Raw genomic sequence first — 50,953 nt, 5'->3', positions numbered from 1 at the left:
CACGGGGGCCGGCTGCACGTAGACACCGGGAACGCCGATCGACAGGAAGACGTCGGTCCTGGCGTGGGCCGCGGAGCCGGCAGCCAGGGCACCGATGGCGATCGCGGCGGCCAGGAGGGGCTTGGCGGAGAAGAAGCGGGTCATGAGGGGCTCCTCGGTTGGGATGGGAGCATCGTGCTGCCGGCTCCATGAACCGAAGCTGAACGGAAGCTTCATGTTGCGCGCACGCCGCGTTTGCCGGCCTTCGCCAGCAGGCCGGCAAAAGCCGCCGCCGCCGGCGACAGGCTGCGGGCGCGCCGCTGGACGATGCCGATCGTCCGGCCGATGGACGGCTTTTCCAGCCGCACCCCCACCACCGAGGCGGGCGCCGGCGGCAGCGTGAGCTGCGGCAGCACGGCCACCGCCAGCCCGATCTCCACCAGCCCGAGCAGGGTGGACACGTGCCGCACCTCGCACACCGGACGCGGCAGCGCCGGCAGTTTCGCCAGCGCCTGGTCGATCAGCAGGCGGTTGCGGCTGGCCTGCGACACGCGGGCATGCGGGTACTGCGCCAGCTCCGACCACGCCACCGACTTGCGCCGGGCCAGCGGATGCGTGGCCGGGCACGCCAGCACGTAGGGTTCCTTCAGCAGGGGCGTGAATTCCACGTCGGCGTCCTGCATGCCGATGTAGTTGAGCGCGAAGTCGCACTCGCCCTGCTTCACGCTGGCCAGCACCTCGTCGGCGCCCTCCTCGATGATGCGCACCATCACGCGGGGATGCTGCTCGCGGAACGTGCGGATCACCGGCGGCAGGAAATGGTGCACGGCGGAGAACACGCAACCGACGGTGACGTCGCCCTCCTCCAGCTGCACCGCATCCTGCAGGCCCTGCACGGCGCGGTCGACGTCGGAGACGGCTTCGCGCACCTGCGCCAGGAAGCGCCGGCCCAGCAGCGTGAGCTCCACGCTGCGCGTGGTGCGGTCGAACAGCCGCACCCCCAGCATCTCCTCCAGGTGCGAGATGCGCCGCGACAGGGCCGGCTGCGACAGGTGCAGCGCGTGCGCGGCCGCCGCGAAACTCTGCAATTCCCCGACGGTGACGAAGGCACGCAGGTCGCCCAGCGAGGGTTTCACGGGCGCGGCCCATTCTTGCAGGACATGCAATAAACCTTCCGAAACTTGCAATTTACAGCAGGGCTGCCGGCGGGGAAAGATGCCCGACTTCCATCTCGACGAACAGGTTTCATGACCACCCCCCTTCGCATCGGCATCCTGGACGGCGACGACATCGGCCACGAGATCGTCCCCGCCTCGGTGGAGATCGCGCGCGCCGCCGCCGAACTGCACGGCGTCGCCATCGCCTGGCAGCCGCTGCCCATCGGCGCGCGCGCGCTCGAGACCCACGGCCACACGCTGCCGCCCGGGACGATGGATGCGCTCGGGACGCTGGACGGCTGGATCCTCGGGCCGATCGGCCACCGTGCCTATCCCAAGGTGCCGAACGCGATCAATCCGCACCCGATCCTGCGCAAGGAGTTCAACCTGTTCGCCAACGTGCGGCCCACGCGCTCGTACCCGGACATCGGCTGCCTGCACGACAACGTGGACCTGGTGATCGTGCGCGAGAACAACGAGGGCTTCCAGCCGGATCGCAACATGGTCGCCGGCTGCGGCGAGTTCCGTCCCACCGACGAAGTGACGCTGTCCGTGCGCGTGATCACGCGCACCGGCAGCCGCCGCGTGGCGCGCGCCGCCTTCGAGCTGGCGCGCCAGCGGCGCAGGCACCTCACCTACGTGCACAAGGACACGGTGTTCAAGCTCGGTTGCGGCATGTTCGTGGAGGAGTGCCGCAAGCTGGCCGCCGACTACCCGGACGTGCGCGTGGACGACGTGATCGTCGACACGTTCGCGATGCGCCTCGTGCGCGATCCCCAGAGCTTCGACGTGGTGGTCACCACCAACATGTTCGGGGACATCCTGTCGGACGAGGCGGCGGGGCTGGTGGGCGGCCTGGGCATGGCGCCCGGCCTGTGCATCGGCGACGGCGACGTCGCGATGGCGCAGGCCACCCACGGCTCGGCACCGGACATCGCCGGCCGCGGCATCGCCAATCCCTACGCGATGATCGAATCGACGCGGATGCTGTTCGAGTGGCTCGGGCACAGCCGCGGCAACGCGGCCGCGGTGCGCATGGCGCAGGCCATGTCCGCGGCCACCACCGCTGCCGTGGGCGACGCGCAGGCGCGCACCGGCGACATCCGCGGCCGGGGCAATACCGCCAGCTTCACGCAGGCCGTCCTGCGCGGGCTGCGCAAGTAGCAAGGAGACGACCATGCAATCCTGGTGGATGCAACTGGACGCGCAGGGCGCCCGGCTCGAACAGCGCGACGTGGCAGTGCCGCAGCCGGGCCCGCGGCAGTTGCTGGTGCACGTGCGGGCGGCCTCGCTCAATCGCGGCGAGTTCGTCTCCGGCCACGGGCTGCATGGCGCGCCCGGCAGCTGGAAGGCGATCGGCGGCGAATGCGCCGGCGAGGTCGCCGCCGTCGGCAGCGAGCCAGACGCCTTCCGCGTCGGCGACCGCGTGATGGGCCGCTGCGCCGGCGCCTTCGCGGAGTACGCGCTGCTCGACGTGGCGGAGGCGATGGCGGTGCCGGCGACGCTCTCGTGGCAGGAAGCCGCGAGCATCCCCCTGACCTGGCTGGTGTCCTTCGACATGCTGGTGCTGCAGGGCGGCCTGAAGGCCGGCGACTGGCTGCTGGTCAACGGCGTGTCTTCCGGCGTGGGCGTCGCTTCGTTGCAGATGGGGCTCGCACTGGGCGCCCAGGTGATCGGCACCTCGACCTCCGAAGCCAAGCTGGAGCGCCTGAAGCCGCTGGGGCTGGTGCACGGCCTGTGCACGCGCGCGGCGGACTTCGCACCGCGCGTGCTGGAACTCACAGGCGGGCACGGCGCCGACCTGGTGGTGAACGCTGTCGGGGGATCGGTGTTCGCCGAGGACATCCGCTGCATGGCCTTCGAGGGCCGGCTGGCGACGGTGGGCTACGTCGACGGCGTGCTGCATGCGGACCTGGACCTTCAAGCGCTGCATGCGAAACGCCTGAAGCTGTTCGGCGTTTCGAACAAGCTGCGCAGCAAGGAGCAGAAGGCCGCGGCGGTCCCGCGCTTCGTCGCCGAGATCCTGCCCCGCTTCGCCTCCGGGGCGCTGCGGCCGCTGGTCGACGAGGTGGTGGACTTCACGCGCCTGCCGCAGGCGAAGGCCCGCATGGAATCCGGCGGCCACGTGGGCAAGATCGTGCTGGAGGTCGCCGTCCGCTGAACCGCGCATCCCCCATGCGCCGCGACCGCGCCGGCGCGGCGCGCGGCTGAAACAGCGGTCAGGCGTGCTGCGCGGCCACGCCGTCCAGCAGGGCCTGCACGACGCTCGCGCGCTCCGGCGGGCCCGCGTCGTCTTCGTCGTCGCACGCCATCGCGGCCGTGCTCAAGGCAATGGCAGCCAGGGCGACCAGCAGTCGGATGTGGTTCATGGTGCTTGCTCCTCGGTCGGGTTGCGGTCGCAGGCCTGCGCGGGCAGCACGATCGCGGTGCACGGGCCTCTCGATCGGACGTGCATGCAGATCGTGTGCCACCTCTCGGCAGCGGCACGGCGGAGGGTGCCCGGCGGAGCAACCGGCAGGCAAGGACCCCGGGAGCGGGGAATTCCCCAGCCCCGGGGGCTCACTCCGGGTCGGACTGGTGCGGTTCGTTGGGATCGGATTCGAGCTGCTTGCGGCCCTCGCGGGCCAGCCGTGCCGTCTCCTCCAGCACCTTGTCGTCGGAGGCGCGGGGGATCGGCTCGTCCTCGTGCAGGGTCTTGCCGTCCTGCAGGGGAGTGCGCTTCGTATCGTTGGGCATGGTGGCTCCTTTGGGTCCGGAAGCGGAATTCTTGGGCCACCCCGCGCAGCGCGAGAGAGGACTCCGCAGACGGGCGGCGTAGGCTGCGGACTACCCTGCAGGATCATCGGGGCCATCTTCCGCGGCCCCGCCGCCCACGTCAAAGGCGGGGTCATTCGGTCAGGCTCCGGTCAGGGGCCCGCAGGCATCGTGCATGCTGCGAACAACAAGGAGCCGTCCATGAACTACGCCGCACTGCCTGTCCTGCCGAAGATCGGAACGACCCGCGTGTGCCGCCCCGAGCAGGGGCAGCCCGGCGTGGCGCTGGACTCGCCGGCGATGCTCGTGATGACGGACCTCAAGCGCGTCGCGGCGGCGGTGATCTCGCCGCAGGACACGATGGACCGCGCCCATGCCTTCATGATGCAGCGGGGCGTGCGCATGCTGCTGGCGCTCGACGACCGGCAGAACCTCGCGGGCATCGTCACCACCAACGACATCCTCGGCGAGAAGCCGGTGGCGGTGGTGCAGGAACGGCGCATCCGCCACGACGAGATCCTCGTCGCCGACGTGATGACGCCGGCGGAGCGGCTCGATGCCTTCGACATGCACGCGGTGCAGTCCGCGCAGGTGGGCCAGGTGGTGGCGAGCCTGCAGCAGGCGCGGCGCCATCACGCGATCGTGGTGCAGACGAGCGCCGACGGCACGCGCGAGGTGCGCGGCATCTTCTCGCTGTCGCAGATCGCCCGCCAGCTCGGGATGGCGCTGCAGCTGCCGGCCGAGGCGAAGTCCTTCGCGGAGATCGAAGCCGCGCTCGCTTAGGCCTTTCGTTTGAGCAACGTCATCCGGCCTGAGGCGGCGGCGTCAAAGCCGTCCTGCGTCGGCACCTTGGTGCCATTCATCCGGCACCACAGCCCGTATTACATCTGGACAGGCGCGGACACACTTTGAATCGTTCGCTCCCCTGGAGACCTTCATGTACACGGCATCCCCTGATCCCGCCGCACCGTCCCCGCCACGGGGAAGGCTGACGCTGATGGACTGGATCAACGCGCACCGCGCCGTCCTCGAGGAGGAGGAAAGGCTCAATGCGCTCGCCACGCGCCACCGCAAGCAGCAGGACGGCCCCGAGGCGCTGGAGCGCCAGCGCATGCGCGTGCAGGTGGCCCAGGACGCCGCCGACGCGATCTACGACGTGGTGATGCAGGACCTGCGCGCCTCGTAGCCTGCGCATGCCACCGCGGCCTTAGACTCGCCGCATGCGCGCGCCCGGCACCCGCCTGTTGCCCCCACGACACCTTGCCCCGGCCCTCCTCCTCGCCTGCGCGGCAGGCCTGATGCACGCCGCGAGCTTCCCCCTGGAGCTGCCCGCCCACGTCGTGACGGTGGAAGTCTCCGACGAACTCGAGGCGGCCCCCATCCCCGGCACCTCCAACCTCACCGCCTTCCTCGCCTTCCCCTCGGGCCAGCCGCTGGCCGCATCCTCGTGGCTCTCGCAACCGGACAGCGTGCGACTCGTGCTGCGTCCGCTGGCGCCGGGCATGCCCACCCGCGTGGAGGCCTTGCTCGAGAGGGCGCTGCCCACGCACTCGGATCACGCGGGCGGCCGCCCGTGGTTCGTCCGCCGCACGGACGACGGGATCGCGGTGTACATGCAGGTCACGCAGGAAACCTGGACCTTCCAGGGCCATGACGGCGCGCGCGTGGGCGTCAACGTGCCCACCGGCCCGATCCAGCACACCCACCTGGCATCGCGCCGCTACGGCGACAGCCTCGAGGTGGTCTACCAGTACGGCCGCGAGCACACGGACCTGCGCGCGATGGATGCCTTCGTGCTCGCGCAGCTGCGCAAGCACGTGCGTTCGGTGGCGCGCAACGCGCGCTAGCTAGCGCTAGGAAGCCGCGCCGAGCCGCTTGCCGCTGGCCGCGTGCGCGACCACGCCGGCGAGCGCCGCCGAGGCCACGCGCGTCATGGGCGGGTCCGAGCGGCTGGCCAGCGCGATGGGCACGCGCGCGCCGAGCACCACGCCGCAGCCGGCCGCGCCCGCCAGGTATTCGAGCTGCTTGGCCAGCATGCTGCCGGACTCGACGTCGGGCACCACCAGGATGTCCGCCTGCCCCGCCACGGGGGAACGGATGCCCTTCATCTCCGCCGCGCTGGGCGAGATGGCGTTGTCGAACGCCAGCGGTCCATCGAGGATGCCGCCGACGATCTGGCCGCGCTCGGCCATCTTGCACAGGGCCGCGGCTTCCAGCGTGGAGGGCATGCGTGCCGTCACGTTCTCCACCGCCGACAGCAGCGCGACGCGCGGCGTGGACACGCCCAGCAGCTGCGCGAGCTCGATCGCGTTGCGCACGATGTCCGCCTTCTCGTCGAGGCTCGGCCGGATGTTGATCGAGGCGTCCGTCACGAACAGCGTCTTGCCGTAGGCCGGCACCTCGAAGCGGAACACGTGCGACATGCGGCGGCCGGTGCGCAGCGAAGGCTCGCAGATCACCGCCTCCATCAGTTCCGCCGTGTGCAGGCTGCCCTTGAACAGCATCTCCACGTCGCCGGCGGCGGCCATCCCCGCCGCGGCGGCCGCGGCCGCGTGGCTGTAGGGCACGTCCACGCAGGCCACCGCATCGAGCGAGAGCCCGCAGGCCTCGGCCACCTTCTGCATGCGCGCCAAGGGGCCCACCAGCACCGGCTGGATCAGCCCGCGCGCGGCCGCCTCCATCGCGCCGGCGAGCGAGGCCTCGTCGCAGGGGTGCACCACGGCGCAGCGCACCGGCGCGGCCGCGGTCTGCGAGGCCAGCCAGTTCTCCAGCCGCGTGCGCGGATCGAACAGGTACATCTCCGGCATGGCCACGCGCGGGCGCGCCACCTTCTGCTTCGGCGCGCGCACCAGCGCCTCGCCGCTCACCACCAGCTCGCCGCGCTGGTTGCTCACCTCGCAGCCCAGGCGCACGTTGCCGTTGCTCGCGTCCTTGGTGAGCACCGTCACCTGCACCTGCAGCGCGTCGCCGATGTGCACCGGACGCTGGAAGCGCAGCGACTGCTCCAGGTAGATCGTGCCGGGCCCGGGAAACTCGGTGCCCAGCAGGCTCGAGATCAGCGCGCCGGCGAACATGCCGTGCGCGATGACTTCATGGAAGCGCGTGCCCTGCGCGTACTCCGCGTCCACGTGCGCCGGGTTCACGTCGCCCGACACGAGCGCGAAGGCCTTGATGTCCTCGTCGCTGATGATGCGGTGCAGCCGGGCCTGCTGGCCCACTGCCAGTTCGTCGAAGGTGATGTTCTCGACGAGGTGTTCGTTGGTTCCCATCCGCTTTCCCGTGCCGTGTTTCGTTTCCACTATAGGGACACGGGGCTGTCGTTGCCCGCACGACGCGGCGCGCGGGGCGCGGGCCTTTGACGCAGCGCAAGCCCCGCGCGCGGAGCGTCTCGGTCTCGCATCACTCGCGCCTGATCTGCGCGCTTGGGAGCTGTGTCCGGTGGACGTCGCGCCGCTCGGGCCGGACCAGCCCGTGGCTGTCCGACTCGGCGACATCAAGGAGGAGGCGCGGGCGCGGCGCCAAGCCGGGGCACGGTTCTCATCCGCGCCGGGGGACAGTTGCCGAGGCGGACGGTCACGTCCTGGTCCGGGTCGAAGGCAACCGGCAACCGAGGTAGATCGGCCGCCATGCATGCATGGCCCCCCCCCGGAATCGGTGGTGAACCCTTTATGTGAACACGATCTCCGCGGCGTACGGCGCGGGCAACGGAACGGACACGCGGCCCTCTCCCGCCGCGTGGGGCAGCCCGCTCGCCGCCAGCACACGGCGCACCGCATCGAGGTCGTGCGTGCGCAGCGTGATCGAGGCGCGCTCGCCGGCGGCGGCGATGCGCAGCCGGGTGCCCGCGGCGTCGTACACGGTGCCCTCTTGCGCTGGATCGAGATCGAGCACCGTCCGCAGCGCGGCATGCAGGCCCGGCGCGTCGCGCGTGTGCAGGCCCATGTCGCTGGCCGCGAGCGCGCCATTGGCGTGCCGCTGCCACGCGGGGTGCCACACGAGCTGCGGCGTGTGGTGGCGGCAGAGGAACACGCGCACATCCGGCACGGGGTGGCGCAGCTCGGTGGTGGTGAATGCGGCCAGGCCCTGCACACCGGGCATCGCGACCGGCCGTTCGAGGCGACGCGAGGGCATGAAGGCTTCACTGCCGGAATGGCCCGCGCGATCCTCGCGGTCGGCAAGCGCGATGCCGGACAGCCCCAACGGCAGCGACTGCAGTTCCGGACGCACCGTCGCCGGCGTGCCGGGTTCGAACCCGATCAGCTCGAGGTATTGCCGCTCCAGGATGGCCAGCCGGTTGACCGAGCCGCTGCTGTGGCGCCCGAGCGGCGTGAGGGTGAACCCCGCGCGCTCGAAGATGGACGCGAGCGCGTCGAGCGCCTGGCCGGCGTAGAAGATGACGTGGTCCAGCGGCACGTCGCTGTGGACCACGGGGGATGCACTCGTCGCCATGGCGCGAATGTACCCGCGTCAAGCGCGCGCCTAGAGCCGCGGCAGGCTGCTCCGGCACGAGGCCACGTAGCGGCACAGGCGCCCGTAGCGGCGCCAGGCGATGTTCTGCAGCTGCAGGGAGATCAGCCGCCGCACCCTCGGGTCCAGGCACGGGCTTTTTCCGGCCGCGTACTCCTCGAGCGCCTGTTCGGCCGTTCTCCAGGCCTCCAGCAGATGGTCGAAGCGTTCGTCCCGCATGCCTGCATCATGGCGGCAGGCCGGCGCCCGCTTCGCTGACGAGAGTCAAGATTGCTGCGCGCCGCGCGCCGCCGGGCACCGCGCCTTCAGTCTTTCGGCCGAATGGCACGCTGGCGCCGCAGTGCGCGCGCGTGCGCGACGCGGCGCGACCATGCATCCAGTGCGCCTTGCACGCGCCGCGGCAGGAGGCGGATCGCCTGCGTTGTCAGCCTGACGAGGAAGGTGTGGATGGCGGCCATCGGGGATCGCCGGCGAATGCTTCAGCCGCCGCGGGCGTCGTCGCGTTGCTGCAGGGCGACCAGGTCGGCCATCAGGCGCGGGTCGCCCTGTGCCATCGCCCAGAGCTTGCGGTCTTGCTCGCGCTGGTGCCGCGCTTCGGCCCAGGCGACGAAGGTGGACTCCATGTGGTTGACGGCGGCGACGATGACGGAGCCGAAGACGGACAGCACCGACAGCAGCGCACCGACGGCGGTGACGCGGCCGATCGGCCTGCGGGTCCGCGGCAGGCGGGCGACGCCTTGCGGCGTGAGGGAAGGGTGGAAGGGAACGACGCGTGCCATGGTATGGCCTCCTTTGTCTTGCATCGCTGCCGGACGGGGTGGTGCCCGCAGCTTGCGTTTGTCAATCGAGCCGGCGATCGCCGACATGCAAGGATGATCCGCCCGCGCAGCGGGGGCCGGGCTGATGTAGGTCAGTCGGACCGGAGATCCGCTTACGGCGCGGCCAGGCCGCTGTTCTTCAGCACGGCCTGGGTCTCTTCGCTCGCCAGCAGGATCAGCAGGGACAGCGCGGCCTGCGAATTGGAGGCCGACGTGGAGACCGCCCCGGCGTAGACCGTGGCGTCCTGCCGCTCGGCGCGGCCGCGGGCCAGCGCGATGATCGAGCCGTCGGACACCGCTCCTTCCTTGCCGAGGGCCTCCAGCAGCGGCTGCGGCAGCACGGCCAGGTCGAAGTCCTCGCCGCCGCGGATGCGCTCGGCAAGCGCGCCGCCGGTGCCGGCCACCAGGGCCAGCTTGTGGCCGGTGCGCTTCTCGAACGCGGGCGCGATGGCGGTGACCACGGGCTGGAAGGCGGCGGCGGCCAGCACCCGGACCTCGTCGGCCAGGGCGGAACAGGCGAAGCCGGCGACCAGGGCCAGGACGGCGGCGCTGCGCAGGAAGGATGGAATGCGGTTCACGCGCTCTATTGTGGGGCAGCGCTCAGAGCGCCTTCCACTCCCCGATGCAGTGGCGCGCCAGCGCCGTCACCCAGAAGGGTTCGGCGGGATCGAAGGCAAGCCCGAAGCGGGGGCTGACGAGGAAGCCGGCGCGCTCGAACGACTGCGGGTCCTGCGCGCGGATGAAGGACGAGAGGGCCGCGAAAGGCACGGCGACATTGCCCAGCGTGACCACCTCCGCCTGCAGGGTGATCTCCTCCAGCCTGCCGCCATCCTGGAAGCGGAAGACGACCTCGCCGTAATCCATCTCGTGCAGGCCGACGTCGTTGCGCGCCGCGCGCCAGGGCTTGCCGCGCGTGCGCACGATGTCCTCGCTGCACGCCGTGAACGAGGTGTCGTCGACCTGCACATAGGGTTCCAGTCTCATCGTGCGGCGAGCTTAAGACCTGCGCGCAAATCGATACCGGGGTTCCTTGCGAAAGGCACCTTCGTGCCTTCGCAGCGCGAGCGGGAAAGCGCACCATTCATTCACCCTCAGACCCATCGAGTCCCTCTTCCTCCTCCTGAGGGTAGTGCAGCGGCCGCTTCATGCGGCCGCTTTTTTTTGTTCTGCGCCGGTTGCGAGGAGCCCAGCCACCACCGCCAGGTTGAGGTTGTCGAGATGGTTGATATGCGATCCGCAGCCGTTTGGGGGCCATGTTGAGTGGACGTCGCGCCGCTCGGGCCGGACCAGCCCGTGTCTGTCCGTCTCAGCGACTGTCCCCCGGCGCGGATGAGAACCGTTGCCCGTGCTGGCGCCGCGCCCGCGCCTCCTCCTTGATGTCGCTGAGCCGGACAAACACGGACTGGTCCTGCAGCGTGTCGACCGCAAGGGTGTGGCTTCGCTTGGCGCAGTCGCCGACGCTCGATGCGCGTTCATTGAGGGACGGTCACGCCCTGGTCCGGGTCGGAGGCAATCGGCGAACCGTGGCAACCATCGGCCGCCCTTCTCTTGTCTCCCCGGAAATCAGCGAACCTTTTCTTTTGCTTCAACGCGCCCGGCGGCCGGCGACGAGAAATGCCACGGTGCCGTGGATCGCCAGACCGATGCCCCACGCGAGCGCGGGCGCCAGCATCGGCGTGCGGCCCTGCAGCAGCGCGAGCGCGACCAGTCCCGTGTTGACGCAGAGATAGACGAGGGCGTGGATCGCCCAGCCGCGCTGCGCGCCGTGAAGGTTGGCGATACCGCTGCTGCGCACGATTCCATGGTCCATGTCCCGCTCCTTGAAGTTGTCGCAGCCCCTTGCCGCGATGGAAGGACTGTGCCCGCTCCCGCCCGTGCGCCCCATTGCGGTGCGATGGAACGCCGGCCGCGCGGCGCGAGATGCGGCCCGTGCGGTGCGAAGCGCCGCGGCCCGCCGCCCGCCGCCGCGGCTTGCGCTTTCCATGGCACCATGCGCGCCGACATGACCCTCAGCCGCCGGCAGCTCCTGCTCGCCTTCGCCGCCACCGCCGCGGTCCCTTGCGCGCGTGCGGCTGCCGCGGGGGCCCTGCCGCGCGATGCACGGGTGCCCGGCGGCGTCGCACGCATCGCGCTGGGCCCGGCATCGGAGCGGCCGCGCGCGCAGGACGACGCGCTGCCGCTGCTGGTGGCAGGCTCCACGGCGGCCTGGACGGCGATCGTCGGCATTCCCTTGGCCGCCCGCCCGGGGCGGGCGCAGATCCAGGTGCAAGCCGCCGGCGAGAGCCGCACGCTGGACTACACGGTGCGCGCGAAGAGCTATCCGCAGCAGCGGCTGCGGGTCGCCCCGGGGCAGGTGGACCTCTCTCCCGAGGACCAGGCGCGCCACGAGCGCGAACGCGCGCACCAGCTGTCGGTGATGGAGACGTTCTCGCTGCGCGCGCCGGAGAGCCCGTTCGCGATGAGTGCGCCGGTGTCGGGGCGGCGCTCCTCCTCCTTCGGCCTGCGGCGCGTGTTCAACGGGCAGGCGCGCGCCCCGCATGCGGGCATGGACATCGCGGCCGCGCTCGGCACGCCCGTCACCGCGCCGCTGGAGGGGCGCGTGGTCGACACCGGCGACTACTTCTTCAACGGCGGCACCGTGTGGCTGGACCACGGCGGCGGCCTGCTCACCCTGTACTGCCACCTGAGCGAGATCTTCGTGCAGGCGGGCGACCTGCTGCGCGCCGGCGAGCGGCTCGGCGCCGTGGGCGCCACCGGCCGCGCGACCGGGCCGCACCTGCACTGGGGCGTGCTGCTCAATCGCACCATGGTGGACCCCGCGCTGTTCCTCGCGGCCTGAACACGGCGGCGCGGGCCGTTGCCAAGCCACGCCTTCCCGGGCACGATACTCCGCCTCCCCGAACGCGCGCCCCCGATGTCCTTCCTCTGGCCCCAGTACCTGTGGCTGATGCCGGCGCTGCCGCTGCTGCCGGCGGTGTACCTGTGGCTGCTGCGCCGGCGCGTGAAGGCCGCCGTGCGCTACAGCAGCGTCGCCGCGGTGCGCGCGGCGGGCGCCGGCAACTGGCGCCGGCACGTGCCGCCCGCTCTGCTCCTGCTGGCGTTCGCGGCCATGATGTTCGGGATCGCGCGCCCGGTGGCGCGGGTGCCGCTGCCGTGGGCGCGCACGACGATCCTGCTGGCGGTGGACGTGTCCCTGAGCATGCGCGTCAGCGACGTCAAGCCGACCCGCCTGGCCGCCGCGCAGGACGCGGCAAAGCTGTTCCTGCGCGACCTGCCGAAGAACATCGAGGTCGGCCTCGTCACCTTCGCCGGCAGCAGCCAGGTGGCCCAGGCGGCGACGCTCGATCGCGAAGCGCTGGTGACGGCCATCGACGCCTTCCAGATGCAGTACGGCACGGCGGTGGGCAACGCGATCGTGCTGTGCCTGGCCGAACTGTTCCCGGACCACGGCATCGACCTGGGGGAGATGACGTTCGGCAGCAAGCGGCACGGCCGCAGCCTCGACGACAAGCCCAGGCCACCCCCACGGCAGGTCGCGCCGGTGGCGCCGGGCTCCTACGATTCCGCGGCGATCATCCTGCTGAGCGACGGCCGCCGCACCACCGGGGTCGACACGCTGGAAGCCGCCCGGATGGCGGCCGAACGCGGCGTGCGCATCCACGTGGTGGGGCTCGGCGCTACCGACGGCGTGGCCAGCACCGAAGGGCTGCCCATCTACATGCAACTGGACGAACCGACCCTGCGCGAAGTGGCGCGCATGACGGGCGGCGAGTACCACCATGCCGGCACGGCGGAGAAGCTGCGCAGCGTGTACGAGAACCTCGGCTCGCGCGTGCAGCTGGCGACGCGCGAGACCGAGCTCACGGCGCTGGTGGCGCTGGTGGCGGCGCTGCTCGCCGTGGCCGCCGCAGGGCTGTCCCTGCTCTGGTCGCGGCTGGCCTAGGCCCCGGGCGCCTGCCTAGCGCTTGAACTTGCCGTCGGCGCCGATGATCGACAGGTCGGCGAAGTCCAGGCCGGTGTGGTCCTCGGGCCCGAAGTTCAGCTCCAGGCCGCCGAGGTCGAACTTGCGGATGCTCTCCAGCGCGGCGACCACCTTGGCGCGCGTCGGGTTCGGGCCGGCGCGGCGCAGGCCTTCCACCAGCACCTTGGCGGCGACGAAACCCTCCAGCATCTGCGGACTGAGCTCCAGGTTCTTTTCCTTGGCCAGGGCCGCCGCGTCCTTGACGAAGCCATAGGCGTACGAGCGCACGGAAGGGAACACCTGGGTGACGATCACGCCATGGCCCGCGCTGCCCAGGCTCTTGACGAAGCCGGCGGAGGCGTTGTTGGACAGGGTCACCACCTGGGCCGCGGACTTGGCCGCGCGCAGCGCCTTCACGCCGTCGGCCACCGCGTTGCCGGAGGCGATCCACAGCACCGCCTGCGCGTCCTTGGAGGTGATCGGCGGGATGATCTTCGAATAGTCCGGCTTGCCGCGGTCGGCCTTGATCACGGCCACGGGCTGGATGCCCGCCTTCGCGAAGCCCTTGTTGGCGCCTTCCAGGCCGTCGAGCCCGAAGGAGTCGTCGGCGTGGACCACCACGATGCGCGAGATGCCCAGGGTGTGCAGGTGCGACACGGCCTTTTCGGCCTCGCGCTGGTAGGTGGAGCGCACGTTGAAGATCGTCTTCTTCACCGGCTGGTGCAGCAGCATGGCGCCGGTGGACGGGGCCACCAGCGCCACCCCGTGCGCCTCCAGCAGCGGCAGGATCGCCTCGGTATGCGGCGTGCCGCGATTGAGGAACATCGCCAGGACGTTCTTCTCCTCGATCAGCACCTTGGCGTTGGCCGCGGCCAGCGGCGGCTCGAACTTGTCGTCCAGCGAGACCAGCTCGATCTTCTGGCCGTTCACGCCGCCCTTGGCGTTGACGCTGTCGATCCACAGCCTGGCGCCGTCCGTGGTCTCCTTCACGCCCGCCGCGACGGGGCCGCTGAACCCGGCCGTCTGGCCGATCACGATCTGCGAACACGCCCACAGCGGCGCCAGGGCAGCCACCGCCGCCACCACGAACTTCTTCATCCTGTGCTCCAACGACTCAGTTCCGACAACGCCGGCGACTGTAGTGAGTGCTCAGCCTTGGCGAAACCGGGCCAACCCTCTAGGCGGTTTCCTTAAGCCGAAAGTGTCTTGTGGACGCAACGCCCTGCGGCCCGACGGTCTTGCTCTTCATGAATGCATTCTCCTAATATGGGAATTCTTCACATCCTGCACGGGGACGAATGGTGGATACGGTGGGCGCCGAAGCGTGGCAACGGGCGCACGCGCTGCTGCTGGAAAAGGAGCGGCATCTCGAGCAGGTGAAGGTGCGCCACGCACAGGGCGCGGTCACGAGTGCCGAACTCGCGGCACTGAAAGCCGAGACGCAGCGCCTGCGGGAAGCGGCCAACGCGATGTTCAACGCCGTCTTCCGCTTCTACGAGACGTGAGGCGGGCCAGGGCGGATATCCTCGCCGCACCTGCCGCTCTCCCCTGCCCGATGCGCTGCGAAGACATTGCCTCCCACCCCGACTTCCGCCCCCTGGCGAGCCTCCACGGCCTGGCGGTCGAGCTGCGCTACGCGACGGTCTACAACTTCGTCGGCCGCGACCTGTACGGCTCGCTCGACTGCGCCTGGCTGCACCGCCTGGCCGCCCAGGGCGTGGAGCGCGCAGTGGCGACGCTGGCGCGCGAGGCGCCGGGCCTTCGCCTGCTGATGCTGGACGCGCTGCGCCCGCACCGCGTGCAGATCGAGCTCTGGGACTTCCTGGACGGCACGGACCTGCGCCAGTACGTCGCCGACCCGGCGCGCGGCTCCATCCACTCCTTCGGCATGGCGATCGACGCGACGCTGGTGGACGCGGACGGCACCGAGCTCGACATGGGCAGCGGCTTCGACGAGATGATCGAGCTGTCGCACCCGGCGCTCGAGGCGAGGCACCTGGCCAGCGGCGAGCTCAGCCCGGCCCAGCACCGCAACCGCGAGCTCCTGCGCAAGGTCCTGTGCGGCAGCGGCTTTCGCGGCATCAACAACGAGTGGTGGCACTTCGAAATGCTGGACCGCAACGACGTGCGCCAGCACTTCACGCGGGTGGACTGAAGGCCGCGGCCGGCGGCCCGCCTACTTCTTGCGCGGCGTGGCCTGGATCTGCTGCAGGCGGGCGATCAGCAGCGGAAGCTTGGTGTCGAGCGACCCGGCCTTCTCCCACTGCCGCACCTTCTCGACGACATCCTCGACGCTGGCCTGCTTCAGCTCGCCGATCTCGTTCGCCATCTTGAGGAAGTCCTGCACCGCGTCCGGGTGGGACGGGTCGGTGAACTCCTTCTCGTGCTTCGTCACGTAGGGCACGAGCAGCTCCATGATCCGCCCCAGCTGGCTGCCGTAGCTGTAGCGGCCGGTGATCCGCCGCTCGGCCTGCACGTCGCGCGAGCCTGCGTAGTTGACGTTCACCAGCCCGACCTGGCCGACGACCTCGCTCCAGGCGCGGATCCACTGCGTCACGTCGCCGGAGAGCGGCGAATTCACGACGAGGGATTTCATTCCATCCAGCCAGGCGCGCTGGATTTCCAGGACCCATGCCGCGTCCGGCAAGAGGGCCTCGACGGGTGTCGCGCTGCTGGCTTCGCCTTCCTGTGCCGTTCGCGTGCGTTGCTGCATGGCGGGCGTGGCTACACGCGCTCCAGCCAGGCGAGGATGACGGCGGCGACGGAGGACGTCAGGCACAGCACGCCAATGACCGCGCCGCCCCACCGGCACAGGTCGACCCACTCCTGGCGCTGCGGCGAGCGCGCCGAGAAATCCCCCCACAGGTGGATGCCGGCCCGGGCACCCGCCTCGCCGAGAGTTCGTTCGACCGCCTGCATGACTGCGTTCATCTGTGTGGACCCCAAAGGAGGCCTTGCTTTCACCGTGAGGTGAATGTCGCTCCCCCCGGCGCATCGCGCAAGTGGCCCCCCTGTCAACATTGACAGGGGAGCCTCGGGTGAACGCGTCGTGCCATGCGCCCCTACATTCGGGCCATGACCCCGCTTTCCGTTCTCGACCTCTCCCCCATCCTCGAAGGCAGCGACGCTGGCCAGTCCTTCCGCAACACCGTCGCCCTGGCCCGGCACGCCGAGCAGCTCGGGTACCGGCGCTTCTGGCTGGCGGAGCACCACGGCATGCCCGGCATCGCGAGCGCGGCCACCGCCGTCCTGATCGGCCACGTGGCGGGCCAGACCCGCACCATCCGCGTCGGCGCGGGCGGCATCATGCTGCCGAACCACTCGCCCCTGGTGATCGCGGAGCAGTTCGGCACCCTCGCCTCCCTCTACCCAAGCCGCATCGACCTGGGGCTGGGCCGCGCGCCGGGATCGGACCAGGCGACCGCGCGCGCCCTGCGCCGCAACCTGAACGCGTCGGCCGACGAGTTCCCGCAGGAGGTCGTGGAGCTGATCGATTTCCTGTCCGATGCGCCGCGCCAGCCGGTGCAGGCCGTGCCGGGTCGCGGCACGAAAGTCCCGGTCTGGATCCTCGGCTCCAGCCTGTTCGGCGCGCAGCTCGCGGCCATGCTGGGGTTGCCGTATGCGTTCGCGTCGCACTTCGCGCCGGCGCAGATGATGGATGCGATCGAGCTGTACCGCGCCACCTTCCGGCCCTCGGAGCAGCTGGCGAAGCCCTACGTGATGCTGGGCTTCAACGTGTTCGCCGCCGATTCGGATGCGCAGGCGGCGCTGCTCGCCACCTCGATGCAGCAGGCCTTCGTCAACCTGCGCACGGGCCGCCCGGGCAGGCTGCAGCCGCCGGTGCCAGGCTACATGGACACGCTCGGTGCGCCGGAGCGCACGATGCTCGCGCAAGTGCTGTCCTGCACCGCCATCGGCTCCGGCGACAGCGTGCGCGAACAGATCGCCGCCTTCGTGCAGCGCACCGGCGCCGACGAGCTGATGCTCACCTCGCAGATCTTCGACCAGCAGGCCCGGCTGCGCTCGTACGAGCTCGCCGCGGCCGCGATGCACGCGTGAAGCGCGCAGGGGAACCGCTCCGTATACTGCCTCTCCCATGAGCGACCCCTCCGCGTACACACCGCCGGCCGTCTGGACCTGGAACAAGGAGAGCGGCGGCAAGTTCGCCAGCATCAACCGGCCCATCGCGGGGCCGACGCACGTCCAGGAACTGCCCGTGGGGCGGCATCCCTTGCAGCTCTATTCGCTGGGCACGCCGAACGGCGTGAAGGTCACGGTGATGCTGGAGGAGCTGCTGGCCCTGGGCCACGCGGGCGCGGAGTACGACGCCTGGCTCATTCCCATCCAGGAGGGCGCGCAGTTCGGCAGCGGCTTCGTCGCGGTCAACCCGAACTCCAAGATCCCCGCCTTGCTCGATCGCAGCGGGCCGACGCCGATCCGCGTGTTCGAGTCGGGCGCGATCCTGCTGCACCTGGCGGAGAAGTTCCGCGCCTTCCTGCCGGAGGCCGGTGCGCAGCGCGCCGAATGCCTGTCCTGGCTGTTCTGGCAGATGGGCAGTGCCCCCTTCCTCGGCGGCGGCTTCGGGCATTTCTATGCTTATGCGCCGACGAAGATCGAATACGCGATCGACCGCTATGCGATGGAAGTGAAGCGGCAGCTCGATGTGCTCGACCGGCGGCTCGCGGAAGTACGTTACGTCGCGGGGGACGACTACACGATCGCCGACATGGCGATCTGGCCGTGGTACGGCGCGCTGGCGAAGGGGCAGTTGTACAACGCCGGCGAGTTCCTGCAGGTGCAGGAGTACCGCCACGTGCTGCGCTGGACGGACGAGATCGCGCAGCGCCCCGCGGCCCGGCGCGGACGCATGGTCAACCGCACCTGGGGCGACCCTGCGAGCCAGCTGCACGAGCGGCACGACGCCGGCGACTTCGACACCAAGACCCAGGACAAGCAGGGACCCGCCGCCTGACGCGGCCACTTTCATATGATCACCCTCTACGACTGCGCCACCGCCCCCAGCCCGCGCCGCGCGCGCATCCTGCTCGCCGAAAAGGGGGTGGACTACGAGACGGTGCAGGTCGACCTGCGCAAGGGCGAGCAGTTCGGCGAGGCCTTCCGCCAGGTCAATCCGCAGTGCACGGTGCCGGCGCTGCGCACCGAGGAAGGCCCCGTCCTCACGGACAACGCGGCGATCGCCGCCTACCTGGAAGCGCGCTTTCCCGAGCCTGCGCTGCTCGGTCGCACGCCGCTGGAGAAGGCGGAGATCGCGAGCTGGCAGTGGCGCGCGGAGTTCGAAGGCCTGCTGGCCGTGGCCGAGGCGCTGCGCAACGCGTCGCCCGCGATGGTGAACCGGGCGCTGCCCGGGCCGAACGACTATCCGCAGATTCCCGAACTGGCGCAGCGGGGGATCGCGCGGGCGCAGCAGTTCTTCTCGGTGCTCGACGAGCGCCTGGAGGACCGCGAGTTCATTGCCGCAGGGACGTTCAGCATCGCGGACATCACCGCCGTGGTGGCGGTGGACTTCGCGCGGGTGGTGAAGCTCAAGCCGGCGGAGCAGCTGGCGAACCTGCGGCGCTGGCGGGAGAGGCTTGCGCAGCGGGCATCGATGGCTTTGTGACCCGGGCGGCGCGGCCTATGTGCGCGGCTTGCGCCGCTTCGCCGCGGAGGACTGGTTGAGTGCCACGGCGGCGCGAATGAGTGCCTTCAATGCCCCTTCGTCGATCGCGTCGCCTTCATGCAGATCGATCGCACGGCGGGTGTTGCCTTCGAGGCTGGCATTGAAGAGACGTGACGGGTCCTCCAGCGCAGCGCCTTTCGCAAAGGTCATCTTCACCACGCTCTTGTAGGTTTCGCCGGTGCAGAGGATGCCGTCGTGGGACCACACCGGCGTGCCTCTCCACTTCCACTCCTCGATCACGTCCGGGTCGGCCGCGTGGATGATCGCGCGCACGCGGGCCAGCATGTCGCCGCGCCAGTCGGCCAGCGAGGCGATCCTTGCGTCTATGAGTGCGGAGGGAGACTCGGGTGCATCGTTCTTCAAGGGACCTCCGATACCGTTGCCTTCATGTCCGCGGCTTCCAACTGCCGCTCCCCCTCCCCGAAGAATCCAAGCTTCTCCCCCCGCGCCAGCCCCTTCAACCGCAGTTCCGCGCGCAGCGCCTCCGACTTGCTGGGATACTCACGCGCCGCCAGCACGCGAAGCGGCGCCCGGCCGCGCGTGAAGCGCGCCCCGACGCCGAACAGGTGTTGCAGGAAGCGACGCTCGACATCGATGGCGATGCCGGCGTAGTACACGCCCCCTTCGCATTCCAGCAGATACAGCCAATACGGCGCCGAACGCGGCACCGCTTCTCGTGGGGAGCCCGCCATGCCGCGATTGTGCCCGCGGCTCCCGCACCGCGACGTGCAGGCGTGGCGCGCAAGTCACGGCGCGCGCTACGGGCGGATGTGCAAGTCCGGGCGGATGTGCTTATTCGAAGTCGTCCACCGACAGTGCCGACTCCGGGCTGTTCTGCCCGGCCCAGCCCGTTCCGGGCCGCCAGGTGCCTGCCCCCTGGATGCGCTGCGCGCAGGCGCCTGCGGGGCCGCCCTGCTGCCTCTGCAGGGACTGGGAGCACACGCGCAACAGCCATTCCCGTCGCTCCCTCCGTGTCTCAAGCTCTTGATGGTCCATCTCCGTCCCTTTCCTGATGCTGCAACTTTGCGCGCTGCGCCGCGCGCGCGCTGGCGGCCAAGACCGTGAGGTGCCGTAGGTACGCATGCGGGGGGGTGACGGACATTCGCGGCGGCTTGAAGGGCATCCGCGACGTGCTGCATGATCGGCGGATGAGGAACCAGACCGCGCACCGCATCCGTGGGGCCGCCACGCTGGCGCGCCCGGGCTGGATCTGGGCGGCGGCGGTCGTGATGAATGCCCCGGCCGTAGGCGCCGCCGTGCTGCTCGGATGGTTCGCGTTCACCGCCGACGCACCGGCGCTCACGGCCGTGGCGGGGGTATTGTTCGGGCTGGTGCTGTTCTGGGCGATCCTGGTCACCCAGGACTCGTGGCGGGTGTTGCGCCGGTTCACCCGGCGCTTCGGAGCCGGCTCAGGGGCGTGAAGAGGCCTGCGCGAGCTGTACGCGCTTTCCCACGTCCCAGGAGCCGAACTGCTGCTGCGGCGTGCGCGTCTCGGGCAGCACGTACACGAAGGCACCGTACCTGGCGACCGTGGGTCGCAGCACGCCGTTGTAGAACTGCGGAGGCACGTTGACGCAGCCGTTGGAGATCCGGTTGTCTTCCACCTCGGGGGTGGCCATGCGCTCGGCGCGGCGTTCCGCCTCGGAAACCTTGCGCATGCGATGCATCGAGACGGCGGCGTTGTAGTCGATCCAGATGATGTCCTCGCCGTGGTTGTTCTTCCCGCGCATCGCGAGGAAGCGTCCGGCCGGCGTGGTCTTTTCTTCTTCCTTGATCTGCGACAGCGGCTTGTTGCCGATGCCCGGCGCGCTGTCGTCGCCCGTGGCCTTTCCCAGCAGCACAGGGGCGTCGCTCTTGAGCTTGCCGTTCGGCTCGAACACGTAGAGCCGCGCGTTCTTCTTGTCGATCAGGACGAAGGCCTTCTTCCTGTTGTTGTGCGTGTAGGAGACCCAGTTCGCCACGTGCACCACGTCGGGCGGTGCGGCTTGCGAGCCGAAGTCGGCGAGCGGCCCGGGCTTGAGGTCCTCGGGGTCCTTCTTGCCGGCCTTCTTGCCGGCCGATTTCTTCGCCGTGGTCGCTGCCTTGCTGCTGGCCTTGCCGCCGGCCTTGGCTGCAGCCGGGGCTGCCTTGGGCTTGCCTGCCTTGGGCTTGCCCGCCTTGGCCTTGCCTGCCTTGGACTTGCCGTGCAGCGCGGCCGAAGCGGTGGTGGCGGAACCCGGCGCCTTCGTCGCGGCGAAGGTCAGCGGCGCGTGCAGCGCCGAGGCGACCAGCAGGGCGGCGCCAAGCACCAAGGGCAGGCAGGCCTTCTTGCGAAGCGGCTCGAGCGGACGTTGCATGGTGGTTTCGAATCGTTGCTGTGACACTTGCTGCAGGCTAGGGGAACGCCGCCGAGCAGGGGGTGCGCGGATGGCGGCAGCCCCTGTAGGAAGGACAGGCGACGCCCCGTGGGCCACAATGACCTGGCCATGCATCGCCGTCTCCTCCTCGCCGCCCTCGCCTGCTGGCCCGCGGCTCGCCTGCTGGCGCAGGACGAGGCGGCACGGCCGCGCCAGAAGATTTCGGCGGCGGCGCTGTACGACGCGCTCTCCGCGCGCTTCCCGGTGCGCTTCGCGCTGGGCGGCGTGCTGCAGGCGGAGATCAGCGCGCCGCGCCTGCTGCTGCTGCCGGCGCGCAACCAGCTGGGAGCGGCGTTGCGCGCCGAGTTCAACGGGCTGCAGCTCGCGCCGGCACAGGCCGGCGAAATGGACCTCGTCTTCGCCTTGCGCTACGAAGGGCGCGACCGCACGCTGCGTGCGCGCGATCCGCGCATCCTGGAGGTGCGCTGGCCCGGCCTGCCGCGGGAAACCGCGCAGGCCCTGCAAGGCGTGCTGCCCGCGTTGGCGCGCCAGATGGGCGACGTGGTGCTGCACCGCTTCTCCGACCGCGAACTCGCGCTGCCGGACACCATGGGCTTCGAGCCGCAGGAGATCCGGGTCGTCGACGACGGCCTGCTGGTCCTGTTCGGGCCCAAGGCCGCCAGGCAATAGCGACACAATGGCGCCACGATGGCGCGCGTATCCCCTCCCCTCCTGCGCGCGGGCTGCTGGCTCGCCGCGCTCTGGCTCCTGCTCGCCGCCCGTGCGGCACTGGCCGCCGTGCCCCACATGGAGCTGGAGGTGCAGCTCGATCCGGCGACGCGAAGGCTGCAGGCCACCGCCCGTCTCACCAGCGACCAGGTGCCGGACCTCGCGCTGCATCCGCGGCTCGCGATCGCGCGCGCGAGTGTCGATGGCGTCGCGGTCGCCATCGCGCAGGTGCGTCACCTCGCCTCGGCGCCCGGCGAACACCGCTACGTCATCGAGTACGCGGGAACGCTGCCCCCGCTGCCCGCGCGCGAGCAGCAGTCGCCCAACCCCGCATCCTTCTATGCGTCGCCCGAAGGCAGCTATCTCGCGCCGGAGGCCGGCTGGTATCCCGACCCGGGTGCGCCCTTCACCTATGCCTTGAAGCTCACGCTGCCCGCCGGCCAGAAAGGTCTCGTGCCGGGCCGCCAGCTGCGCGCGTCCGAGGCGGCCGGCCGCTGGAGCGCGGACTACGCGTTCGAGCATCCCGCCGAGGGCATCTGGCTGATGGCCGGGCCCTACCAGGTCGCGCAACAGGCCGCGCCCCTGGACGACGGCAGCGTGGTGACGGTGCGCACCTGGTTCCCCGCGGAGCTGTCGGAGCTGGCACCGGGCTACCTGCAGGACAGCGCGCGCTACCTGCAACGCTACAGCCGCTCCATCGGCGCCTATCCGTTCGGCGACTTCAGCGTCGTCTCCAGCCCCCTGTCGCACGGCCTCGGCATCCCGAGCCTCACCTACCTCGGGCGCGACGTGCTGCGGCTGCCCTTCATTCGCGCCACCTCGCTCGGGCACGAGGTGCTGCACAACTGGTGGGGCAACGGCGTGGTGCCGGACTGGCGCAGCGGCAACTGGTCGGAAGGGCTCACCACCTTCGGCGCCGACTACGCCTACCGCGAGGACCAGGGCGCCGACGCCGCGCGTGCGATGCGCCTGGAGTGGCTGCGCGACCTGGTGGCGATCGCGCCGGCCAACGAAACCGCGGTGGCGGGCTTCACCTCGCGCTCGCACGGCATCTCCTCGGTGATGGGGTATGCCAAGCCGGCGATGCTGTTCGTGATGCTGCGCGACGAGATCGGGCCCGCCGCCTTCGAGCAGGGGCTGCGCGCGTTCTGGCAGCAGTACCGCTTCCGCACCGCGGCCTGGAAGGACCTGGCGCAGGCCTTCTCGCAAGCCAGCGGCCGCGACCTCGCGCCCTTCTTCGCGCAGTGGACGCAGCGCGCTGCCTCCCCCGCGCTGTCGCTGGCCGCCGCCGGAGGGGGAAGCTTGCGCGTGCTGCAGCAAGGCGAACCCTTCGACATGCTGGTGCCGCTGCGGCTGCAGCTCGCCTCCGGGGCGACGCGCGATCTCTCCGTGCGTGTGCACGAGCGCGAGACGCTGGTCGATCCCGCCGCGCGCGGAGTGCCCGATGCGGTGTCGGTCGCGCTCGATCCGGACCTGCGGCTGTGGCGCCGGCTCGATCCGGCCACCGTGCCGGCTATCCTGCGCGAGACCTTCATCGCGCCCCAGGCGCAACTGCACATCGCAACCAGCGGGAGCGAGTGGACCAGCGCCGCCACCACACTCGCGCAACGCGCGCTCGACGCGAAGCCGGCCCTGGTCGCCGCCGACGCGCTGCTGGCCGCAGGCAAGGAACCGGCGCTGGTGGCCGGCGACCGTGCCGGCATCACGAAGCTGCTCGCGCAGCTGGGATTGGGCGGCGTGCCCGAGACCCTGTCGCAGCAGGGCAGCGCACGTGCGTGGGCCGCGCGCGCCGCCAACGGCAAGGCGTTCGTCTTCCTGATGGCGGAGACGCCCGCGGCCCTGGCCGCCATGCAACGCGCGCTGCCGCATTACGGCCGCCAGAGCTGGCTGGTGTTCCAGGACGCGCGCGTCGTCGCACAGGGCGCCTGGCCGGCCGCAGCGCCGCCGCTGGCCCTGCGCTGAAGCGCGCCCTGCCAGGGGCCGCCCCCCGCCTTGCGCTGAAGCGCGAACTAGCCCGTCGTGCCGGCGAGCAGGGCCGCCAGCTCGCGCGCCGACTTGCCGTGGGCGCCCTTGCCCGTGATGGAGAGGGCCGGCGGATGCCGCAGCATGCGCTCGAACACCCCGCGCACTTCGTCCTCGGTGATGGCTTCGATCAGCGCGATCGTTTCTCCGGGCGTCGCGACGGCGCCTCGCACGAACAGGTCTTCCACCGCCCGCTCCATCGCGGCATAGGTGCGTTCGGACGAGCGCACGCGCGAGACCGAGAGCTGATTCTTTGCGCGCTCCAGGTGCACCGGATCGATCCGGGCCGCGTGCTCGCGCAGCAGCCCGCCCGTGGCCGTCATCAGCTGCTCCAGCTTGTCGGGCGTGGTGATGGCGTGCACGATGAAATTGAACCAGGCGTCGCCGCTTTCCGAGGTGGACTGCGCCGTGTACGCCAGGCCCATGCGCTCGCGCACGGTGTCGGTGAACGGCGCGGACATGCCGCCGCCGAACAGGATGCTCGCCAGCGAAGCCGCGAGGCGCCAGCGCTGCTGCGTCATGCCCTCGCCCTGCGGCGGTGCCACCGGGTAGGCCAGGTTCAGGAACACCTGCGAGACGCGGCTGAAGCGCCGCCCCACGGCGCTGCCGACGTACTTCGGCGTCGCGGGCGGGCCGGCCGGGCGCGCATCGCCGGAGCGCGGCATCCCCTCGAACAGGCGCTCGGCCAGCGCGAAGAAGGCCTCGATGTCGAAGTTGCCGGCCGCGGCGACCACGGCGTTGTCCGCGTGGTAATGCGAGCTCACGTGCTGCACGACGTCGTCGCGGGTGAAGCGTTCGATGTTCTCCACCGTGCCGATCACCGGCATGCCCATGGCGTGCTCGCCCCAGATCGCGCGATCGAGCAGCTCGCTGGAACTTTCCTCGGGGTCCTCGTCGTACTCGATCGCCTCCTGGCGGATCACCTCCAGCTCCCGCTTCAGTTCCGCTTCGGGAAAGGTGCTGTTCAGGACGATGTCGGCCGTCATCTCCAGGAACTGCGGCACGTGGCGGGCCAGGCCGCTCATGAAGTAGCCGGTCGTGTCCTTGCTCGTGAACGCGTTCACGTCGGCGCCGAGCCGCTCCGCATCGAGGTTGATCGCCTGCACGGTGCGCGTGGCCGTGCCCTTGAAGGCCATGTGCTCCAGCACGTGGCTGATGCCGTTGCTCTGCGGCGTTTCGTCGCGCGAGCCCACGCGCAGGAACACGCCGACGCTGGCGCTCTGCACGTGCGCAACGGGGACGGCAAGCAGGCGCACGCCATTGGCGAGCGTCCGCAGGACGGGCGTGCCCGCGGGGGGCGGGCGATGGAGTTCGGGGTTCTGGGACAAGGCGGAACGATTGTGATGGAAAGAGCAGGGCTCAGCGTGCGGGCGGGCGCTGGCCCTCGATGGAAGGCAGGAGGGCCTTCGCGGCCTCGATGCGCAGGTGCAGGTCGACGGCGCGGTCGTTCATCACCGCCAGCAGGAAGCTGCGCGGATCCTGGGCCGGATCGGCAGCGGCTGTCGCCGGTACAGGCGGCGGCTCGGCGAGCACGCGTTGCAGGTCCGCGGGCGTCATGCACTGCAGGCGCGACAGGAGCTCGGCCTGCGCGTCGTTGCCGGGGGGCAGGTCGAGCCAGGGCTCGTCGACGAACAGCGCCGCCAGGTCGGGTGCCACGAAGGCGGACCAGCGCTCCTCGCCGCGCTCGCCGGGCGGCAGGCCGGTGATCTCCGGCGTGCCCGCAGGCGCCGGGCTGGTGCGGATGCGGTCCTGCGGCACCTCGGCCAGGTAGCGCCTGCGCAAGGCCTCGAGGAAGGCCAGGGCCTGCGGCGCCGGCACGGCCTGCGTGACGGAGAACCACAGCTGGTAGCCGCTGCCGGAGACGGCGATGCCCGGCGCGGGCAGTTGCAGGTCCAGCTGCACGCCGTGCCAGACCCTGGCCAGGTGCTCCCACGCGGCGGCACCGGGCAGCTCCAGCACCAGGGCCCGCACGCCGGCCTCGCCCGGCGGGGGATAGAGACGTTGCTGCTCGGCTTGAAGTCGGTTCATGGATTTCGACTCTAACTGCACGCGGCCCGGCCTTGCCGGAGAGCGCGACCCGACCGGGCACAATGGCTGGCTTTCAGCAGTATCCGGAGACCAACAATGCGCTTCCCGTCCCGCCGCGCGGTCCTCGCCGCGGCCGCCTTCCTCACCCTCCCCTTCGCCAGCACGCTGGGCCACGCGCAGTCCTGGCCGGACAACAAGCCGATCAGGATCGTGGTGGGCTTCGCGCCGGGCGGCTTCACCGACGTCCTGGCGCGCCTGGTCGGCCAGAAGCTCTCCGAGCGCCTGGGCACGCCCGTGGTGGTGGAGAACAAGCCCGGCGCGGCCGGCACGCTGGGCGCCGACCTGGTCGCCAAGAGCAAGCCCGATGGCTACACGCTGCTGCTCGCGCACAGCAACTCCAACTCGGTCGCGCCGGCCCTGTACCCCAAGCTGCCGTACAACATCCTCACGGACTTCACGCCGATCATCCCGGTGGCCAACACGCCGCTGCTGCTGACGGTGCACCCCAGCGTGCCGGCCAGGGACGTCAAGGAGTTCATCGCGCTGGCCAAGAGCAAGCCGGGCGGACTGCGCTTTGCCTCCTCGGGCGGCGGCAGCGCGCAGCACCTGGCGGCCGAGCGCTTCCAGCTCGCCACCGGCACGCAGATGACGCACATCCCCTACAAGGGCAGCGGCCAGGCGATCGTGGACCTGCTGTCCGGCCAGGTCGAACTGAACTTCGAGAGCCCGCCCAACGTGATGGCGCACGCCAGGGCCGGCAAGCTGCGCCTGCTGGCCATCACCAGCAACAAGCGTTCGCCGCTGCTGCCCGAGGTGCCGACGATGGCGGAAGCCGGCGTGAAGAACGCCGAGATGCTGCAGTGGTTCGCGGTGATGGGCCCGGCGAAGATGCCGGCCGACATCACGCGCCGCCTGAACAGCGAGATCGCCGCCATCCTCAAGCAACCCGAGGTCGCCGCCAAGATCCACGAGCAGGGCGGCGAGATCATGGGCGGCTCGTCCGAGGACTTCGCGAAGTTCATCGCCACCGACAGCGCGGCGTTCGCCAAGCTGGTGAAGGAAGCGAACATCAGGCTCGATTGAACGCGCGATGACCCTGAAGACTTCCGACCTCTGCGACGCCTGCGACGAAGCCCTGCCCTGCGCCCTGCCGTTTCGCGGCTGGGGCCAGCGGCGCGCCTTCGCGGGCGACATCCGCACCCTGCGCGTGCATGAAGACATCGCCCTGATGCGCGACATGGTCAACCAGCCCGGGCACGGCCAGGTGCTGGTGATCGACGGCCGCGGCTCGATGGCGCGCGCGATCTTCGGCGACGTGATGGCCGGCGTGGCCAGCCGCAACGGCTGGGCCGGCGTGGTGATCAACGGCGCGATCCGCGACGGCCACGAGATCGACGGCATGGACATCGGCGTCAAGGCGCTGGGCACCGTGCCCAAGCGCGGCGAGCGCACCGGCGCCGGCGAGCGCGACGTGCCCGTCAGCTTCGGCGGCGTGACCTTCATGCCGGGCCGCCGGCTGGTGGCCGACGATGACGGCGTGATCGTGCTGCCCGAAGGCGTGAGCGAGCGCGACATCCGCATCGACGACGTGGTGGCGGCCACCGCCGCCTACGCCGCGGGCCCGGCCCAGTGACTGCGCGCACGCTGTACCGGCGCATCGTCGATGCGCACACGGTCCGTGCGCTCGGCGACGGCAGCCAGGTGCTGCTGTACGTCGACCGCCAGGTCCTCAACGAGTACACGAGCCCGCAGGCCTTCGCGGCGCTGCACGCGGCGGGCCGCACCGTGTGGCGCCCCGCTGCCACCATCGCGGTGGTGGACCACGTCAACCCCACCACGCCCGAGCGCAACGCGAAGACGATGGTGATCGCCGACGCCGAGCGTTCGCTGCAGGTGACGATGCTGGCCGGGAACTGCGCCCGCCACGGCATCGCCCTGTACGACATGCTGGACGCGCGCCAGGGCATCGAGCACATCGTCGCCAGCGAGCAGGGCCTGGTGCTGCCCGGCATGGTGATGGCGGCCGGCGACAGCCACACGACCACGCACGGCGCGATGGGGGCACTCGGCTTCGGCATCGGCAGCAGCGAGATCGAGCACCTGCTGGCCACGCAGACGCTGGTCTACACCGTGCAGAAGTCGATGAACGTGGACGTGCGCGGGCGCCTGGGCTTCGGCGTGACGGCCAAGGACCTGGTGCTGGAACTGATCCGGCAGATCGGCGCCGACGGCGCCACCGGCCACGTGATCGAATACACGGGCGAGGCGATCCGCGCGCTCGGCGTCGAGGGGCGCCTCACCCTGTGCAACATGAGCGTGGAGGCGGCCGCGCGCGGCGCGATCGTCGCGCCGGACGACACGCTGTTGCAGTACCTGCACGGCCGCCCGCGCGTGCCGCAGGGCGTGCTGTGGGAGCAGGCAGTGGCCGCGTGGCGGCAACTGCGAAGCGACCCGGGCGCCGTCTACGACCGCAGCGTGAACCTCGATGCCTCGAGGATCGCGCCGATGGTGACCTGGGGGACCAGCCCCGACCAGGGCGCGACCATCGAAGCGGCCGTGCCGGATCCCGCGCAGGAACGCGACGCGACGAAGCAGCGCAGCGCCCTGCGCGCGCTGCAGTACATGGACCTGCAACCCGGGCAGAAGCTCGATGGCCTGGCGATCAGCCACGCCTTCATCGGCTCCTGCACCAACAGCCGGATCGACGACCTGCGCGACGCCGCGCGCGTGCTGCGCGGCCGCCGCGTGGCGGCGGGCGTGCGCGCGCTGGCGGTGCCGGGCTCCACGCAGGTGCGCGCCCAGGCCGAGGCCGAGGGCATCGCGCAGGTGTTCCGCGAGGCCGGCTTCGAATGGCGCCAGGCCGGCTGCTCCATGTGCGTGGCGATGAACGACGACCACCTTCAGCCGGGCGACCGCTGCGCCTCCAGCACCAACCGCAACTTCGAAGGACGGCAGGGGCCGGGCGCGCGCACGCACCTCATGAGCCCGGCGATGGTCGCCGCCGCGGCCGTGACGGGCACGCTGACCGACGTGCGCACGCTGCTGCCGCGGGGGAACTGAAGCGATGGAACCCTTTCGCACACTGACCGGCATCGCCGCGGCACTGCCCATGGCGAACCTGGACACCGACCAGATCATGCCCAAGCAGTACCTGCGCGGCGTGGACCGCCACACGGGCCTGGCCGAGGGCTTCCTGCACGACCTGCGCTTCGCGGCGCCGGGCGTGCCGCGGCCCGGGTTCGTGCTCAATCGCGCGCCGTGGACGCAGGCGAAGATCCTGGTGACCGGCCCCAACTACGGCTGCGGCTCCAGCCGCGAGCACGCGGTGTGGGGCATGCGCCAGCTGGGCCTGGGCTGCGTGATCGGCAGCAGCTTCGGCGGCATCTTCGCGGACAACTGCACGCGCAACGGCGTGCCCGCGATCGCGCTGCCGGTGCAGGAAGTCGAGCGCCTGCTGGCGCTGGCGGGCGACCCGGCGCGCTGCGAGATGACGGTGGACCTGGAGCAGCAGGTGATCGTGACGCCGGGCGACGGCCGCACGCTGCGCTTTCCCTTCGACCCCCTGAAGAAGCACATGCTGCTCAAGGGGCTCGACGCGGTGGGTGCGACGATGGAATACGCGCAGGACATCCGGGCCTTCGAGCAGGGGTACTTCTCGGCGCAGCCCTGGCTGGCCTGAGCGCCGCGCGCGCTCAGGCGAACACTTCGATGTCGGGCCGGTCGGCGGCCGCGGGCGCCTCCGGCTGCGGTCGGCAGCCCCGCAACGCGAGCGCAACGGCCTCGGGCAGCCGCATCGCGCGGCGGCCGATCAGGCGCTCCAGGTCGTTCTCGTAGCCGAGCAGCGCCCCCTGCGCCGCCGCGAAATCCGCATCGACCAGTTGCTGCGCCTGCGCAGGGTGCACACCGGCGTCGATCAGCGCGGCGCGGTACAGCGCCGCCGGCAGGTGCACGTAGCGGATCGGGCGCCCGCTCTGGCGGCCGATCTCGGAGGCCAGTTCGGGGAGCATGAAGGACGAGCTGCCGACCAGTTCGTGCACCCCATGGGGTTCGGGCGACGCCAGCAGGACGGCAACGACGGCATCGGCGTAGTCGGCGCGGCTGGCGCACGAGATGCAGCCCGTGCCCGCGCTGCCCAGCACCGCCTGGTACTCCAGCGCCGCCGGCACGTGCGCCGTGTAGTCCTCCACGCAGCAGCCCAGGCGCAGCAGCGCGTGCGGCAGCCCGGCGATGCGCAGCGCGGACTCGACTTCGCGGTGCTCCGCCGCCACCGCCAGCGCCGAGGTATCCGCATGCAGCACGCTCGTGTACACGACCCGCGCGACGCCGGCCGTGCGGGCGGCATCCACCAGCGCCAGCGTGTTGCGGGTGGGAAAGCCGATCGCAGGCGAGCCGACGAGCAGCAGGCATTCGACACCGCGCAGGGCTCGCACCAGCGTTGACGGCCGCTGCGCGTCCGCCAGCCGGGGCTGCACGCCGGGTGCGTGCAGGCAGGCGGCTTCGTAGGCGTCGCGGACGATCGCCGCGAGGCCGGACGCGGGCATCCGGTCGAGCAGCCGCTGCAGCACCAGGGCGCCCAGCGGCCCGCAAGGATCGCTGATCGCGATCACGGCCGCACCAGGAACGCGGCGGGCGCGTTGCCGGGCTGGTCGATCGCGACGGCCAGGTCCGTCACCGTGATGACGGCGGCGGCGACGGCAAGGATCGTGGTGGCGATGTAGCGGCTCATGGGGTGTCCCCTTTCAGGGCGGCGGCGAACGTGGTCCATGGCAGCTACTCTAGGAATTGCGTCCGTGCCCGCATGTGCATTTCCGCACCAGCCAAGGCAGGTGGCGGCGCGCGGCGAGAACAGCGTCACGCTTTGGCATCCGCCAAAAGAAGGGCCGGCGCTTTCGCGCCGGCCCGGGGTCCTCACCTGCGTCGCGTCATTGGTGGTCTTTCTTCACCTTCTTGACCTTCTTCTTCGTGTCCTGCTTCGCCACCTTCGCGGGCTTCGCCTTGTGGTGCTCGTGCGAGCCGGTCATGCCCGCCTGGGTGGCGGCGGAGCCCTTCGTCCCCGGGGTGGCGGCGGCGGAGCCCTTCGTCCCGGGGGAGGTGGTGGCGCCGGCGGAGGCGGGGCCGCTCGTGCCGGCGGAGAGGTTGCTGCCGCCGCCCGCGATGGCCGGCATGCCCGTCTCGCCGCTCGTGCTCGCGTTGCCGGGGGTACCCTGCGCCAGCGCCGTACCGCCGAAGGCCAGCGCGGCCGCGGCCGCCAGGGCCGTGAGGGTTCGAGAAGTCGCTTTCATCGGGATCCTTCCTGTGTGTCTTGAGGTGTCAAGTGTGCCCGCCCTTGCGGTGGATGGCCGCGTCGGCGCGCTGCAGCGCGTGGCGCGTCGCCGCGCCGAGCTTGTGCATGGCGTGCCTGAAGTCGGCCGCGAGCTGGTGCGCGCCCTCGCTGGCGGAAGTGCCGGCCGGGGCCGTGTCGTGCGTGCCGGCCGCGCAGGCCGCGCTGCCGCAGGCCAATGCCGCGGCGAGGACGAAAGCGTGAGCTTTCATGGGCATTCCTCCTTGGATGGTCCATTCCTCCTCTTGAACGCAGCCCGGGGCCGCGAGGCTGTCGGACAACTTCCCATGCTGGAGTGCTCCGCCCCGCAGCCGGACCACCGGCGCTTTCGTCGGCCCGCGGGGGCCGTGCAGGAAGACGCTTATCGCCGCCATGCGGCTCCTCCTTTATGCTCCACGCCCATGAGCCTGCGGTTCGATGTCGAGCACAGGGACGGCTACTCCGTCGTGCGGGTCGAGGGCGAGCCCTCCCTCGGGCAGTTCCTGTCCTTCCTCCACCTCGTCGGGGTCGAGACCGCCGGGTGGAAGACCAGGCGCGTGCTGTTCGACCTGCGCCAGGTGCAGACGCTGACCACCTTCACGGATCACTACGCCGTCGGCGAGGAGGCCGCCCGCCAGCTCTCGCACCTGCAGCGCGTGGCTTCGCTGGTGGAGCCGCACCGCATCACCCGCGCCAGCGAGAAGACGGCGCAACGCTCGGGCATGAACCTCATCGTGTTCACCGACGAGGAAGCGGCCGTCGCCTGGCTGACCGCTTAGGTTTTCCTGCCGGCCCGCGCCTGGTTCAGCTCGCCAGCGCCGCCCGCTGGACGCGGTCCCAGGTCAGCGGCATCTCGCGCACGCGCACACCGACCGCATCGAACACCGCGTTGCCGATGGCCGCCGCCAGCGGGCCGTGCGTCGGCTCGCCGGCGCCGAGCGACTTCTCCTGCGGCCGGTCGAGGATCGCGATCTCCACCGCGGGCACTTCCGAGAAGCGCAGGATCGGGTACGCGCCCCAGTGGTCGCTGGTGACACGGGTGCGGTCGAACTGCACCGCCTCCTTGAGCACCCAGCTCACCGTCTGGATCGCACCGCCTTCGAGCTGGTTCTTCACGCCGTCGGGATGCACCACGCGGCCCACGTCGGCGGCGAGCCAGACGCGCCGCACGCGGATGTCCTGCTGCACCTCCACCTGCGCGATGGCCGCGCACCAGGCGCCGTTGTTCTTGTAGCGCGCGAAGCCCAGGCCCCAGCCCTCGCCTTCGGCCTTGCGGCGCCCGCGCCAATCCGCCATCGCGGCAGCCTGTTCCAGCACGGCCCGGCTGCGCGGATCCTCCAGGTGGCGCAGGCGCAGGTCGAGGGGATCGACGCCCAGTTCCGCCGCGATCTCGTCGAGGAAGCACTCCGCCGCGAAGACGTTGCAGTGCGCCCCCAGCGAGCGCAGCGAAGACGTGCGCAACGGCATCGCCAGCAGGCGGTGGTTGACGATGCGCTGCGCCGCGAACCCGTACCCGGGAATCGAGTTGCGCTCCGCGCCGGCACCCGAGCTGATGGGAACGTTGATCGAGACCTGCGGGGGAAAGGCCTCCTGCAGCAGCGGCGCGGCATGGAACACCGGCACCGGCATGCGGCCGGGGCGCATGCTGTGGCCGTTGGACCAGATCTCGTGCTCCCATTCGACGATGCGGCCTTGGGCATCCACGCCGGCGCGCAGGTCGACCGCCATCGCCGCCCCGAAGGGCGAGCAGGTGAGTTCGTCCTCGCGCGTCCAGCGCACCTGCACCGCCCGGCCCGGGACGGCGCGGGCCATCAGCGCCGCGTCCACTGCGGCATCGTCGGCGCCGTTGTGGCCGTAGCAGCCCGCGCCCGGCACGTGGCTGACGGTGATGGACTGCGGCGGAACGTGCAGCAGCAGCGCGAGGTCCCGCTGCATCGGGTAGACGCCCTGCGCGTGCGTCCAGACTTCGACGCGGCCATCCTCGCTCCAGCGCGCCAGGCCGCACGACGGGCCGATGGACGCGTGCGCGAGGTAGGGCCGCGCATAGCTGGCGGCGAAGCGGCGCGTCGGCACGACTGCGGGCGCCGTCGGCTGCTGCTCGTGCACCACGCTCGTCTCCGCCGGCTGCACGCGCAGGAAGGCCGGCAGGTCGTTCATGTCCGGCAGGCTCTCGCGCTCGCTCCAGCGGGCCGCTGCCTTGAGCTTGCGCAGGGCGCGATCCGCTTCGTGGTCGCCGTCCGCGATCACGCCGAGGAAGCTGCCGTCGCGCACCACGCGCACCACGCCGGGCAGCGCCTCGACCGCGGCGATGTCCACGTCAACGAGGCTGGCAGCCGGCGATGGCGGATGGGCGATCCGCGCGTACAGCATGCCGGGCAGGACGAGGTCGTGCAGGAAGGCAGGGCGGCCCAGCACCTTGTCGGGCAGGTCCAGGCGCAAGGGCGCTTGCTCCTCGCCCTCCGTCGCGGGCCTGGCCTTCGCGCTGCCGCTGGCCTCGCGCTCGAGCAGCGCAGGGTCGGCGAGCTCCCAGTAGCTGGTGCGCAGGGACGGCACGCCGCGCACCTGGATCTCGCCGTCGCGCACCTGCAGGTCATCGACCGCGACTTCCAGCCGCTGGGCCGCCGCGTGCAGGTAGATCTCGCGGGCCTCGGCGCAGACCTGGCGCAGCGCACTGCCCGAGTCCTGCACCGACAGGCTGCCGGAGGTGAAGCCTTCGTTGGGCGCGCCGGCGGTGCTGGCGCGCACCATCTCGATCCGGTGCGCGGCCACGTCGAGTTCCTGCGCCACGAGGCCCGCGAGCGCGGTGGTGATGCCCTGGCCCAGTTCGACCTTGCCGCTGCGGACTTCGACGCGGCCCTCGCGGTGGATCGCCAGCCACTGCGACAGGCGCGGATTCGCTTTCAGGCTGGTGGGGAGTTCGCTCATGCCGTGGCTCCCGCCTGCGCCGCGCGCAGCACCGCGCGCACGATGCGGTTGTGCGCGCCGCAGCGGCACAGGTGCTGGTCCAGCGCCTCGCGCACCTGCGTCTCGCTCGGCTGCGGCACGCGCGCCAGCAGTGCGGTGGCGCTGGCGAGGATGCCCGAGAGGCAGTAGCCGCACTGGCCCGCCTGCTCGTCGAGGAAGGCCTGCTGCAGCGCGCCGGGCCCGCCGTTGGCCGACAGGCCCTCGACGGTCACGATCGCGCGGCCCTGCACGGCGCCGACCGGCGTGTCGCACGCCGGCACCGACACGCCATCGAGCAGCACATGGCAGGCGCCGCACTCGCCCGAGCCGCAGCCGAAGCGCGTGCCGAGCAGGCCGAGGGTGTTGCGCAGGACGTCGAGGAGGGAGGTGCCTTCTTCGGCGTCGACGGCGCGCTCGACGCCGTTGACGCGCAGGTTGAAGCTCGTCTTGTTCATTGGCTTTGTGTCTCCGGCCGTCACTCTACGGTCTTTTCCCCCTCCCCCTCCGGGGGAGGGTCGGGGCGGGGGCGCTCCTGGCCGCCGTGCCCCAGCCTTCCCTCCCCCTTCCGGCCGAGGGAAATGCCGCAGCGGCGTATACTCCCCCTCGCTCCGGGGTGCGAACGGCCGCAGGCCGCCTTCGCTGAGATGGCAACACCAAACCCGTGAACTTGAACCGGTTCGTACCGGCGTAAGAAGAGCTTGTCGGGCCAGGCCCTCCCTCAGGGCCGCAGCAGTCCCGCCATCCCTCCGGAGCACCGCTTCTTCGCACAAGGGATGGCCGCATGCAACTTCTCTTCCGTTACCTCCTCCGCACCGGCACGCACCGATGAAGATCGGCATGGCCGGCGCCGGCCTGCTCGGGCGCCTGCTCGCGCTGCAGCTCGCGCGCGCCGGGCACGAGGTGCACGTGTTCGACCCCGCTGCGGACGCGCAGGCGCGCGGGGCCGCGGGGTGGACGGCCGCCGGGATGCTGAGTCCGGTGTCCGAGCTGGAGTGCGCCGATGCGGACGTGTTCGCGCTGGGGGTGCGGTCGCTGGCACTGTGGCCGGGGATCCTGGCGGGGCTCGAGGTGCCGGTGGAGTTCAGCCGGGAGGGCAGCCTGCTGGTGGCGCATCGGGGGGACGAGGGCGCGGCGCGGCGGGTGATCGGGTTGCTCGAGGAGAAGATGGGAGCACTGGATTCCCGCCTGCGCGGGAATGACGGGAAACGCGCGGGGCATGACGGGGATCGCGCCGGGAATTGCGGCGTAGCGCGCGCGAATGACGCCATCCGGCGGATCGAGCCCGAGCAACTGCGCGAGCTGGAGCCCTCCATCCGCGGCCCCGCCCACGCGTGGTTCATCCCCGGCGAAGGCCGCATCCATACCGTGCAGGCCATGCAGGCCCTGGCCGCCGGCGCGCGCGGCGTGCAGTGGCATTGGAGCCGGACCATCTCCGCCGCCCATCCCGGCGCGCTGCAGGCCGGCGACGGCACGCATGCCTTCGACCATGTCTTCGACGTGCGCGGCACCGGCGCGCGCCCGCAGTTGCCGGTGCGCGGCGTGCGCGGCGAGATCTTCTGGCTGCAGGCGCCGGGGCTCGAACTCAAGCGCCCGGTGCGCCTGCTGCATCCGCGCCACCGCGTCTATCTCGTGCCGCGCGCGCCCGACCTGGTGGTGGTCGGCGCGAGCGAGATCGAGAGCGAGGACCGCTCGCCGGTGTCGCTGCGCAGCACCGTCGAACTGCTGGCCGCCGCCCACAGCGTAGTGCCCGAACTCGCGGAGGCGCGCATCGTGCACAGCGAAACCAACCTGCGCCCCGCCCTGCCCGACAACCTGCCGGTGCTGCAGTCGCAGCCCGGCCTCACCCGCATCAACGGCCTGTTCCGCCACGGCTGGCTCATCGCGCCGGCGCTGGTGGAGCGCGCCCTGCAGGAGCTCCCGCCATGAACCGGATCACCCTCAACGGCGAAACCCGCAGCGTGGAAGAAGCCACCACGCTGGCCGACCTGGTCGCCGCGCTGGGCCAGCCGCCCTCCGCGCTCGCCACTGCCGTCAACGGCGAGTTCGTGCCGCGTTCGGAGCGCGCCACCGTGCACCTGCGCGAGGGCGACGCCGTCTTCACTTTCCAACCCATCACCGGAGGATGAACCCCATGGGACTTCGCATCGCAGACACGGAACTGGCCAGCCGCTTCTTCCTGGGCACGGCGGGCTACCCGTCGCCGCAGGTGCTGCGCGAGGCCATCGTCGCCTCCGGCACGCAGGTGGTGACGCTCAGCCTCAAGCGCCAGCTCGCCAACGCGGGCACGCCCAACGACTTCTACCAGCTGATCCGCGAAAGCGGCGCGCGCCTGCTGCCCAACACCGCCGGATGCCGCACCGCCAGGGAGGCCGTCGCCATGTCGAAGATGGCGCGCGAGATGTTCGAGACCCACTGGATCAAGCTGGAAGTGATCGGCGACGAATACACGCTGCAGCCCGACCCCTTCGAGCTGGTGGAGGCAGCACGCACGCTGGTGCGCGACGGCTTCGAGGTGCTGCCCTATTGCACCGACGACCTCGTGAGCTGCCAGCGCCTGCTGGATGCCGGCTGCAGGATCCTGATGCCCTGGGGCGCGCCCATCGGCTCCGGCCAGGGCCTGCTGAACCCGACCGCGCTGCGCACCCTGCGCGCCCGCCTGCCGGACGTGACGCTGGTCGTCGATGCGGGCATCGGCTCGCCGCGCGACGCGGTGCAGGCGATGGAACTGGGCTACGACGGGGTGCTGGTGAACACCGCCGTGTCGCAGGCCAAGGACCCGGTGAAGATGGCCAGGGCCTTCCGCCTCGGCGTGGAATCGGGCCGGCTCGCGCACGAGGCCGGCATCATGGCCAGGCAGGAGATGGCCGTGCCCAGCACGCCGGTGACGGGCCAGCCCTTCACGCTCTGATGCGATGAAGATCGCCACCTTCAACGTCAACGGCGTGAAGGGGCGGCTGCCCCGCCTGCTCGAATGGCTGGAGGAAGCGCAGCCGGACATCGCCTGCCTGCAGGAGATCAAGACGGCCGACGCGACCTTCCCGCACCAACCGTTCGAGGACGCCGGCTACGGCGTGCTGGTGCACGGGCAGCGCTCGCACCACGGGGTGGCCATCCTGGCGCGCGGCGAGACGCCGGTCGAAGTGCGGCGCGGGCTGCCCGGCGAAGCCGAGGACGTGTCCGCACGCTGGCTGGAAGCCAAGGTGCGCGGACTGCACGTGGTCTCGGTGTACCTGCCGAACGGCAACCCGGTGCCCAGCCCCAACTTCGACTACAAGCAGCGCTGGATGGAGCGGCTGGTCGCCTACGGCGCGGAGCTGATGGCCTCGGGCGCACCCATGGTGCTGGCCGGCGACTTCAACGTGGTGCCGACCAACGCCGACATCTACAACGCCGGCAGCTGGCGCTTCGACGCCGTGCTGCAGCCCGAGACGCGCGAGAAGTGGGAGCGCTTCCTGGCGCAGGGCTGGGTCGACGCGACGCGGCACCTGCACCCGAAGGAGCGCATCTACACCTTCTGGGTCAACGAAGCCGCCTTCCACCGCAAGGCGGGCTTCCGCATGGACTTCCTGATGCTCTCGCCGTCGCTGGTGCCGGCCCTCAGGGCGGCGGAAGTGGACGCGGCGCACCGGGGGCGGGAGAAGCCGAGCGACCATGCGCCGGTGTGGATAGCTCTCGACGAAGCCGCGCTTCCTCCGGCGGGCGCACGCGGCTGAACATGGCGAGCAGCAGCAGGTCGTAGACGATCTTGGTCGCGCCGCCGGCGATCAGCGGCCAGCCGAAAGTCGACATCCCCAGCAACCAACCGGCCAGCGCGGGACTGGCTGCCGCGGCGAGGCTGCGCGGCACCGCCGTCACGCTGGCGGCCGCCGCGCGCTCCGCCGGCGTGACGATCGCCATCACGTAGGAACTGCGGGTGGGCACGTCCATCTGCGACAGCGCGCTGCGCACGAACAGCAGCGCGACCGCCTGCCAGAGCTCGGCGCACCAGGGAATCGCCAGCAGGCACAGGCTCGAGGGCAGGTGCGTGAACACCATGGTGTTGACGAGGCCGATGCGGGCGGAAAGGCGCGCGGCCACCAGGTACGACAGCGCCGTGAGCAGCCCCATCCAGAAGAAGATGGAGCCGGCGGTGGCCAGCGGCAGGCCGAAGCGCTGGAACAGCCACAGGGCCACCAGTGACTGCACGATGAAGCCGCCGCCGAACGCGTCGAGGCTGAACAGCGCGGCGAGCATGTAGACCCGGCGCCGCGAGGGCCCGAGCGCGGACCGCGGCTCCTCCTCGGCCTGCGCCTGCCGCGCGCGCAAGCCGCGGTACACGAGCGCGGCGATGCCTGCGAGGCCGGCGTAGAGCAGGAACATGCCCTGCAAGGCCGTGAGTTGCGAAGCGCCCAGCGCGGGGGCGGCCCAGGCCGGCAGGCCGGCACACAGCGCGCCCGCCGCCGCGCTCAGCGTGCCGACCATGCTGTAGCGGGCGAACACCGCCGTGCGTTCGCGATCGGAGACCGACCGCGACAGCAGTGCATGCTCCAGCGGCAGGAACACGCTCACGTCGCCGCCGGAGGGATTCACCGTGCCCACGAAGGCCACCAGCATCAGCGGCCAGAAATCGCGCAGCACCGCGAGCCCGACGCCGGTGGCGCCCATCAGCGCGCAGGCGGCCAGCAGCAGCGCCCGCGTCGGGAAGCGCCACGCATGCAGGCCGGCCAGCAGCGTGAGCAGGCCGGAGCCGAACAAGGTGGTGGTGGCGACCAGCCCGACCTGCAAGGGCGTGAAGCCGAGCGCCAGCAGGTACAGCGGCAACAGCAGGCTGACGAAGCCGTCGCCGAAGGCGCGCACCCCGCGCGCGAGCATCAGGCGCGTGGCGTCGCTGGAAGGAAGGAGCGTTCGTTGCAAGCGGATCTCCTGCCCGGGCGCAGGCCCGGCGGCCAGGAGCAGCGCTTGGACGCGGCAAGCGTCTTGGGAGGCGGGGAGTCTGCTCGCGACCCCGCCCGGAAAATTCTACGCCTCCTCGTCGACGATCGTGTTCGACAGCACGCCGATCTTCTCGATGTCGATCTCGATGCGGTCGCCGGCCTTCATGAACACCGGCGGCGTGCGCGCATAGCCGACACCGGAAGGCGTGCCCATCGCGATCACGTCGCCGGGCTCTAGCGTCATCACCTCCGTGAGCAGGCACAGCGTCTCGACCACGGGGAACAGCATGTTCGACGTGTTCGAGCTCTGCATCACCTGCCTGTTCAGGCGCGACTCGATCTTCAGGCCGGTGGCGCCCGGCGGCAGTTCGGATGCGGGCACCACCCACGGCCCCAGCGGGCCGGTGCGGTCGAAGTTCTTGCCGATGGTCCACTGCGTGGTCTTGCGCTGGTAGTCGCGCAGGCTGCCGTCGTTGAAGCAGGTGTAGCCGGCCACCACGTCGAGGGCGTTCTGCCCGGTCAGGTGGCGGCCGCTCTTGCCGATGACCACGGCCAGTTCCGCCTCGTAGTCGAAGCGGTCGGACACGCGCGGGCGCAGCAGCGCCTCGCCCGGCGCGGCCAGCGAACTGGGCACGCGCAGGAAGAAGCTCGGGTACTCCGGCTTCTTGTGGCCACCCTCGGCGGCGTGGTCGGCGTAGTTGAGGCCCAGGCAGACGATCTTGCCGGGGCGCGGCACGGCGGGCAGCAGCTTCGCGTCCGACAGGCGCAGCACGTTGGCCGCCACCGAGCGCGCCTGCGCCGCCGCCTGCGCGAGCTGCTGCGGCGGCTGCTGCAGCCAGCCGACGAGGCCCTGGCCGGAGGGCGGCGCCGGCAGCACCACGACGTCCTGCTGGTCCACGCAGCCGACGGCTTCCGCACCGCGGTGCGAGAGGGTCACGAGTTTCATGCCTGTTTTCCCTGGGTGGAGGCCTGCTGCTGCAGGTGGGCCGCGGTGGCGTCGCGCGCCAGGGCCTGCATGCCCACCACGCGGCCATCCGGCGCCTTCAGCACGGCGAAGGTGAAATCGACGTAGAGCCGCCGCCCGTCCTTGTGGTTGGAGCGGGTGCGCAGCACGCGGGTGCCGGAGCGCAAGGTGCCCGTCTCGACGGCACGGGCGAAGCCGGCGTCGTGGGCGGGGCGGAAGCGCTCCGGGATCATCATGTCCAGGCCCTGGCCGACCGACTCCTCGCGCGTGAAGCCGAAGAGGCGCTCGGCGGCCGCGTTCCACACCCGGATCACTCCGGCCGTGTCGGCGATCACCAGAGCGTCGGGCAGGCCCTCGAGGGCCGCGCGCAGCAGGGCGGCGTCGGCCAGGTTCGTTTCGCTCCAGGGCGTCATGACGGGGCAGTCTGCCACAGACGAAAGTCATTCCCGCGCAGGCGGGAATGCAGGGTCTCCCGGCCCGCGCGGCGATGCCGTATGGTCGCGGCATGGACCAAGACATCGAAGCGCTGCGACAGGAAGTGCGGCACCTGATCGCGATGCACACCGCGTCGTACGTGGTCATCACCTCGCTGGTGGCCACGCACCCCAATCCCTCCCAGCTGCAGCTGCACCTGGTGACGGCGCTGGAGGGCGTGCTCGGCTCCGAGCGGCTGGCCAACTGGGGCGACGACCAGAAGCACATCGTGCGCAAGGTCGTGGAGACCTTCCAGAACGTGCAGCCGGCCGCCGCGATCGACCCGCTGGCCAGCGCGATGGGGGATCACGACCCCCGCAAGCGCTAGGCGTCCGGCGCCCCCCTGGCGCTAGGCCTCCGGCGCCTGGTCCTTGTAGAAGGCCTCGACGGTGCCCTTGAGCTTGATCAGCAGGGGGCGCCCCTTGCGATCCAGCGTCTTGCCGGCGGGCACGCGGATCCAGCCTTCGCTGATGCAGTACTCCTCCACGTCGTGGCGCTCCTTGCCGTTGAAGCGGATGCCGATGTCGTGCTCGCAGGCGGCGGCGTCGTGGTGCGGGCTGCGCGGGTCCACGGAGAGGTGGTCGGGAAGGGGCGGACGGGGGGTTTCGCTCATGGGCCGGTATTCTGGACGATCCGCCCCGGGTTTTCCCGGCGAGCCGGCGCCGGCCGTTCCCCGCTAACCTTCGCACCTTCGCATCACCGCAGGATCCCGCCGTGTCCCTCCGCCTCCTTCCAGGTCGTCGTGTCGTGCTGGCGCTCGCCGCCGGGGCACTGCTCGCAGGTTGTGCCCAGCTGCCCTTCGGCAGCGCGGGCAGGATGGCCCGCATCAACCACGTGGTCGTGATCTACGCGGAGAACCACAGCTTCGACAACATGTACGGGCTGTTCCCCGGCGCCAACGGCATCAGCCGCGCCACGCCCGAGCAGTACACGCAGCTCGATCACGACGGGCGGCCGCTGCCCGAGCTGGTGATCTTCGGCACCGACGGCAAGCCCGACCCGCGCTTCCCGCGCCTGCCCAACCGGCCCTTCCGCATCGATGCGCCGCCGGTGAGCAAGCCACCCACCGAGAGCCTGCTCAACCCGATCCACGCCTTCTTCCACAACATCGAGCAGATCAACGGCGGGCGCAACAACATGTTCGCCGCGATGTCGAACACGGGTGGCTACACCATGGGCCACTACGACGGCAGCGTGATGCGGGTGTGGAAGTGGGCGCAGGAATACACGCTGGCCGACAACTTCTTCATGGGCGCCTTCGGCGGCTCGTACCTGAACCACCACTGGCTGGTGTGCGCCTGCACGCCGCGCCACCCCGACGCGCCCGGGAGCATGCACGTGCGGCTCGATGCGCAGGGCAAGCTCGAAAAGCGCCCCGGCTCACCCTCGGCGCGCGAAGGCGCGGTGCTGGTGTTCAGCGGCGGCGGGGTGCAGGTCAGCCCCGACGGCTGGTCCGTCAATACCACCCAGCCGCCGTGGCAGCCCAGCGGCATCCCGCCGGCCGCCAGCGGCAAGGCGACGGACGCCGACCCGGCCGGCACTGCGGCCTTCGGCCGGCCGCTGCCGCCGCAGACGGCGCGCACCATCGGCGACACCCTCTCGGCCAAGGGCGTGGAATGGGCCTGGTACGCGGGCGGCTGGAATGCCGCGGTCACCGACGGCATGCAGCCGGCGGCGACGCGCCGCAGCGTGATCTACACGCGCGGGCCGAACGCGGTGAGCTTCCAGCCGCACCACCAGCCCTTCAACTACTACGCGCGCTTCGCGCCGGGCACGCCCGAGCGCGCGCGGCACCTGAAGGACGGCGACGACTTCCTCCAGGCCATCGAGAAGGGCACGCTGCCGGCGGTGAGCTTCTACAAGCCGGTGGGCGTCAACACGCAGCACCCCGGCTACACCGACATCATGACGGGCGATGCGCACATCGCCGGCGTGCTGGAGAAGCTGCGCGCCAGCCCGCAATGGAAGGACATGCTGGTGATCGTGACCTACGACGAGAACGGCGGCTTCTGGGACCACGTGCCGCCGCCGGCCGGCGACCGCTTCGGCCCCGGCTCGCGCATCCCCACGATCCTGGTCGGGCCCACCGTCAAGCGCGGCTTCATCGACTCGACGCCTTACGACACCACCTCGATCCTGAAGTTCATCACCGAGCGCTTCGGCCTCGAGCCGCTGCCGGGCGTGCGGCCGAAGATGGGCAACCTGGCGAATGCGCTGAACTGAGGCCCCTCAGCCGACGGCGAAGCGCACGTCCGGGATCCAGTTGCGGGCGCGGCGCGCGAGGCGGTCGCCGACCTCCTCGCCGTCGAAGCTCACCGGGCCCGGTTGCAGCAGCGCGGGGTCCACGTCCTCGAACGCGTGCACGCTCACGACGGCATAGGTGCGCCCGCCGATCTCGCTCGTCACCACGGGGACCACGCCGCACTCGCTGCAGATGTGGAAGGTCGCCGTCCTGGTGCCGAACGCATACCGGTGCACGGCCTCCGGCCGCTGCACCTGCACCTGCAGCGAGCCGGTGGGGCACGAGGTCCAGACCCCGCCATGCTTGACGCAGAACGAGCAGCTGCAGGCCCGCGCCGGGATGCGGGCGGGCTCCGGCTCCCAACGCAGCGTGAAGGCAATGTTGCCGCAGTGGCAGCGGCCGTGGATCAGCATGGCGGCACCTCCTGGGGTAACGTTCAGTGCGGCACGGTGGCGCGCCGCACCTCGTAGCGCAACTCCGCGAATCCCTCGCCGCAGGGCCGCGCGGACACCAGCCGCAGCGACGGCGAGGTGATGCGCCGCGGCAGCAGCGGCTTGCCGGCCCCGAGCGTCACCGAGCCGACCTGCACGATGATCTCGTCGAGCAGGCCGGCGTCGTGGAACTGGCCCACGAGCTCGCCGCCGCCCACCAGCCAGATGTTCTTCTCGCGCGCCGCAGCACGCATCTCCTCGTGCACCGAGCGCACGTCCCCGCGCACGAAGCGGATCGAGGCGCCGGGCACCGGCGGCAGCGCGCGCGAGCTGAACACCCACGCGGGCTGCGTGTAAGGCCACGCGCCCGGCATCTCCGAGCCGGGCCGGATCACGTGGCGCAGCATCCACTCGTAGGTGGACGAGCCCATCGCCAGCGCGCCCACCTCGCGGATGAACGCCGGATAGCCCGTGTCGTTGAGGTCGCCGAGCGGGAACAGCCAGTCGAGCGAGTCGTTCTCGGTGGCGATGAAGCCGTCGAGGCTGGCGGCGGTGTAGTACTGGGTGCGCATCGGGCAGGACCTCCGGGGCTCAGAGCCAGCGCCGCACGCGCGCGGCGTACGCGGACCATTCGTCGCCGAAGCGCGCCTGCAGCGCACGCTCCTCGGCGGCGATCTGGAAGCGGTTCATGTACAGCACGAACGCGACCGGGCCGAGGAAGGGCCAGGGCGTCGACAGGTTCACGGCCCACGCGGTGAGCAGCAGCCCCATGCCGACGTACATCGGATTGCGCGTGACGCGATAGACCCCCGCGGTGACGAGCGCGGAGGCGTTCTCCGGCCGCAGCGGATTGATGGTGGTGCGCTGGCGCAGGAATGCGAGGATGCCCAGGAAATCGAAAGCGACGCCCGCGGCCACCAGCAGCAGCGCGACGCCCTCGCGCAGCCACGTCGCCACCGGCAGGACCGGCGGCAGCGTGCCCAGCAGCCACATCGCCAGGGCGACGAGGAGGCCGACGATGGGGGGCGGGACGCGGTGCTCCAGGTTCAGCATCGCGCGGATGCTAGCACCCGCGTCCCGGAGAAGATCAGTTCCTGCGCAGGGACTGCGGCCTGTGCTGCTGCGCGATGGTGCGGACCTCCCTGCGCGCCCGCGCCTCTTCTTCCAGCTTGTGCTGGTGGGCGGCGCGCAGCGCTTGCGCAGCCTTCGGATCGAAGCGGCCGTTGACGTAATTGGCCGCGTTCTCGAAATCGTCGAAGTACCTCGATTGCTCCCACATGTCCGTGTTACCTCCGTGCGCCGCAGCTTACGGGGAGCCTGCGTGCGCGATCAAGCGGGCGCGGCGCGAGGGTGCTATTTCGTCGGGTTGGTGTTGGCCCGGAACGACTGCGCGTTACGTGCTTGTGGCGCCTGCTTACGGGCGGACACAGGTCGGGCGTGCAGGCCTACGGGCTATCCCTAGGGACCGAGACTGCAACGGGCCCGACGGACTGGACGCGCGACCGGTCGCTCAGACAGCAACCCCGAAGAGAGCCCCAACGCCGGCGGTCAACCCCATGGCCAGGGCACCCCAGAACGTGACGCGCATGGCGGATGCGAGCACGGGCGCACCCCCGGCGCGCGCCGACAGGACGCCCAGCAGCGCCAGGAAGACGAGCGAGCTCGCGGCCAGGCCCCACATGAGCGCGGCGGCCGGAATCAGCAGCACCATCACGAGCGGGAGCGCCGCTCCCACGGCGAACGTCCCCGCCGAAGCGAAGGCAGCCTGGACGGGCTTGGCTGCCAAGGTGTCCGAGATGCCGAGTTCATCGCGCCCATGGGCGGCGAGCGCGTCATGCTGCGTCAGCTGAGTTGCGACGCGCGAGGCCAGTGACTCGTCCAGGCCCCGCGCGACATAGATGGCCGTCAGTTCGGCGTGCTCCTGCTCCGGATTCGCCGTCAGCTCCCTGGCTTCGCGCGCCAGATCCGCGGTTTCCGTATCGGCTTGCGAGCTCACCGAAACGTACTCGCCGGCCGCCATGGACATCGCGCCCGCGACCAGGCCCGCCACGCCCGCGACCAGGATGGCCTTGGTGTCCGTACCGGCTGCCGCCACGCCCAGCACCAGGCTCGCCGTCGAAACGATGCCATCGTTCGCACCCAGAACGGCGGCGCGCAGCCACCCGGTTCGGTGGGTCCTGTGTCGCTCGCCGTGTCGCATGGTGCTGGGTGGTGTGGTGGAGCCCCGGGCTGGATGAGGCAATGTACTCCTGCCGCAGCGCATCCCTTATCGCGCAGCCGACACCTGCGGCCACCGAGGCCGAACCCGCCGGACAAAAGAAAAGGAGCGCCATTGGCGCTCCCGATGCAGGGGCAAACCCGCGAGATTCTGTTTCTTGTGGTGAGCCGCTCTTAGCGGACGCGGCCGCGGCGGAACAGGTTCACGATGGCGAGCAGGATCACGGCGCCGATCAGGGACACCACGACCGAGCCGATGCTGATGCCCTGGTTGATGGTGCCGACGCCCACCAGCGGGGAGATCAGCCAGCCGCCCAGGAAGGCGCCCACGATACCCACCACGATGTTCAGCAGGATGCCCTGCTGGCCATCGGTGCGCATGATCATGCTAGCCAGCCAGCCCACGATACCGCCAATGATCAACCAAATCAGAAAACCCATATTGCACTCCTTGAGCCGCGAACGGCGTGTTGTTGAAGGTCGGGCCGCGGCCCGATTCCGGGCCCCGTCCACCTGCCCCTGGAGGGCCGGTGCTGCTCACTATGGCCAAGGCCTGCAAGCGGGGGCGTAGGAGCGGTAAAGGAAGTGGGTGGGGGCCCGGCGCGACGCTGCGTCGGACAAAGCGCACTGTCGCGGCACAGCCTCAGGATGCTGCCCGACCGTGGATCAGCTCGGCGGACCGCCAGTCACGCTCGGCAGCACACCGCCACCCGGCCTTCCGCGGCGCGCGGTACGGCTGACCTACACTCGCCGCATGCCCTGGCACGCCCGGCTCCAGCTCGATTACACACGCCAAGGCGAGCGCAGCGTGGCGCGCTTCGTGCACGACGGACCACTGCGCATCCTGCAAAGCATCTACCCGGAAGGCGACACCGTCTGCCACAACGTGCTGGTGCACCCGCCCGGCGGGCTGGTGGGCGGCGACACGCTGCAGGTCGACGTCACCGCCGCCGCCGGCGCGCACGGGCTCGTCACCACGCCCGGCGCCTCGCGCTTCTACCGCAGCGAGGGCGAGCCGGCGGTGCAGGACGTGCGGCTGCGGCTCGCCGAAGGCGCCCGGCTGGAATGGTTGCCGCTGGAGGCGCTGTACTACAGCGGCTGCCGCGCGGAGAACCGCCTGCGCATGGAACTCGCACCGGGCGCGCAGTTGCTCGGATGGGACGTCGCCGCGCTGGGCCTGCCGCAGGCTGGCCAACCCTTCGTGCGCGGCAGCGTATTGCAGCACCTCGAACTGCAGGGCGCGTGGCTGGAGCGCGGACGCATCGCGGCCGAGGATCGCCGGCTGCTGGACGGACCGCTGGGCCTGGCCGGCCATCGCTGCCTGGCAAGCCTCTTCCTCGCTGGCGGCAGCGAGTTGCCGCGCCAGCAGCGCGCCGACCTGCTCGACGCGGCCCGCGCCGTGATCGGCGGGCACCCGCTTGCGGCCACCGCCGGTGCCACGGCTCCGGGTCCGCGCGTGCTCGTGGTGCGCGTGCTCGCGCCCCTGGTGGAGCCCGCGCTGCACCTGCTCAAGGCGGTCCGCCGCGCCTGGCGCCCGCTGCTCTGGCAGCGGGACACCGCGGACCCCCGCGGCTGGGCCATCTGACTCCGGGTTCTCCCGTGTCAGCCTCGGCCTGCAAGGCCGAGTCCTACCCGGCCATGGGCAGCGCGCGACCGGCACCGGAGCATCTCTCCGGCAGCCCGATTCCGGCTGGCCGTCCACACTGGCTTCATTGATCCAATTCAAGGAGTCCAGAACATGAAAGCGACGGATGCACGCTCCCGCAAAGGCCTGATCTCTTTCGGCGTGACCGCGCTGCTGGCGCTCGGCGCCGCCACCGCGCAGATCGCCACCGCCGGCGGCACCACCGGCATCGACAACAGCGGCAGCTACCAGAGCGAAGTGCAGGCCTGCCTCAGCGGCCACACGCAACAAGCCCAGTCCGACTGCCTGAAGGAAGCCCGCAACGCGCAGGCCGACAAGCGCCGCGGCGTGCTCGACACGACCGGGGACCTGCAGGCCAACGCCATGACGCGTTGCGACGTGTTCCAGTCCGGCGAGGACAAGGCCGCCTGCCAGGCCCGCGTGATGGGCATGGGCAATATCGAAGGCAGCGTCGCCGCCGGTGGCCTGCTGCGCGAATCCGAGACGGTGGTGCTGCCCCGGGGCGAGCACTCCGTGACGATCCAGCCGCAGACTTCCGAACCGATCGTGCTGGTGCCTTCCACCAGGACGCTCGGCAACCGCGGCCAGTAACGCGATTCAGCCGGGGGCAACCCGCCAGCGGGTTGCCGTCCTACAGCACGGCCCGCCGCAAGGTCCCACCTTGGGCGGGTCAGCCATTTGTGGAGGCGCAGGATGAACGAGAACGATCTCACCGAGCCGGCGGCGCCGGACCAGGAAGGCCGCGCGAAGCACGGCTACCGCAACGAGGTGAGCTGGGACGGCGGCAAGGGCCGCCAGCCTTACGCGAACCGGGAAGAGGAACAGGGGCCGGCCGCGGCGCACGAAACCGAGGCGGGCAACCGCGGCGCCGCTTCGGGCCGCAACCAGGAAGACCTGGAAGCACTCAGGCGCAGGCCCGAGGGCACCGAAAGCGAAACGCCCCGCCAGGACTGACGGGGCGCGGCGGCGTTGGCTCAGGCACGTGCCTCAGATGACGTGGAACAGCATGAGCAGGACCACGATGCCGAGGGGCACGCCGAGAAGCCAGAGGATGACGGGCATGGGAATCTCCTTTGGTAGTTTGCTGCTTGCAGCTTAAGGAGATGCGCGCGCCCGCTGTGCCGGGCAGCGGCGGTTCACCCGGTAGGAAGCTTCCTAAATGGACACGAGCTGGCGCACGCCGTCGGCCTCCATGTCCTTGCCCGGTCCCCGCGCGATCACTTCGCCCCGCTGCATGACGAGGTAGGCATCGGCCAGTTCGCGGGCAAAGTCGTAGTACTGCTCCACCAGCAGGATCGCCATGTCGCCGCGGTCGGCCAGCATGCGGATCACGCGGCCGATGTCCTTGATGATGCTGGGCTGGATGCCTTCGGTGGGCTCGTCCAGCACCAGCAGGCGCGGCCTCGCGGCCAGCGCCCGCGCGATGGCGAGCTGCTGCTGCTGGCCACCCGAGAGGTCGCCGCCGCGCCGGTGCAGCATCTGCCGGAGCACCGGGAAGAGCTCGAACAATTCGGGCGGAATCGGCGTGCTGCCCGGCTTCGTGGCCAGGCCCATGCGCAGGTTCTCCTGAACCGACAGCCGCGCGAAGATCTCGCGGCCCTGTGGCACGAAGCCGATGCCCGCGCGGGCACGCTGGTACGGCGTGGCCTGCGCCAGGGAGCGGCCCTCGAAGGAGATGCTGCCCGTCTTCACGGGCACCAGCCCCATCAGCGACTTGAGCAGCGTGGTCTTGCCGACGCCGTTGCGCCCGAGGATCACGGTGACCTGGCCCGGCTTCGCCTCGAGGCTGACGTCGCGCAGGATGTGCGAGCCGCCGTAGTACTGGTTGATGTTGCGTAGTTCAAGCATGGCTTTCCCGTAGGCTGGCGGTGGGCGCGCACAGCGCCGCACCCCAGCGTTTTCACCGCCCCAGGTACACCTCGATCACGCGTTCGTCCGCCTGCACCTGGTCCAGCGTGCCCTCGGCGAGCACGGCGCCCTCGTGCAGCACGGTCACCTTCTCCGAGATCGCCTGGATGAAGCCCATGTCGTGCTCCACCACCATCAGCGAATGCTTGCCCTTGAGCGAGAGGAACAGTTCCGCGGTCCGCGCGGTTTCCTCGTCGGTCATGCCGGCCACCGGCTCGTCGAGCAGCAGCAGCTTGGGGTCCTGCATCAGCAGCATCCCGATCTCCAGCCATTGCTTCTGGCCGTGGCTCAGGGTTCCCGCGGGGCGATCGACGTGCGCGGCGAGATGGATGGTGCGCAGCACCTCGGCGAGCCGGTCGCTCTCGGCCGAATCCGGGCGGAAGCGCATCGACGCGACCACGCCCTTGTCCGTCTTGAGCGCCAGTTCCAGGTTCTCGTACACCGTGAGCTGCTCGAACACGGTGGGCTTCTGGAACTTGCGGCCGATGCCCATCTGCGCGATCTCCGCCTCGCGGTAGCGCAGCAGGTCGATGGTGCTGCCGAAGAAGACGGTGCCGCTGTCCGGCCGCGTCTTGCCGGTGATGATGTCCATCATGGTCGTCTTGCCGGCGCCGTTCGGCCCGATCACGCAGCGCAGTTCGCCCGGTGCGATGTCCAGCGACAGGCCGTCGATGGCCTTGAAGCCGTCGAAGCTGACCGTGACGTCCTCCAGGTACAGGATGCGGCCGTGCGCGATGTCGACCTCGCCGGGCGTGACCGGCCGGCCGAAGCCGGCGGCGCGGCCGCCCGACTCGGTGCGGTCGCGCGCGACCATCTGCGCATACGCAGAGGCGCGGCGCGCGCCCTCTTCCATCAGGTCGGGGGTCATGGGGCCTTCCTCCGCAGTTTCTTCACCAGGCCCACCACGCCATCGGGCAGGAACAGCGTCACCGCGATGAACAGCGCGCCCAGGAAGTACAGCCAGAACTCCGGCGCGCTCACGGTGAGCCAGCTCTTGGCGCCGTTGACGAGGAAGGCGCCGACGATGGGCCCGACCAGGCTGGCGCGCCCGCCCACGGCGGCCCAGATCGCGATCTCGATCGAGTTGGCGGGGCTCATCTCGCCGGGGTTGATGATCCCGACCTGCGGCACGTAGAGCGCGCCGGCCACGCCGCACATCACGGCGCTGATCGTCCAGATGGTCAGCTTGTAGCCCACCGGGTTGTAGCCGCAGAACATGACGCGCGATTCGGCATCGCGGATGGCCTGCAGCACCCGCCCGAACTTGCTGGCCACCAGGAAGCGCGCGAACAGGAAGAAGGCGAGCAGCGTCACGCCGGTCAGCACGAACAGCGTCATGCGCATCTGCGGCGTGGCGATGGCGGTGCCCAGGATGCGCTTGAAGTCGGTGAAGCCGTTGTTGCCGCCGAAGCCGGTTTCGTTGCGGAAGAACAGCAGCATGGCCGCGAAGGTGAGCGCCTGCGTGATGATCGAGAAATACACGCCCTTGATGCGCGAGCGGAAGGCGAAGTAGCCGAACACGAAGGCGACCAGGCCGGGCACCGCCACCACGAACAGGCAGGTGGCCAGGAAGCTGTCCGAGAAGGTCCAGTGCCAGGGCAGCGCCTTCCAGTCCAGGAACACCATGAAGTCCGGCAGCTCGCTGTGGTAGTTGCCGTCGCGGCCGATCTGCCGCATCAGGTACATGCCCATCGCGTAGCCGCCCAGCGCGAAGAACAGGCCGTGCCCGAGCGAGAGGATGCCGGTGTAGCCCCAGATCAGGTCCATGGCCAGCGCGCAGATGGCGTAGCACATGATCTTGCCGACCAGGGCGACGGCGTAGTCGCTCAGGTGGAAGGGGCTGGACTGGGGGACGACGAGGTTCAGCATCGGCGCGAGGGCGCAGACCGCGATCAGCGCGACGACGAACGCGGTCCAGCCGGTGCGGGTGAGCAGCCGGCCAGCCCCGCGATGCCGGAACCGAGCGCGAACGCATAGGTATCGACG

General features: G+C 70.8%; 68 protein-coding genes and 1 riboswitch (1 of these 69 cut by a window edge). Of the genes, 29 read left to right on the top strand and 39 right to left on the bottom strand.

Annotation, left to right across the window (positions count from 1 at the left end; genetic code table 11):
- Together WG923_RS28015 and WG923_RS28010 are read right to left on the bottom strand one after the other, a co-directional pair.
- Positions 1-144, bottom strand: partial view of a hypothetical protein gene (locus WG923_RS28015; protein ID WP_340354324.1) — the beginning only. It extends 225 nt beyond the left edge of the window; 144 of the gene's 369 nt are visible here — the first part of the coding sequence; it begins with the start codon at positions 142-144; its stop codon lies beyond the left edge, outside the window.
- Between the two features lie 68 nt (positions 145-212).
- Positions 213-1,115 (bottom strand): LysR family transcriptional regulator, encoded by a 903-nt coding sequence (locus tag WG923_RS28010; RefSeq protein ID WP_340354323.1) that lies wholly within the window; start codon positions 1,113-1,115, stop codon positions 213-215.
- Between the two features lie 111 nt (positions 1,116-1,226).
- Between WG923_RS28010 and WG923_RS28005 the strand changes: the two genes are divergently transcribed.
- Both WG923_RS28005 and WG923_RS28000 read left to right on the top strand, forming a co-directional pair.
- Positions 1,227-2,300, top strand: a complete 1,074-nt coding sequence (locus WG923_RS28005) for an isocitrate/isopropylmalate dehydrogenase family protein (protein WP_340354322.1) — start codon at positions 1,227-1,229, stop codon at positions 2,298-2,300.
- Positions 2,301-2,313: 13 nt separating this feature from the next.
- Positions 2,314-3,297 carry a zinc-binding dehydrogenase gene (locus tag WG923_RS28000; protein WP_340354321.1) on the top strand — a complete coding sequence of 328 codons (984 nt, stop codon included), beginning with the start codon at positions 2,314-2,316 and terminating at the stop codon, positions 3,295-3,297.
- 58 nt (positions 3,298-3,355) lie between these two features.
- Here WG923_RS28000 and WG923_RS27995 read toward each other — a convergent pair whose 3' ends face one another.
- Together WG923_RS27995 and WG923_RS27990 are read right to left on the bottom strand one after the other, a co-directional pair.
- Positions 3,356-3,505, bottom strand: a complete 150-nt coding sequence (locus WG923_RS27995) for a hypothetical protein (protein WP_340354320.1) — start codon at positions 3,503-3,505, stop codon at positions 3,356-3,358.
- Positions 3,506-3,695: 190 nt separating this feature from the next.
- Positions 3,696-3,872 carry a hypothetical protein gene (locus WG923_RS27990; RefSeq protein WP_340354319.1) on the bottom strand — a complete coding sequence of 59 codons (177 nt, stop codon included), beginning with the start codon at positions 3,870-3,872 and terminating at the stop codon, positions 3,696-3,698.
- A gap of 219 nt (positions 3,873-4,091) precedes the next feature.
- On the opposite strand from WG923_RS27990, the gene WG923_RS27985 reads away from it, so the two are divergent.
- The 3 genes from WG923_RS27985 to WG923_RS27975 all read left to right on the top strand — a co-directional run bounded on the left by WG923_RS27985 (position 4,092) and on the right by WG923_RS27975 (position 5,737).
- The gene (locus WG923_RS27985; RefSeq protein ID WP_340354318.1) at positions 4,092-4,673 is read left to right on the top strand and encodes a CBS domain-containing protein; all 582 of its coding nucleotides are present in this window, start codon (positions 4,092-4,094) and stop codon (positions 4,671-4,673) included.
- 214 nt (positions 4,674-4,887) lie between these two features.
- Entirely contained in the window at positions 4,888-5,076 is a 189-nt protein-coding gene (locus WG923_RS27980; protein ID WP_340354317.1) for a hypothetical protein, read from the top strand.
- 112 nt (positions 5,077-5,188) lie between these two features.
- The gene (locus tag WG923_RS27975; protein WP_340354316.1) at positions 5,189-5,737 is read left to right on the top strand and encodes a hypothetical protein; all 549 of its coding nucleotides are present in this window, start codon (positions 5,189-5,191) and stop codon (positions 5,735-5,737) included.
- A gap of 6 nt (positions 5,738-5,743) precedes the next feature.
- Here the strand turns inward: WG923_RS27975 and WG923_RS27970 are convergent, their stop codons facing one another.
- The 8 genes from WG923_RS27970 to WG923_RS27935 all read right to left on the bottom strand — a co-directional run bounded on the left by WG923_RS27970 (position 5,744) and on the right by WG923_RS27935 (position 10,985).
- Positions 5,744-7,159 (bottom strand): bifunctional enoyl-CoA hydratase/phosphate acetyltransferase, encoded by a 1,416-nt coding sequence (locus WG923_RS27970; protein WP_340354315.1) that lies wholly within the window; start codon positions 7,157-7,159, stop codon positions 5,744-5,746.
- Between the two features lie 397 nt (positions 7,160-7,556).
- Positions 7,557-8,339: a VOC family protein gene (locus WG923_RS27965; RefSeq protein WP_340354314.1), complete on the bottom strand. Its 783-nt coding sequence runs from the start codon at positions 8,337-8,339 to the stop codon at positions 7,557-7,559.
- A gap of 30 nt (positions 8,340-8,369) precedes the next feature.
- Positions 8,370-8,576, bottom strand: coding sequence for a hypothetical protein (locus tag WG923_RS27960; protein WP_340354313.1), 207 nt, complete (start codon positions 8,574-8,576; stop codon positions 8,370-8,372).
- 86 nt (positions 8,577-8,662) lie between these two features.
- Positions 8,663-8,815, bottom strand: coding sequence for a hypothetical protein (locus tag WG923_RS27955; protein ID WP_340354312.1), 153 nt, complete (start codon positions 8,813-8,815; stop codon positions 8,663-8,665).
- Positions 8,816-8,836: 21 nt separating this feature from the next.
- On the bottom strand, positions 8,837-9,136 hold the full coding sequence (locus WG923_RS27950; RefSeq protein ID WP_340354311.1) for a hypothetical protein: 300 nt from the start codon (positions 9,134-9,136) through the stop codon (positions 8,837-8,839).
- 152 nt (positions 9,137-9,288) lie between these two features.
- Positions 9,289-9,753 (bottom strand): molybdate ABC transporter substrate-binding protein, encoded by a 465-nt coding sequence (locus WG923_RS27945; protein ID WP_340354310.1) that lies wholly within the window; start codon positions 9,751-9,753, stop codon positions 9,289-9,291.
- A 22-nt stretch (positions 9,754-9,775) separates the two neighbouring features.
- Positions 9,776-10,159: a hypothetical protein gene (locus WG923_RS27940; protein ID WP_340354309.1), complete on the bottom strand. Its 384-nt coding sequence runs from the start codon at positions 10,157-10,159 to the stop codon at positions 9,776-9,778.
- 601 nt (positions 10,160-10,760) lie between these two features.
- The gene (locus tag WG923_RS27935; protein WP_340354308.1) at positions 10,761-10,985 is read right to left on the bottom strand and encodes a 2TM domain-containing protein; all 225 of its coding nucleotides are present in this window, start codon (positions 10,983-10,985) and stop codon (positions 10,761-10,763) included.
- A gap of 192 nt (positions 10,986-11,177) precedes the next feature.
- Here WG923_RS27935 and WG923_RS27930 point away from each other — a divergent pair, with 192 nt between their 5' ends.
- Together WG923_RS27930 and WG923_RS27925 are read left to right on the top strand one after the other, a co-directional pair.
- Positions 11,178-12,014, top strand: coding sequence for a peptidoglycan DD-metalloendopeptidase family protein (locus WG923_RS27930; RefSeq protein WP_340354307.1), 837 nt, complete (start codon positions 11,178-11,180; stop codon positions 12,012-12,014).
- A 75-nt stretch (positions 12,015-12,089) separates the two neighbouring features.
- Positions 12,090-13,118 (top strand): VWA domain-containing protein, encoded by a 1,029-nt coding sequence (locus tag WG923_RS27925; RefSeq protein WP_340354306.1) that lies wholly within the window; start codon positions 12,090-12,092, stop codon positions 13,116-13,118.
- 15 nt (positions 13,119-13,133) lie between these two features.
- On the opposite strand, the gene WG923_RS27920 is transcribed toward WG923_RS27925, so the two are convergent.
- Positions 13,134-14,234 carry an ABC transporter substrate-binding protein gene (locus WG923_RS27920; RefSeq protein ID WP_340354305.1) on the bottom strand — a complete coding sequence of 367 codons (1,101 nt, stop codon included), beginning with the start codon at positions 14,232-14,234 and terminating at the stop codon, positions 13,134-13,136.
- Positions 14,235-14,434: 200 nt separating this feature from the next.
- Between WG923_RS27920 and WG923_RS27915 the strand changes: the two genes are divergently transcribed.
- Both WG923_RS27915 and WG923_RS27910 read left to right on the top strand, forming a co-directional pair.
- On the top strand, positions 14,435-14,641 hold the full coding sequence (locus WG923_RS27915; RefSeq protein WP_340354304.1) for a hypothetical protein: 207 nt from the start codon (positions 14,435-14,437) through the stop codon (positions 14,639-14,641).
- Positions 14,642-14,691: 50 nt separating this feature from the next.
- Complete coding sequence (locus WG923_RS27910) at positions 14,692-15,291, top strand: M15 family metallopeptidase (RefSeq protein WP_340354303.1); 600 nt, start codon at positions 14,692-14,694, stop codon at positions 15,289-15,291.
- 21 nt (positions 15,292-15,312) lie between these two features.
- Here the strand turns inward: WG923_RS27910 and WG923_RS27905 are convergent, their stop codons facing one another.
- Together WG923_RS27905 and WG923_RS27900 are read right to left on the bottom strand one after the other, a co-directional pair.
- Positions 15,313-15,732 (bottom strand): hypothetical protein, encoded by a 420-nt coding sequence (locus tag WG923_RS27905; protein WP_340354302.1) that lies wholly within the window; start codon positions 15,730-15,732, stop codon positions 15,313-15,315.
- Between the two features lie 128 nt (positions 15,733-15,860).
- Positions 15,861-16,067, bottom strand: coding sequence for a hypothetical protein (locus WG923_RS27900; RefSeq protein ID WP_340354301.1), 207 nt, complete (start codon positions 16,065-16,067; stop codon positions 15,861-15,863).
- A 144-nt stretch (positions 16,068-16,211) separates the two neighbouring features.
- Here WG923_RS27900 and WG923_RS27895 point away from each other — a divergent pair, with 144 nt between their 5' ends.
- Genes WG923_RS27895 through WG923_RS27885 form a run of 3 tightly spaced genes read left to right on the top strand, consistent with a single transcriptional unit; the run spans position 16,212 to position 18,756 of the window.
- A complete protein-coding gene (locus WG923_RS27895) occupies positions 16,212-17,195 on the top strand; it encodes an LLM class flavin-dependent oxidoreductase (protein WP_340354300.1) in 984 nt (327 codons plus the stop codon).
- 37 nt (positions 17,196-17,232) lie between these two features.
- Positions 17,233-18,108, top strand: coding sequence for a glutathione-dependent disulfide-bond oxidoreductase (gene yghU / locus WG923_RS27890; RefSeq protein ID WP_340354299.1), 876 nt, complete (start codon positions 17,233-17,235; stop codon positions 18,106-18,108).
- 15 nt (positions 18,109-18,123) lie between these two features.
- Positions 18,124-18,756, top strand: coding sequence for a glutathione S-transferase family protein (locus WG923_RS27885; RefSeq protein ID WP_340354298.1), 633 nt, complete (start codon positions 18,124-18,126; stop codon positions 18,754-18,756).
- Positions 18,757-18,771: 15 nt separating this feature from the next.
- On the opposite strand, the gene WG923_RS27880 is transcribed toward WG923_RS27885, so the two are convergent.
- Both WG923_RS27880 and WG923_RS27875 read right to left on the bottom strand, forming a co-directional pair.
- Entirely contained in the window at positions 18,772-19,179 is a 408-nt protein-coding gene (locus WG923_RS27880; protein WP_340354297.1) for a DUF1801 domain-containing protein, read from the bottom strand.
- On the bottom strand, positions 19,176-19,508 hold the full coding sequence (locus WG923_RS27875; RefSeq protein ID WP_340354296.1) for a GIY-YIG nuclease family protein: 333 nt from the start codon (positions 19,506-19,508) through the stop codon (positions 19,176-19,178). The genes WG923_RS27880 and WG923_RS27875 overlap by 4 nt, the downstream gene beginning before the upstream one ends.
- Before the next feature lie 456 nt (positions 19,509-19,964).
- Between WG923_RS27875 and WG923_RS27870 the strand changes: the two genes are divergently transcribed.
- Positions 19,965-20,237, top strand: a complete 273-nt coding sequence (locus WG923_RS27870) for a hypothetical protein (protein WP_340354295.1) — start codon at positions 19,965-19,967, stop codon at positions 20,235-20,237.
- Here the strand turns inward: WG923_RS27870 and WG923_RS27865 are convergent.
- The gene (locus WG923_RS27865; RefSeq protein WP_340354294.1) at positions 20,226-21,152 is read right to left on the bottom strand and encodes a L,D-transpeptidase; all 927 of its coding nucleotides are present in this window, start codon (positions 21,150-21,152) and stop codon (positions 20,226-20,228) included. The genes WG923_RS27870 and WG923_RS27865 overlap by 12 nt on opposite strands.
- A 129-nt stretch (positions 21,153-21,281) precedes the next feature.
- On the opposite strand from WG923_RS27865, the gene WG923_RS27860 reads away from it, so the two are divergent.
- Together WG923_RS27860 and WG923_RS27855 are read left to right on the top strand one after the other, a co-directional pair.
- Positions 21,282-21,842: a DUF1439 domain-containing protein gene (locus WG923_RS27860; RefSeq protein WP_340354293.1), complete on the top strand. Its 561-nt coding sequence runs from the start codon at positions 21,282-21,284 to the stop codon at positions 21,840-21,842.
- Between the two features lie 18 nt (positions 21,843-21,860).
- Complete coding sequence (locus tag WG923_RS27855; protein WP_340354292.1) at positions 21,861-23,843, top strand: M1 family metallopeptidase; 1,983 nt, start codon at positions 21,861-21,863, stop codon at positions 23,841-23,843.
- 47 nt (positions 23,844-23,890) lie between these two features.
- On the opposite strand, the gene WG923_RS27850 is transcribed toward WG923_RS27855, so the two are convergent.
- The gene (locus WG923_RS27850) at positions 23,891-25,231 is read right to left on the bottom strand and encodes a M16 family metallopeptidase (protein ID WP_340354291.1); all 1,341 of its coding nucleotides are present in this window, start codon (positions 25,229-25,231) and stop codon (positions 23,891-23,893) included.
- Positions 25,232-25,262: 31 nt separating this feature from the next.
- Positions 25,263-25,931, bottom strand: a complete 669-nt coding sequence (locus WG923_RS27845; RefSeq protein WP_340354290.1) for a hypothetical protein — start codon at positions 25,929-25,931, stop codon at positions 25,263-25,265.
- A 96-nt stretch (positions 25,932-26,027) separates the two neighbouring features.
- Between WG923_RS27845 and WG923_RS27840 the strand changes: the two genes are divergently transcribed.
- The 4 genes from WG923_RS27840 to leuD are packed head-to-tail and all read left to right on the top strand — an operon-like array spanning position 26,028 to position 29,610.
- A complete protein-coding gene (locus tag WG923_RS27840; RefSeq protein ID WP_340354289.1) occupies positions 26,028-27,014 on the top strand; it encodes a Bug family tripartite tricarboxylate transporter substrate binding protein in 987 nt (328 codons plus the stop codon).
- 7 nt (positions 27,015-27,021) lie between these two features.
- Positions 27,022-27,564 carry a ribonuclease E activity regulator RraA gene (rraA, locus tag WG923_RS27835; protein ID WP_340354288.1) on the top strand — a complete coding sequence of 181 codons (543 nt, stop codon included), beginning with the start codon at positions 27,022-27,024 and terminating at the stop codon, positions 27,562-27,564.
- Positions 27,561-28,991 carry a 3-isopropylmalate dehydratase large subunit gene (gene leuC / locus WG923_RS27830; RefSeq protein WP_340354287.1) on the top strand — a complete coding sequence of 477 codons (1,431 nt, stop codon included), beginning with the start codon at positions 27,561-27,563 and terminating at the stop codon, positions 28,989-28,991. The genes rraA and leuC overlap by 4 nt, the downstream gene beginning before the upstream one ends.
- Positions 28,992-28,995: 4 nt before the next feature.
- Positions 28,996-29,610, top strand: a complete 615-nt coding sequence (gene leuD / locus WG923_RS27825) for a 3-isopropylmalate dehydratase small subunit (RefSeq protein ID WP_340354286.1) — start codon at positions 28,996-28,998, stop codon at positions 29,608-29,610.
- Positions 29,611-29,623: 13 nt separating this feature from the next.
- On the opposite strand, the gene WG923_RS27820 is transcribed toward leuD, so the two are convergent.
- The 4 genes from WG923_RS27820 to WG923_RS27805 all read right to left on the bottom strand — a co-directional run bounded on the left by WG923_RS27820 (position 29,624) and on the right by WG923_RS27805 (position 31,463).
- Positions 29,624-30,538 (bottom strand): NmrA family NAD(P)-binding protein, encoded by a 915-nt coding sequence (locus WG923_RS27820; protein WP_340354285.1) that lies wholly within the window; start codon positions 30,536-30,538, stop codon positions 29,624-29,626.
- Positions 30,535-30,657 carry a hypothetical protein gene (locus WG923_RS27815; RefSeq protein WP_340354284.1) on the bottom strand — a complete coding sequence of 41 codons (123 nt, stop codon included), beginning with the start codon at positions 30,655-30,657 and terminating at the stop codon, positions 30,535-30,537. Before WG923_RS27815 ends, WG923_RS27820 begins: the two co-directional genes overlap by 4 nt.
- A gap of 196 nt (positions 30,658-30,853) precedes the next feature.
- The gene (locus WG923_RS27810; protein WP_340354283.1) at positions 30,854-31,213 is read right to left on the bottom strand and encodes a hypothetical protein; all 360 of its coding nucleotides are present in this window, start codon (positions 31,211-31,213) and stop codon (positions 30,854-30,856) included.
- Between the two features lie 28 nt (positions 31,214-31,241).
- Positions 31,242-31,463, bottom strand: a complete 222-nt coding sequence (locus tag WG923_RS27805; protein WP_340354282.1) for a hypothetical protein — start codon at positions 31,461-31,463, stop codon at positions 31,242-31,244.
- A gap of 189 nt (positions 31,464-31,652) precedes the next feature.
- Here WG923_RS27805 and WG923_RS27800 point away from each other — a divergent pair, with 189 nt between their 5' ends.
- The gene (locus tag WG923_RS27800; RefSeq protein ID WP_340354281.1) at positions 31,653-32,009 is read left to right on the top strand and encodes an STAS/SEC14 domain-containing protein; all 357 of its coding nucleotides are present in this window, start codon (positions 31,653-31,655) and stop codon (positions 32,007-32,009) included.
- Between the two features lie 25 nt (positions 32,010-32,034).
- Here the strand turns inward: WG923_RS27800 and WG923_RS27795 are convergent, their stop codons facing one another.
- Positions 32,035-34,155, bottom strand: a complete 2,121-nt coding sequence (locus WG923_RS27795) for a xanthine dehydrogenase family protein molybdopterin-binding subunit (protein WP_340354280.1) — start codon at positions 34,153-34,155, stop codon at positions 32,035-32,037.
- Positions 34,152-34,628: a (2Fe-2S)-binding protein gene (locus tag WG923_RS27790; RefSeq protein ID WP_340354279.1), complete on the bottom strand. Its 477-nt coding sequence runs from the start codon at positions 34,626-34,628 to the stop codon at positions 34,152-34,154. The genes WG923_RS27795 and WG923_RS27790 overlap by 4 nt, the downstream gene beginning before the upstream one ends.
- Positions 34,629-34,772: 144 nt before the next feature.
- A riboswitch (TPP riboswitch) is annotated at positions 34,773-34,884 on the top strand.
- A 114-nt stretch (positions 34,885-34,998) separates the two neighbouring features.
- On the opposite strand from WG923_RS27790, the gene WG923_RS27785 reads away from it, so the two are divergent.
- The 4 genes from WG923_RS27785 to xth are packed head-to-tail and all read left to right on the top strand — an operon-like array spanning position 34,999 to position 37,886.
- Positions 34,999-36,099, top strand: coding sequence for an FAD-dependent oxidoreductase (locus WG923_RS27785; RefSeq protein ID WP_340354278.1), 1,101 nt, complete (start codon positions 34,999-35,001; stop codon positions 36,097-36,099).
- A complete protein-coding gene (gene thiS, locus WG923_RS27780) occupies positions 36,096-36,299 on the top strand; it encodes a sulfur carrier protein ThiS (RefSeq protein WP_340354277.1) in 204 nt (67 codons plus the stop codon). Before WG923_RS27785 ends, thiS begins: the two co-directional genes overlap by 4 nt.
- A 5-nt stretch (positions 36,300-36,304) precedes the next feature.
- The gene (locus WG923_RS27775) at positions 36,305-37,081 is read left to right on the top strand and encodes a thiazole synthase (RefSeq protein WP_340354276.1); all 777 of its coding nucleotides are present in this window, start codon (positions 36,305-36,307) and stop codon (positions 37,079-37,081) included.
- 4 nt (positions 37,082-37,085) lie between these two features.
- On the top strand, positions 37,086-37,886 hold the full coding sequence (gene xth, locus WG923_RS27770) for an exodeoxyribonuclease III (protein ID WP_340354275.1): 801 nt from the start codon (positions 37,086-37,088) through the stop codon (positions 37,884-37,886).
- Here the strand turns inward: xth and WG923_RS27765 are convergent.
- From WG923_RS27765 to WG923_RS27755, 3 genes are all read right to left on the bottom strand, one after another.
- Positions 37,771-39,024: an MFS transporter gene (locus WG923_RS27765; protein ID WP_445322990.1), complete on the bottom strand. Its 1,254-nt coding sequence runs from the start codon at positions 39,022-39,024 to the stop codon at positions 37,771-37,773. The genes xth and WG923_RS27765 overlap by 116 nt on opposite strands.
- A gap of 147 nt (positions 39,025-39,171) precedes the next feature.
- Positions 39,172-40,032: a fumarylacetoacetate hydrolase family protein gene (locus WG923_RS27760; protein ID WP_340354273.1), complete on the bottom strand. Its 861-nt coding sequence runs from the start codon at positions 40,030-40,032 to the stop codon at positions 39,172-39,174.
- Positions 40,029-40,463 (bottom strand): PAS domain-containing protein, encoded by a 435-nt coding sequence (locus WG923_RS27755; protein ID WP_340354272.1) that lies wholly within the window; start codon positions 40,461-40,463, stop codon positions 40,029-40,031. The genes WG923_RS27760 and WG923_RS27755 overlap by 4 nt, the downstream gene beginning before the upstream one ends.
- 92 nt (positions 40,464-40,555) lie before the next feature.
- Here WG923_RS27755 and WG923_RS27750 point away from each other — a divergent pair, with 92 nt between their 5' ends.
- The gene (locus WG923_RS27750; RefSeq protein WP_340354271.1) at positions 40,556-40,852 is read left to right on the top strand and encodes a hypothetical protein; all 297 of its coding nucleotides are present in this window, start codon (positions 40,556-40,558) and stop codon (positions 40,850-40,852) included.
- 21 nt (positions 40,853-40,873) lie between these two features.
- On the opposite strand, the gene WG923_RS27745 is transcribed toward WG923_RS27750, so the two are convergent.
- Positions 40,874-41,137, bottom strand: a complete 264-nt coding sequence (locus WG923_RS27745; protein WP_340354270.1) for a DUF3297 family protein — start codon at positions 41,135-41,137, stop codon at positions 40,874-40,876.
- A 101-nt stretch (positions 41,138-41,238) separates the two neighbouring features.
- On the opposite strand from WG923_RS27745, the gene acpA reads away from it, so the two are divergent.
- Positions 41,239-42,747, top strand: a complete 1,509-nt coding sequence (acpA, locus tag WG923_RS27740) for an acid phosphatase (RefSeq protein ID WP_340354269.1) — start codon at positions 41,239-41,241, stop codon at positions 42,745-42,747.
- Between the two features lie 6 nt (positions 42,748-42,753).
- On the opposite strand, the gene WG923_RS27735 is transcribed toward acpA, so the two are convergent.
- The 6 genes from WG923_RS27735 to WG923_RS27710 form a co-directional block, all read right to left on the bottom strand.
- The gene (locus tag WG923_RS27735) at positions 42,754-43,179 is read right to left on the bottom strand and encodes a GFA family protein (RefSeq protein ID WP_340354268.1); all 426 of its coding nucleotides are present in this window, start codon (positions 43,177-43,179) and stop codon (positions 42,754-42,756) included.
- A gap of 23 nt (positions 43,180-43,202) precedes the next feature.
- Positions 43,203-43,769 (bottom strand): dihydrofolate reductase family protein, encoded by a 567-nt coding sequence (locus WG923_RS27730; protein ID WP_340354267.1) that lies wholly within the window; start codon positions 43,767-43,769, stop codon positions 43,203-43,205.
- Between the two features lie 19 nt (positions 43,770-43,788).
- Positions 43,789-44,250 (bottom strand): methyltransferase family protein, encoded by a 462-nt coding sequence (locus tag WG923_RS27725; RefSeq protein ID WP_340354266.1) that lies wholly within the window; start codon positions 44,248-44,250, stop codon positions 43,789-43,791.
- 34 nt (positions 44,251-44,284) lie between these two features.
- The gene (locus WG923_RS27720; protein ID WP_340354265.1) at positions 44,285-44,476 is read right to left on the bottom strand and encodes a hypothetical protein; all 192 of its coding nucleotides are present in this window, start codon (positions 44,474-44,476) and stop codon (positions 44,285-44,287) included.
- Positions 44,477-44,707: 231 nt separating this feature from the next.
- Positions 44,708-45,397, bottom strand: coding sequence for a VIT1/CCC1 transporter family protein (locus WG923_RS27715; protein WP_340354264.1), 690 nt, complete (start codon positions 45,395-45,397; stop codon positions 44,708-44,710).
- A gap of 191 nt (positions 45,398-45,588) precedes the next feature.
- The gene (locus tag WG923_RS27710; protein ID WP_340354263.1) at positions 45,589-45,855 is read right to left on the bottom strand and encodes a GlsB/YeaQ/YmgE family stress response membrane protein; all 267 of its coding nucleotides are present in this window, start codon (positions 45,853-45,855) and stop codon (positions 45,589-45,591) included.
- Positions 45,856-46,168: 313 nt separating this feature from the next.
- Between WG923_RS27710 and WG923_RS27705 the strand changes: the two genes are divergently transcribed.
- The 3 genes from WG923_RS27705 to WG923_RS27695 all read left to right on the top strand — a co-directional run bounded on the left by WG923_RS27705 (position 46,169) and on the right by WG923_RS27695 (position 48,013).
- Positions 46,169-46,999 (top strand): urease accessory protein UreD, encoded by an 831-nt coding sequence (locus WG923_RS27705; protein WP_340354262.1) that lies wholly within the window; start codon positions 46,169-46,171, stop codon positions 46,997-46,999.
- A gap of 153 nt (positions 47,000-47,152) precedes the next feature.
- The gene (locus tag WG923_RS27700; RefSeq protein WP_340354261.1) at positions 47,153-47,650 is read left to right on the top strand and encodes a hypothetical protein; all 498 of its coding nucleotides are present in this window, start codon (positions 47,153-47,155) and stop codon (positions 47,648-47,650) included.
- A 102-nt stretch (positions 47,651-47,752) separates the two neighbouring features.
- Complete coding sequence (locus WG923_RS27695) at positions 47,753-48,013, top strand: hypothetical protein (protein ID WP_340354260.1); 261 nt, start codon at positions 47,753-47,755, stop codon at positions 48,011-48,013.
- 201 nt (positions 48,014-48,214) lie between these two features.
- On the opposite strand, the gene urtE is transcribed toward WG923_RS27695, so the two are convergent.
- The 3 genes from urtE to urtC are packed head-to-tail and all read right to left on the bottom strand — an operon-like array spanning position 48,215 to position 50,902.
- Positions 48,215-48,907, bottom strand: a complete 693-nt coding sequence (gene urtE / locus WG923_RS27690) for an urea ABC transporter ATP-binding subunit UrtE (RefSeq protein WP_340354259.1) — start codon at positions 48,905-48,907, stop codon at positions 48,215-48,217.
- 52 nt (positions 48,908-48,959) lie between these two features.
- Entirely contained in the window at positions 48,960-49,835 is an 876-nt protein-coding gene (gene urtD / locus WG923_RS27685) for an urea ABC transporter ATP-binding protein UrtD (protein WP_340354258.1), read from the bottom strand.
- Positions 49,832-50,902, bottom strand: coding sequence for an urea ABC transporter permease subunit UrtC (gene urtC, locus WG923_RS27680; RefSeq protein WP_340354332.1), 1,071 nt, complete (start codon positions 50,900-50,902; stop codon positions 49,832-49,834). Before urtC ends, urtD begins: the two co-directional genes overlap by 4 nt.
- Positions 50,903-50,953 lie beyond the last annotated feature (51 nt).

The organism is Ramlibacter sp. AN1133, from assembly GCF_037890035.1.
GTDB lineage: Bacteria > Pseudomonadota > Gammaproteobacteria > Burkholderiales > Burkholderiaceae_C > Ramlibacter.
The sequence above is the reverse complement of the archived record's forward strand: the minus strand, read 5'-3'. Positions and strand labels throughout refer to the sequence as shown.

Excerpts from the sequence above, each read along its gene's own strand:
- WG923_RS28005 (WP_340354322.1), top strand. The coding sequence starts at position 1,227 with ATGACCACCCCCCTTCGCATCGGCATCCTGGACGGCGACGACATCGGC.
- WG923_RS28000 (WP_340354321.1), top strand. The coding sequence starts at position 2,314 with ATGCAATCCTGGTGGATGCAACTGGACGCGCAGGGCGCCCGGCTCGAA.
- WG923_RS27995 (WP_340354320.1), bottom strand. The coding sequence starts at position 3,505 with ATGAACCACATCCGACTGCTGGTCGCCCTGGCTGCCATTGCCTTGAGC.
- WG923_RS27990 (WP_340354319.1), bottom strand. The coding sequence starts at position 3,872 with ATGCCCAACGATACGAAGCGCACTCCCCTGCAGGACGGCAAGACCCTG.
- WG923_RS27985 (WP_340354318.1), top strand. The coding sequence starts at position 4,092 with ATGAACTACGCCGCACTGCCTGTCCTGCCGAAGATCGGAACGACCCGC.
- WG923_RS27980 (WP_340354317.1), top strand. The coding sequence starts at position 4,888 with ATGGACTGGATCAACGCGCACCGCGCCGTCCTCGAGGAGGAGGAAAGG.
- WG923_RS27975 (WP_340354316.1), top strand. The coding sequence starts at position 5,189 with ATGCACGCCGCGAGCTTCCCCCTGGAGCTGCCCGCCCACGTCGTGACG.
- WG923_RS27970 (WP_340354315.1), bottom strand. The coding sequence starts at position 7,159 with ATGGGAACCAACGAACACCTCGTCGAGAACATCACCTTCGACGAACTG.
- WG923_RS27965 (WP_340354314.1), bottom strand. The coding sequence starts at position 8,339 with ATGGCGACGAGTGCATCCCCCGTGGTCCACAGCGACGTGCCGCTGGAC.
- WG923_RS27960 (WP_340354313.1), bottom strand. The coding sequence starts at position 8,576 with ATGCGGGACGAACGCTTCGACCATCTGCTGGAGGCCTGGAGAACGGCC.
- WG923_RS27955 (WP_340354312.1), bottom strand. The coding sequence starts at position 8,815 with ATGGCCGCCATCCACACCTTCCTCGTCAGGCTGACAACGCAGGCGATC.
- WG923_RS27950 (WP_340354311.1), bottom strand. The coding sequence starts at position 9,136 with ATGGCACGCGTCGTTCCCTTCCACCCTTCCCTCACGCCGCAAGGCGTC.
- WG923_RS27940 (WP_340354309.1), bottom strand. The coding sequence starts at position 10,159 with ATGAGACTGGAACCCTATGTGCAGGTCGACGACACCTCGTTCACGGCG.
- WG923_RS27935 (WP_340354308.1), bottom strand. The coding sequence starts at position 10,985 with ATGGACCATGGAATCGTGCGCAGCAGCGGTATCGCCAACCTTCACGGC.
- WG923_RS27930 (WP_340354307.1), top strand. The coding sequence starts at position 11,178 with ATGACCCTCAGCCGCCGGCAGCTCCTGCTCGCCTTCGCCGCCACCGCC.
- WG923_RS27925 (WP_340354306.1), top strand. The coding sequence starts at position 12,090 with ATGTCCTTCCTCTGGCCCCAGTACCTGTGGCTGATGCCGGCGCTGCCG.
- WG923_RS27920 (WP_340354305.1), bottom strand. The coding sequence starts at position 14,234 with ATGAAGAAGTTCGTGGTGGCGGCGGTGGCTGCCCTGGCGCCGCTGTGG.
- WG923_RS27915 (WP_340354304.1), top strand. The coding sequence starts at position 14,435 with ATGGTGGATACGGTGGGCGCCGAAGCGTGGCAACGGGCGCACGCGCTG.
- WG923_RS27910 (WP_340354303.1), top strand. The coding sequence starts at position 14,692 with ATGCGCTGCGAAGACATTGCCTCCCACCCCGACTTCCGCCCCCTGGCG.
- WG923_RS27905 (WP_340354302.1), bottom strand. The coding sequence starts at position 15,732 with ATGAAATCCCTCGTCGTGAATTCGCCGCTCTCCGGCGACGTGACGCAG.
- WG923_RS27900 (WP_340354301.1), bottom strand. The coding sequence starts at position 16,067 with ATGAACGCAGTCATGCAGGCGGTCGAACGAACTCTCGGCGAGGCGGGT.
- WG923_RS27895 (WP_340354300.1), top strand. The coding sequence starts at position 16,212 with ATGACCCCGCTTTCCGTTCTCGACCTCTCCCCCATCCTCGAAGGCAGC.
- yghU (WP_340354299.1), top strand. The coding sequence starts at position 17,233 with ATGAGCGACCCCTCCGCGTACACACCGCCGGCCGTCTGGACCTGGAAC.
- WG923_RS27885 (WP_340354298.1), top strand. The coding sequence starts at position 18,124 with ATGATCACCCTCTACGACTGCGCCACCGCCCCCAGCCCGCGCCGCGCG.
- WG923_RS27875 (WP_340354296.1), bottom strand. The coding sequence starts at position 19,508 with ATGGCGGGCTCCCCACGAGAAGCGGTGCCGCGTTCGGCGCCGTATTGG.
- WG923_RS27870 (WP_340354295.1), top strand. The coding sequence starts at position 19,965 with ATGAGGAACCAGACCGCGCACCGCATCCGTGGGGCCGCCACGCTGGCG.
- WG923_RS27865 (WP_340354294.1), bottom strand. The coding sequence starts at position 21,152 with ATGCAACGTCCGCTCGAGCCGCTTCGCAAGAAGGCCTGCCTGCCCTTG.
- WG923_RS27860 (WP_340354293.1), top strand. The coding sequence starts at position 21,282 with ATGCATCGCCGTCTCCTCCTCGCCGCCCTCGCCTGCTGGCCCGCGGCT.
- WG923_RS27855 (WP_340354292.1), top strand. The coding sequence starts at position 21,861 with ATGGCGCGCGTATCCCCTCCCCTCCTGCGCGCGGGCTGCTGGCTCGCC.
- WG923_RS27845 (WP_340354290.1), bottom strand. The coding sequence starts at position 25,931 with ATGAACCGACTTCAAGCCGAGCAGCAACGTCTCTATCCCCCGCCGGGC.
- WG923_RS27840 (WP_340354289.1), top strand. The coding sequence starts at position 26,028 with ATGCGCTTCCCGTCCCGCCGCGCGGTCCTCGCCGCGGCCGCCTTCCTC.
- rraA (WP_340354288.1), top strand. The coding sequence starts at position 27,022 with ATGACCCTGAAGACTTCCGACCTCTGCGACGCCTGCGACGAAGCCCTG.
- leuD (WP_340354286.1), top strand. The coding sequence starts at position 28,996 with ATGGAACCCTTTCGCACACTGACCGGCATCGCCGCGGCACTGCCCATG.
- WG923_RS27815 (WP_340354284.1), bottom strand. The coding sequence starts at position 30,657 with ATGAGCCGCTACATCGCCACCACGATCCTTGCCGTCGCCGCCGCCGTC.
- WG923_RS27810 (WP_340354283.1), bottom strand. The coding sequence starts at position 31,213 with ATGAAAGCGACTTCTCGAACCCTCACGGCCCTGGCGGCCGCGGCCGCG.
- WG923_RS27805 (WP_340354282.1), bottom strand. The coding sequence starts at position 31,463 with ATGAAAGCTCACGCTTTCGTCCTCGCCGCGGCATTGGCCTGCGGCAGC.
- WG923_RS27800 (WP_340354281.1), top strand. The coding sequence starts at position 31,653 with ATGAGCCTGCGGTTCGATGTCGAGCACAGGGACGGCTACTCCGTCGTG.
- WG923_RS27795 (WP_340354280.1), bottom strand. The coding sequence starts at position 34,155 with ATGAGCGAACTCCCCACCAGCCTGAAAGCGAATCCGCGCCTGTCGCAG.
- WG923_RS27790 (WP_340354279.1), bottom strand. The coding sequence starts at position 34,628 with ATGAACAAGACGAGCTTCAACCTGCGCGTCAACGGCGTCGAGCGCGCC.
- WG923_RS27785 (WP_340354278.1), top strand. The coding sequence starts at position 34,999 with ATGAAGATCGGCATGGCCGGCGCCGGCCTGCTCGGGCGCCTGCTCGCG.
- thiS (WP_340354277.1), top strand. The coding sequence starts at position 36,096 with ATGAACCGGATCACCCTCAACGGCGAAACCCGCAGCGTGGAAGAAGCC.
- WG923_RS27775 (WP_340354276.1), top strand. The coding sequence starts at position 36,305 with ATGGGACTTCGCATCGCAGACACGGAACTGGCCAGCCGCTTCTTCCTG.
- xth (WP_340354275.1), top strand. The coding sequence starts at position 37,086 with ATGAAGATCGCCACCTTCAACGTCAACGGCGTGAAGGGGCGGCTGCCC.
- WG923_RS27765 (WP_445322990.1), bottom strand. The coding sequence starts at position 39,024 with ATGCTCGCGCGCGGGGTGCGCGCCTTCGGCGACGGCTTCGTCAGCCTG.
- WG923_RS27760 (WP_340354273.1), bottom strand. The coding sequence starts at position 40,032 with ATGAAACTCGTGACCCTCTCGCACCGCGGTGCGGAAGCCGTCGGCTGC.
- WG923_RS27755 (WP_340354272.1), bottom strand. The coding sequence starts at position 40,463 with ATGACGCCCTGGAGCGAAACGAACCTGGCCGACGCCGCCCTGCTGCGC.
- WG923_RS27750 (WP_340354271.1), top strand. The coding sequence starts at position 40,556 with ATGGACCAAGACATCGAAGCGCTGCGACAGGAAGTGCGGCACCTGATC.
- WG923_RS27745 (WP_340354270.1), bottom strand. The coding sequence starts at position 41,137 with ATGAGCGAAACCCCCCGTCCGCCCCTTCCCGACCACCTCTCCGTGGAC.
- WG923_RS27735 (WP_340354268.1), bottom strand. The coding sequence starts at position 43,179 with ATGCTGATCCACGGCCGCTGCCACTGCGGCAACATTGCCTTCACGCTG.
- WG923_RS27730 (WP_340354267.1), bottom strand. The coding sequence starts at position 43,769 with ATGCGCACCCAGTACTACACCGCCGCCAGCCTCGACGGCTTCATCGCC.
- WG923_RS27725 (WP_340354266.1), bottom strand. The coding sequence starts at position 44,250 with ATGCTGAACCTGGAGCACCGCGTCCCGCCCCCCATCGTCGGCCTCCTC.
- WG923_RS27720 (WP_340354265.1), bottom strand. The coding sequence starts at position 44,476 with ATGTGGGAGCAATCGAGGTACTTCGACGATTTCGAGAACGCGGCCAAT.
- WG923_RS27715 (WP_340354264.1), bottom strand. The coding sequence starts at position 45,397 with ATGCGACACGGCGAGCGACACAGGACCCACCGAACCGGGTGGCTGCGC.
- WG923_RS27710 (WP_340354263.1), bottom strand. The coding sequence starts at position 45,855 with ATGGGTTTTCTGATTTGGTTGATCATTGGCGGTATCGTGGGCTGGCTG.
- WG923_RS27705 (WP_340354262.1), top strand. The coding sequence starts at position 46,169 with ATGCCCTGGCACGCCCGGCTCCAGCTCGATTACACACGCCAAGGCGAG.
- WG923_RS27700 (WP_340354261.1), top strand. The coding sequence starts at position 47,153 with ATGAAAGCGACGGATGCACGCTCCCGCAAAGGCCTGATCTCTTTCGGC.
- WG923_RS27695 (WP_340354260.1), top strand. The coding sequence starts at position 47,753 with ATGAACGAGAACGATCTCACCGAGCCGGCGGCGCCGGACCAGGAAGGC.
- urtE (WP_340354259.1), bottom strand. The coding sequence starts at position 48,907 with ATGCTTGAACTACGCAACATCAACCAGTACTACGGCGGCTCGCACATC.
- urtD (WP_340354258.1), bottom strand. The coding sequence starts at position 49,835 with ATGACCCCCGACCTGATGGAAGAGGGCGCGCGCCGCGCCTCTGCGTAT.